The following is a 51,271-nucleotide window of genomic DNA, read 5'->3' as shown; positions in this document are numbered from 1 at the left end:
TTGTGCCTTGCGGGTTTTTGCGTTGTGGCGCGGATGAAAGAGGTGATCAGGATGCAGGGACAAAGACACAGAGCGGGCGACGGGATGCCCCGCAGGATATTGATCGGGGGATGGCGGAGCCATTACGGCGGCGTTCTGCCCGAGGATTAAGGGGGCTAACCCGGTCATTTGTCATGACGGGAGAGGTGCGTCTTTTTGGCAAGGGAGCGTTAAATTCGCCGGGAGCGGCGGCAATGGCAGCATGAGCGGCAGCGGGCGATCACCCGCCGACGATGGACAGGTGGGGGGCCGTACGCCCGAAGACCGTCTGGCGGGCCAAACTGGCGGACGCCCGAAATGTGTCCGGGCCTCACCGGTTGCCGGAAATGTCGCCGGGGCAGCAGCAGCAAGCCATGCCCCGTCGAAGATGGACAGGGCTGACAAGTGCGAGGACCGTGTGCCCGAAAACCGTTTGTGGGTGAGTTTGGCGCAAGCCCGAGCCTTGTCTGAACGCCGGGGTGGCAGGTTGTTACCCTGGTCGGAAGGTGAGCGCCGTGGGCCGGGAGCCCGATGGTGGTCGGGTGACGAGGTTGGCGAGGTTGGTGAAGGCCCGGAATTTGTCCGGGCTTCGGTGATCGTGGGGCTTCGGGGTTTGGGTCCGGTGTTGAGGGCCGGCGTTGCCCGCCCTTTCGAGGCAACATGCCGAAATGCTGATGGCGGCCCGGCCAGCGATTGTGCGCGTCAAAGTTGAAAAGATGAGGCAGCGGCATCTTGCCCCGCCCGCCCGCTTTTCGCCAGAAAACCATAATGAACGTGACGACCATCACAGCCTTGCGAAGGGGGGCTGAGTAAATTTTTGGCGAGTAAGAGTACGAGGTTACTCTCGTAATTGTCCTAACGAGGGGGATTGGGATGAACGTAGGAACACGTTTCGCCAAACTTGCTGTCATTTTTCTGGCAGCCCTATCTTTTGCAGGTTGTGCACAGCAAAAACTGTCGCCGCTTGGCGGGGTTTCATCGGTGACAATGGTCAATATCGAGAACGACCATTACAAAAGTCTTTCAGAAAAATATAAGGGTGAGCAAACCATCGAGATTCGCACCTTCAACTCCGAAGGTGGCGACACATGGACAGCCGCCCCCGAAATTACCGGGGCGAATTGCGAACTCAAACATGAATATTTTACCGCATCGGTCGTCACACCACATGCGATCCGTGTCCCGCTTTATGGCAGTCAAACACGTCAGTTCAGCGTCACGTGCGCTAAAAACGGCTATCAACAAACCGTTCAGATCGTCAGCCCCTATAATGTCAGCCAGGCCAACCGCAGAAGTGCCGGTTCACAAGGCGGATTATTGGGGGTTCTTATTGCTGAAATGATCAATTCCGCATCCGACCCCGAAGACGACCAGTTTGAATATACCGGTGCGGCAGTTACACTTGTCCCGGTGCTTAAACAGGAAGACCCGGTACCCGAAGAAAAGCAATTGGTCGCAGAAAGCGACGGCTCCTGATCCATCGGGCAAAAGCAAAAGGACCGAAATCTGTCGGTCCTTTTTTGTGCTTACGGCTCAAAATATCCGGCGGTTTTCATATCGGCGAGCAATCCGGCCTCTGTCGGCGACCACCCCAATTGCCGACGGGTGATGTCACTTGCCGCCGGGCAATCGAGTTTGGCGAAATGGGTGAACCAGCCGAAATGATCGGTGGCGGCGTCGGGGGTTTTGGAAACGGTCGGAATACCCAGCCGTTTGCCGATCACCCCGGCGATCTCGCGAAAGGCGATGCCGGTTTCGGCAACGGCGTGATAGACGCTTCCCGGCATCGCGACCTCTACCGCGCGGACATAGGCGCGCGCGGCATCAAAACGATGCACGGCGGGCCAGGCATTGTCGCCATCGCCGATATAGGCCGAAACCCCGGTCTGGCGGGCGATACCAATCAGGATCGGCACAAAGCCATGATCGCCCTTTCCATGCACCGAGGGCGGCAGGCGCATGAGCGACACATTAAGCCCCTGCCCGACAAGCTCGGCCACGGCGCGTTCGGTCGCAACACGCGGCATGGCGTTTGGCCCGAAATCGGGCATGTCCTGCTCCGTCACCTGCATCCCACCGGCCAGAAGGCCGAGGCCAGAGGTCACGACAAGCGGCTTTTGCGTGCCCGCAATCGCCTCGCCAAGGGCGGCGATGACCTCCGCATCCTCGGCACAGCTTTGGGCGTAGCGCGAAAAGTCGTGATTGAACGCGGTGTGAATGATCCCGTCGGCCAAGAGCGCCCCGGCGCGCAGGCTTTGACGATCATCAAGATCACCGCGATGCACCAAAGCCCCGGCCGCCAGAAGCGCAGCTGCCGACGCATCGGACCGTGCGAGCGCCAAAACCTCATGCCCGGCCGCGATCAGCTTTTCCACCACCGCCGATCCGACAAAGCCACTCGCCCCGGTTACAAAAATACGCAATTCCGTTCTCCACTTCACATTGCACATGATCAATGAGCAAACGATAGGCGATGGCGACTGGACGATCCATGCGCCATGATCCATATTACTTTTGCAATCGTCCAAAAGGAGGCTCCCCCATCCCATGGATCCGCTTTCCGATATCCTGTCGCTGCTTAAGCCGCGCAATTACATGTCGGCCGGGTTTGACGCCGCCGGTCCCTGGGCGATCCGTTTTGCCGATCAGGCCAATTCCATCAAATGCGGCACCATCGTTTCCGGGCAATGTTATGTCAGCGTCGAAGACCTGGCGGGTCCGGTGCTGTTGACGTCGGGAAGTTCCTTTGTCCTGCCGCGCGGGCGGACCTTCTTTCTGGCAAGCGATCCTGATTGCCCGCCGGTTGATGCGCCGCACATCTTTGCCAAGGCCCAAAGCGGTGGGATCGTTAAGCATAATGGCGGCGGCGAATGCTTTATCGTCAGCAGCCGCTTTGTCCTTTCAGGGCCACATGCCGATATGCTGATGGCGGCCCTGCCGCCGATTGTGCGGATTGAAAATGATCAGGATGAAGCCAGCCTGCGCTGGTCGGTGGAACGGATGATGCAGGAATTAAGCAACCCGCAGCCGGGCGGCTTTCTGGTGCTGCAACATCTGGCCCATACGGTGCTGGTGCAGGCCCTTCGGCTGCATCTGAGCAATGCACGCACCAGCGGTCAAAGTGACCGGGCCGCCGAAACAGACCAAGCCGCCACCCACGCCCCCAACATCCCCGACTGGTTCGCGGCGCTATCGGATAAGCAGGTCGCAACCGCGATTGCCTGCATCCATGGGGACCCCGCCCATCCCTGGACGCTTAAGGAACTGGCCCGCCATGCGGGCATGTCACGCTCGGCCTTTGCCGCCCGGTTCCGCGATGTCGTTGCCGTCCCGCCGATGGCCTATCTGACCCGCTGGCGGATGCTGCTTGCGGGGGATCGCCTGACCCATTCGGGATTGCCGGTTTCGGAAATTGCCCTGTCGGTGGGGTATGAGTCTGAAAGTGCGTTTAGCACGGCGTTCAAGCGGGTGATGGGGTGTGCGCCGCGGAGGTTTGGGCAGCAGGTTTGCCAACTCAACATTGTCAGAGCCTAAAATGAGCTAACCGCAAACCTCATTTGTCATATTACTCAAAGCTCTTAAGTGCGCTGACGATTTTAGTCATGGACTCCTCGCAATTCGTAACAAGATGCCGAAAATGTTCTCGAAAATTCCCGAACTCACTTCGAGCATTAGATTCAGCTGCCCGCTTTTTCTCAGTTGAGGCATGACCTTTTACATTAGTTCGCAGGCTATGCACTTGTTGCAATGGCCGAATAACTTCTAGAACAAAACCTTCATTGTGCCCGAGGCAAACAAGCACTTCTTTCAGCAACATCAAAGAACCCCAATTTTGATCGTATGTGCCATTTTGTTTTTTAATTATTTTACGTAAAGGCTTAACCAAAAAACCTTCAACGATCAGCTGGTCTAACGCCAACAGCTCGTCAGCCCATTCCTTTGATGAATCAGTTACAGGATAACGTACAGAATCTAACAGATTTCCCCCTCTCTTCTTCCACCAACTCGGCGGGTTCTTATCTAACGAGGCGACAGCTCTCTTAAGCTCCGAAAGCGGTTCATAGTCGGTATCCCATTGGCCAAATATATCGGTCTTCAATGCTCTTTTTGAAATTTGCCCCTTTGGCCATTCATTGAAAGATTGCCAATATAATTGCTCCTCATAAGGCAAGTCGGCCAAATCACAGATATATGTGTGAACCTGACCTTCTTCATTTATATCATAGGCCTTCAAATGCCATGCGTTTCGGCAACTTATGCTTCGGTCCTCAAGGCAGTATTTTTCTGGATCACTTTTAAAACGCTGCAATACTTCGGGACGAAAGAATGCAGGCGAAAGCTCCCATGGAAGATCTGATTCCTGAAAATAATTTGATAGAAACTCAGGAGCGCAAGATGTCTCTACAAGCTTTTTGTTTTTCCAGTCGGAAATTTTAAATGTCGCATATTGGCGATTTGTCTCGTCTTCTTCCTCTTTCCATTCTCGAATAAGATCATCCATGCTGAGATCTGGTCGAACAATCATTGTACCTGCGCAATAACTGCCTTGTCCGTTTTCGCCACCATGATAACTGAAGTTTTCGGCTTCTCTCGTATAACGATTAATTTCACCCCAACCGGCAAAACCACCCCACCGAACACGTGTAAAGTCAAAGCGCAATACGAGACAAGTCTCAGACAAGGCCATATATTTGTCCAAGTCTCTACGTTGAACAGTGATTACTCTAAACCAGTCCAAATCCCCCTGCCCATTATGATCGACAATTTTGATCACTTCTTCGATGTCCCCTCGGGAGTCGAGGCGACAGTATGATTGACGGTCCGGGAGAAAATGCAAATCTAAGCTGTGTATAAACTTCTGGTTAATCTCAAACGCAGGCGATACTTCATCTACACCGTAAAAATTCCGCCGAAAAACAAGTTGCTCACCTCCCTGACAAATTTTCGATGAATATGCCATTGGTGCTTCAAGATACATTCTGTGTTCCTCACCCCCACCGTAAGCTTGCTGTATTTTCCAACAGTCATCCAATTGCGGAAAACATTCATGCTGGGAATGGCTAATTGCTTCGGGAGTGGCGCGTTCTGTCAGCGCCAATACACCATGTATCGTCACACACTTTGTACTTGCATATATAACGATTTCATCGTTTAGAGCATTTTCCCGAAGAAAATTGATTGAGTCCTCTGCATTAACCAGCCAATCGGACTCTTTCTCTTTTCCTGCATCAGAGATTGCTTTGATGTCGGATAGCTTGAATTTAGACATCAGGCCTGCCCCACTTCATCAATTTGCTGAATTACATAGAAAAAACCCAACCTAGACGCACACACTCAAAATGCATATACAAAAAATGACATACGACACCAAGTGAAACGTGCAGAGAAAACAGACCACCCACTTTCAGATAAATCACTTCGAAAAATGGGTAGCCGAGGAGGGAATTGAACCCCGACACGCAGACTATGTTTCCGCAACGTTAATAAACACATCACCCGCAGGTAACGGATGAAATTTTTTGTAGAATATCTAGAGGAAAATATGAAAATTTCTTGACCTGAATATTTTTTTCTTTTCTCCATCATTAATGAATGAAGACAATGAAAACAACCAAAGCAGCCATCATCGCACTTGGACTCCACATTCTTTTCATATCTGGATGGATTGGAGGTTTCTACTTTACGGGATGCAATCAATACAGTCCATTCGGCAATAATATATTTAGAATACAGTGGGAAGTTATTTTGGCAGGTTATGCAGCAATAGTGGGCGGTTTTTTTGCACTCCAGTCAGCAATGTACGCAACCAAAAGAGCTGAACTACGAGCAGCTCAACGATATTGTTGGAAATGCACAATAAACCTTCCATATCTTGCAGACTATATTGAAGATATTGCTAAGAGCATCATTGAAGAACCGGAAAGTGTCTCTGAAATATCAACAGACGCTGCAAAATTTATTGAAGAACAACTTCCAGAACCCAATGACAATGTACCACATGAATTAATAAAGGTTCATGACAGCCTTGTGAAACTGATTTATACGTTTAAGGAAATTTTGTCCTTATCGAAAGAATCAGGAATTGATCACGTACAAGAGGCAGTTGGCTCCCTTAAAGAAATTGCAGAAATCATTAGGCTACTGCAAAATAAATCTGATCATTGGGAAAATATATGCAATAGAGAATTATTATAGCCTCTCACAACACTCACTCGACCATAGCCAAAACCAACGACTCAATATAAAACGACCTAGACTAAAAGATACCACTTAAAAAAAAACCGCCAGATTTTGACTGACGGGTTTTTAATTGGTAGCCGAGGACCAAAACCACTATTGCAGCGCAATCATGAATACCTTTGCTAGGGCACCACAACTCCCTCCACACAACCAAAACACGCTTTACTGTCGAAGCAATGAAATCAATTGAACTGGTTATGACAGCCCAGTAGAATCTGCAACGGGAGTCCAACTAGCAAGAGCCCCTCCCCCACGAAACAAAGAAAACCACACTTAATATCCAACTAAATAACATCATTGAAATTTTCTTCATTTTGATTTGATTTAAATCTCGAAATAGCGCCACGCAACCACCCCAAACCAGCGGAAGTCAAATCACCATCCGAGTCAATCATACCATGTCGATATAAATCTTTACGAGCCGCTCGCGCTCTTCCATCAAGAATAATTGAAAGTTTTTTCATCAATATTGAAGACGTCTCAGGCCTAACATGCCCGAATTTTTCCTCCCATAAATTCATGATATATTCTTCTAATCCAGGGGGAAGCTCATCGCTAGAAGCACTTATTATCCTTCTTCTCAGTCGAGACATCTCAGATCTTAGCATAGATATCTCTTTATCTTTCTCATCCATTTGAGAAATAATTTTTTCTTTCTCTATACTATCCACCTGGGCCCTTCTAGCTAAGTCCTCAATTATATCATTTCTTTCCTTGATAATCTTCTCCACCTCTTCTTCATCTCCACTAAGCTTCTCTTGTGCCTTCCCTATATTAAAAGGAATACGATCAACTCTATCTCGAAGACCTATGTATCCCTCATCAATATGCCTTAGCCTCTCACCAAAACCGGCCTCAATACGACCTAGGATCTCAGATGTATCCTTGGTGAACTTGTAAACGTTGTCATAAAATTGGTTACTCGTATCAGTCGCTTTAAAATAAAAAGCTACAGATAAGCCAACAGCGAAGAACGACATCAAAATAGAAACTAATCCGGAAAAATCGATGATCGACCAATCTATCGAAGATTGGGAGCTAACTATCTTCCAAGCAACAACCAGCAAAACGAGCACTACACAGAAATCCCTAAGCCACCTCCAAGACATAAACCCAGATAAAGTAGGCTTTACCTTTTTCTCAACTCTAGATTCAGAGACATTCTTATCCATGCTTAGGACTCCATACTTGCGACGGTACAGCCGCAAAAGCTGCTCTTACGTTCATAATAGCAACTTCTAATGGAAAACATCAACCAACAAACATGCGGCGGACCAATCTCTATTCTCCAATTTTCTAAAGAGAACTAAGTTCAACAGATATGCACTGTATTGATAGTTTAGCACCAAAACAAAAAATCACCCAACCTATTGATATAAAATTACTTTTTATTCAATTCGTAGCCGAGGAGGGAATTGTAAAAACCAGCCTTTGGGCTGCTTTTTATCCTTGGGCTTTGCCCTGCGGACCGTTGCGCGTTTCGCGCAACGTCTCTCGAAAGCTGCGTGCCTCGCTTTCTCGCGAACCAGGGGGTTAAAGCCCTCTCCGAGGGTGCCAATTAAAAACCCCGCCAGGCTTTGCCTGACGGGGTTTTTAATTGGTAGCCGAGGAGGGACTTGAACCCCCGACACGCGGATTATGATTCCGCTGCTCTAACCAGCTGAGCTACTCGGCCACAGAGTATGTATAGGGTATATATTCTGCGGGTTCCGTAAGCGCCGGAACGGGGCGGTTTTTACGTCAGGGAACCGCCCCCGTCAAGCGCCTTTTTGACGTTTTGCGGAAAAAAGATATCCGCAAAACCGGCAGGTGAGCAAATGCCCCGCCTGCCCGCTTTATGGATGATCAGGCCGCCGTCGGTGCATCCTGTACACGGGCCGCTGCCAGAAGTTCCTGACGGGTGATCCAGCCGCCGCCCATCACCCGGTCGCCAGAATAGAAAACGCCCGCCTGCCCCGGTGCGATGCCGAACTGCGGGTCGTGCAGTTCGATGCGGGCCGCACCCGCACCTTCGGGGTAGATGGTGGCCGGGGCCGGTGCCATGGCGGAGCGGAGTTTGACTTCGACCTCGACCCCGTTCGGGTCAATCGCGTCACCATCAAGCCAGTTCAGTTCCTTGACATAGACCATCTGGATCGCAAGCGCCGATTTCGGGCCGACCACGACCTGCCGGGTTTCGGGCAGGAGTTTGACGACATAAAGCGGTTCGGCCGTGCCGCCGATGTTAAGACCGCGCCGCTGGCCGATGGTGTAATGGATCAGGCCGCGATGATCGCCCAGCACATTGCCATCCAGATCAACGAGCTGGCCCGGTTCACCGGCTTCGGGGCGGAGCTTTTCGACCAGACGGGCATATTTGCCATCCGGGACAAAGCAGATATCCTGACTGTCGGGCTTGTCAGCGACTTCAAGGCCGAATTTGGCGGCAAGCGCACGGGTTTCGGCCTTGCTCATCAGATGGCCCAGCGGGAAGCGCAGGAAATCAAGCTGTTCCTGTGTCGTGGTGAACAGGAAATAGCTTTGATCGCGATTGGGATCGGCCGCACGGTGCAGTTCGGCATGGCCGTTGGCGCCCAGTTTGCGCTGCACGTAATGGCCCGTCGCCATGCAATCCGCACCAAGGTCATGTGCGGTTTCGAGCAGATCGCGGAATTTGACCGTCTGATTGCATTTCACGCACGGGATCGGGGTTTCGCCGCGCATATAGCTGTCGGCAAAATCGTCGATCACTTCTTCGCGGAAGCGTGATTCGTAATCGAGCACGTAATAGGGAATGTCGATATCCTCGGCCACCTTGCGCGCATCATAGATATCGCGCCCGGCACAGCAGGATTTGGCGCGTGACGGCGCATTGGCCCCCATATCGTAAAGCTGAAGGGTAATGCCGACCACGTCATAGCCTTCGGACTTCAGAAGGGCCGCAACGGCGGAGCTATCGACCCCGCCCGACATGGCAACAACCACGCGGGTATCTTTTGGGGCTTTGTCAAAGCCAAGAGAGTTCATTTTTCCCACCCATCCGCGGGTCAAGGCCGCGGCGACAAGAAGTTGATGTAAAATAGCGGCAGACCGAGACCGGTATCGGCGTCCGGTCCATGATCCCTGCCCCGCGTCATTCCCGCGAAGGCGGGAATCCAGCCCTATCCGATATGCCGCGACGTGCGGCAAGATGGCACTCGGGTCTGCGCTTCGCTTCGCCCGGAATGACGGGAGGAGCAAAGCGGGAAGAGATCAACAAACCGGGCGGTTTTAACCAGCCCAGAAAGCATGTTCGCACTCATATAAGGCATCTGCGCCTATTTTGCCAGATCAAGCCCCATCTGCCAGAAATCGGCTTCAAGGCGGCTTGCCTTGGCAAAGATTTCCGTAAGCCCCGCGATCCGGGAATCCCCCCCGCGGGTTTGCGCGGTATGTTCCAGAAGATCAATTTCGGCCTTTGCCACGTCCTGGAATTCGGTCGAGGCATACATCTCGATCCAGGGGCGGTACGGATTTCCATCCAGCCTTGTATCAGAACTTGCCATCAGGCGGTTTGCGATTTCGGCATAGCCAACCATACAGGGCATCAGGGCGACCTGAAGATCAACCACATCACCCCGCGCGCCGCAATCGAGCACATAACGGGTATAGGTGATGCAGGCGCGGGCTTCGGGTTCGGCCACGATGTCGGCCTCAGACAGGCCCCAGCCTTTGCAGAAGTCGAGATGAAGGCTCATTTCCATATCAAGGATCGCGTGGACCGTGCCGGAAAACTGGCGCATGGCGTGCAGATCATCGGCCTTGTAGGTCGCAAGCGCATAGGCGCGCGCAAACTGGATCAGGAACAGGTAATCCTGAATGAGGTAGTGTTTGAACGCGGCTTCGGGCAGGGTTCCGTTGCCAAGCTGTTTGACGAAGTCGTGGCAGACATAGCTTTGCCATGCATCGGGGGCGTTGGCGCGCAGTCGGCCAAACAGGCTTTGGGCCGGGATGATATCGGTGAAGGTATCGGTCATGGTTGTCAAAGGCCCCTGCCCGTGATGATGTCAAAATACGGATAAAACAAAGCCAGCCTGCGGAAGGGTCCGGGCTGGCTTGTATCGATGCGGGATCTGCTGGCTGGATTCCCGCTTTCGCGGGAATGACGAGCGGATGGATACACCTCCCCCTGAAAATCGTCATACCCGCGAACGCGGGTATCCAGACCTTCGTGCCACAGCCTCAAAACCAGCCACCGAACCCGCAGCACCATGGACTCCCGCTTTCGCGGGAGTGACGAAAGGCTGGAAAGCCCCTCACGGCGCAGGCGGGAATGACGGCAAGGCAGAAATCCTAATCGTCGCGTTCATCGATCCATGCCATCTGGATGGCTTCGAGGATCTTCTCGTTTGATTTCGCGGGATCGTCGTCAAAGCCATCAAGTTCACAGATCCATTTATGCAGATCGGTGTAACGCAGATTGACGTTATCCTTGTCGGGATGGGCTTCTTCGAGCTCGATCGCAATATCCTGAATATCTGTCCAGCGCATGGGTGTCCCCCTTTTGGCTTGGGCGGATTAACGGGGCGGAAATTTCGGTGTTACTTGTCGACCATCATGTTGCGCGTGGCAGACGGCAGCATGACGCGCAGGCCGTCGAGCTCGTCGCTCATGATGATCTGGCAGCCAAGGCGCGAGGTCTCGGTCAGGCCGAATGCGAGGTCGAGCATGTCTTCCTCGTCTTCGCTTGGCTCGTCGAGCCTGTCAAACCAGCTATCGTCAACAACGACATGGCAGGTCGAGCAAGCCAGTGATCCTTCGCAGGCACCTTCAAGGTCGATGCCATTCTTGTGGGCAGCTTCCAGAACGGACAGACCGTCGGCAACGTCAAATTCCTTTTCGGTGCCATCGGGTTCAACAAAAACGATCTTAGGCATCTGTGCCTTTCTCCTCGGTAATACTTTTTCGTTCGATCTCTGGTCCGACCTGACCTTGGCGGTTGCACGGGACAATCGCCGCAGTTGGCCGGTTTGTCAATTATGTCTGGTCCGTTTAATGCACCTGATCGACATTGCGACCGGCAAGGGCCTGACGGATGCGGGCGTCCATACGGGCCTCGGCAAAGGGACGCGATGCGTCTTCCAAGGCCTCGGCCTGTTCGTTGATAAGGTCGCGATCCGTACCCGACATGGCGGCTTCGAGTTTGGCAATCGCGGCCGAAATATTGTCTTCGTCCTCCGGCGTCAGAAGGGCGCGGTCGGCATTGATTGCGGCCTGAACGGCCAGAACATTGCGGCGTGCCTCGACCCGTGCCTCGGTCAGGAGGCGCATTTCCATATCCTCGCGGGCATGAACCATGCTTTCGCGCAGCATGTTGGCCATTTCAAGTTCGTTAATGCCATAGGTCGGCTTGACGGCGACTTCCTGTTCGGTGCCGGTGGTTTCTTCACGTGCCGATACGGTCAGAAGACCGTCGGCATCGACATTGAACGTCACCTTGATGCGCGCAGCGCCAGCCGCCATTGACGGAATGCCGGTCAGGGCGAAGCGCGCAAGGGAGCGGCATTGATCGACCATTTCGCGTTCACCCTGCACCACATGGATCATCATGGCCGACTGGCCATCCTGATAGGTGGTGAATTCCTGTGCCTTGGCGACCGGGATCGGGGTATTGCGGTCAATGACCTTTTCGACAATCCCGCCCATGGTTTCAAGGCCGAGCGACAAGGGTGTCACGTCGAGCAGAAGGTTGTCAGAGCCGCCTGTCAAAGCCTCTGCCTGAAGGGCAGCACCTAGGGCGACGACTTCGTCCGGGTCGATATCGGAAAGCGGGTCCTGTTCGAACAGATCGGCAACCGCCTTACGCACGGCGGGCACACGGGTCGACCCGCCAACCAGCACGACACCCTTGACCTCATCGGCCAGAATATCGGCGTCATCAAGCACCTGTTCGGTGATCGCAATCGTGCGCGATACCAGCTTGGCGATCATCGCATCGAACGCGGCACGGGTGACCGTGTGGGTGGTTTCCGCGCCGCCAAGCGAGACGGTAACACTGGTTTCATCGGCATCGGTCAGGGCTTCCTTGACCTTGCGGGCGGTTTTAAGCAGGCGTTTGGCATCCGACGCATCGAGATCATCGGTGGTGCCGCCACTTTTGCGTTCGGCCAGAAGATGTTCGGCAATGGCGTGATCGAAATCATCACCGCCAAGTGCGGCATCGCCGCCGGTTGCCTTCACCTGGAAGACGCCCTTTTGCATTTTAAGCAAGGAAATATCGAACGTGCCGCCGCCAAGGTCGTACACGGCATAAAGGCCCTCCGCCCCGTTATCAAGGCCATAGGCAAGGGCGGCCGCGGTTGGCTCGTTCACCAGACGCAGGACTTCGATCCCGGCCAGACGGGCGGCGTCCTTGGTCGCGGTGCGTGCACCGTCATCGAAATAGGCCGGAACGGTGATCACCGCCTTTTCGACCGGCTTGCCAAGGCTTTCCTCGGCGCGCGCACGAAGCGCACGCAGGATATCGGCGGAAACTTCGACCGGGGTCAGGACGCGGTCGCCGACATTAAGCCGCACCATCATCGGTTCGCCCGATGGGGCGGCGTCCTCGGCCGGGACTTCGACATGATAGGGCAGCGTGCCGGCAATCGATTTGACATCGGCTATGCCACGGCCCATCAGGCGTTTGACCGACGATACGACACGATCCGCATTATCGTTGATCTGATCACGGGCCGCCTCGCCCACCACCGGATCGGCACCCGCGCCATAATAGACGACGGAGGGCACGATGGCATTGCCACCGGATGTATCGCGAAGCACCTCGGGTTTTTCATCGTTGGAGATCGCGACGACGGAGTTCGTCGTGCCCAGATCGATACCAACGGCAAGCTGGCGTTCATCTTCGTGGGGCAGCGGCGTCTGGCCCGGTTCGTGGATCTTTAGCAAAGCCATGAATTCTATCCGTTCTTTTTAAATGATCAGGCGGCGGCAAGACGCGATTTCTTCGCGCGCGCTTCCTCGGTCATTTTCATCAGGTATCTCAACCGGGTTGTCAGTTTTCTGGCCCGGTCATATGCGTTCTGGTCAAGTGCCTCGGCAACGTCCTGCTCACACGCACGGGCGGCCTTTCGGGTATCCTTGATCATCGCGTCGACCGTATTGCGATCATCGGCATCATGCAGGGCTTCGCGCATTTCCATGGCTTCCATCAGAAGGGCCGGATCGTTGACCGTGTGCCCCTCGCCGCCTTCGGGTTCGTGACCAGCCAGACGCAGAAGATATTCAGCCCGTGCGACCGGGTTTTTAAGGGTTTCGAACGCGCCATTCAGGGTTGCCGCCTGCTGGGATGACAATGCCTGTTCACGGGCGGATTTCGATGCGAAGCGGTCGGGATGGAGCAGTTGTTGCTGCTTAAGGTAGGTTGCCTCTATCGCATCGACATCGATGATGAAGGTGCGTTCCAGGCCAAAGCGCGTGAAATGGTCAAGCTGGCCGGGGGGCTGAATGGCATTGCAGGTATCGCAAAACAGGGCTGATGCCTCGACCGGGCCCTTGCAGGACCAGCAGACTTTATGCTGCGGCTGTTCTGCGGTGCGCGTTTCTGAGGTACCGGTATTGCTCACGCTATGCACTTTCAAGATTTAAAAACAAATGACAGAACGACAAAATAACGACGACCGGGGCTGCTTTCAGTCGATGGCCCCGGTGATCGGAACGTCCATCAGAACATCCATCACCGGGGCCATGACCGATCAAGAAGCAGGGAAAACCCGGCAGACCGTCAGACGTGGAAGGATTCCCCGCAGCCGCAACGCCCCTTTTCATTGGGGTTACGGAAGACGAAACCTTCTTCCAGACTGGTGACCTCGTAATCCATCTCGGTGCCAAGCACGAACATGATGGCTTTTGGGTCAATCAGAAGCTTAACGCCGTCCTCAAGCTCGACGACTTCTTCGAAGCCCGATGCATCATCTGCATATTCAAGCGTGTAGGACAGACCCGAGCACCCTTTGCTGCGCACGCCAAGGCGGATGCCTTCGGATGGTTTGCCGCGGCTATCAAGCAACGCCTTGATATGAACAAGCGCCTCAGGGGTGACACTGATCGGGGACGGTAATGCCATAGTCTTCTCCTGAATTCCCGAAAACGAAGGGGGTAGAAGCTGCTTATTCAGCAGCTTCGACTTCGCCCTGACCGTTTTTGGTCTTGTAGTCGGCAATCGCTGCCTTGATGGCATCTTCTGCCAGGATCGAGCAGTGAATTTTCACCGGCGGCAGAGCCAGTTCTTCGGCGATCTGCGAGTTCTTGATCGAACCGGCTTCGTCAAGCGACTTGCCCTTGACCCATTCGGTGATCAGCGAGCTTGACGCGATGGCCGAACCGCAACCGAACGTCTTGAACTTTGCATCCTCGATGATCCCGTCGGCGGTCACCTTGATCTGCAATTTCATGACGTCGCCACAGGCCGGGGCACCGACCAGACCGGTACCGACAGACGTTTCGTTCTTGTCCATCGAACCGACATTGCGCGGGTTTTCGTAATGGTCGATCAGCTTTTCACTATAAGCCATGGTAAAAGTCCTCCTAAAAGTCCTGTTTCTCTCTCACGAGAAGGAATAGTTCGTTACGCTCAGTGTTCAGCCCACTCGATCGACTTGATGTCGATGCCTTCCTGGGCCATTTCCCAAAGCGGGCTCATTTCGCGAAGGCGTTCGACAGCGACACAGATCGAATCAATCGCCTGATCGAGCTCTTCACGGGTCGTATAACGGCCAATACCGATGCGAAGCGAGGTATGGGCGAGTTCTTCGTCAACACCGAGCGCACGCAGAACATAAGACGGTTCCAGCGATGCCGAGGTGCAGGCCGAACCGGACGACACCGCAATGTTCTTGATGTCCATCAGAAGGCTTTCGCCTTCGACATAGGCAAAGGAAACATTGAGGTTGCCGGCAACGCGCTGTTGCTCGTCGCCATTGACATAGATATCGGCCAGGCGATCCCGGAAACGTTTCATGGTGTAGTCCCGCAGCTCCATGATGCGGGCGTTTTCTTCGGCCATTTCGTTCATGGCGATGTCGCATGCCTTGCCCAGACCGACGATCAGCGGGGTCGGCAGCGTACCGGAACGCATGCCGCGTTCCTGACCACCACCGGTGATCTGTGCGATGACGCGAACGCGCGGACGACGGCGGACATACAGCGCACCAATGCCTTTCGGGCCATAAATCTTGTGGCCGGAAATCGACATCAGGTCGATTTTCATGTCATCGACATCAAGCGGAATCTTGCCAACCGCCTGTGCGCAGTCGGTGTGGAAGAACACACCGCGTTCGCGGCAGATTTCGCCGATTTCTTTCAGCGGCTGGATCACGCCGATTTCGTTGTTGACCGCCATGACCGACACAATCGCGGTTTCATCGGTGATCGCGGCTTTCAGCTGTTCAAGGTCGATCAGGCCGTTATCCTTGACGCCAAGGTAGGTTACTTTGAAACCTTCCTGTTCAAGGTGACGGGCACTGTCGAGCACGCATTTATGTTCGGTCACGACCGTGATCAGGTGCGGCTTTTTCTTGCCGTAGAACTTCATCACGCCCTTGAGCGCAAGGTTGTTCGATTCCGTCGCACCCGAGGTGAAAATGATCTCTTTGGACGAGGCGCCAATGATCTTGGCGACCTGGTCGCGTGCGACCTCGACCGCGTCTTCCGCTTCCCAGCCAAAGCTGTGGTTGCGCGAATGCGGGTTACCGAACTTCTCGGTGAAGTAGGGCAGCATGGCATCCACCACACGCGGATCGGTCGGCGTCGTTGCCTGGTAATCCAGATAGATCGGCTTTGCTTTAAGCTCGTTCATAATTAAGGCTTCCTCACTCACTCTTTTTCAGGCCGCGTGGCGCGCACTTTTCTTACGCACTGCATTGCCCCGCATCCGGCTCCAAACGCGGATAAATGTATCAATCTCGTCATCGGTGGTTTCCAGTCCCAGACTGACCCGTATGGCCGATCCGGCATCCGTAACCCCCATTTCCTTCAATACGTGGCTTTCACGTACCTTGCCTGATGAACAGGCTGATCCCGAACTGATCGCAACCCCGGCAAGATCCATGGCCATCACCTGGGTTTCCCCCGGCATGCCCGGCAGGATCAGGCAGCTGGTATTGACCAGTCGATCCGTTCCTTTTCCGGCAATCAGAAGTTCGGGGGCTTCTGATGCCAAAACCGTTTCCAGACGGTCGCGCAACGCACGGACATCGTCCATTTTCGCCCGGCTGGCCTCGCACCGTTCGGCCGCAGCACCAAAGCCTGCGATACCGATCACGTTTTCCGTGCCGCCACGGCGGTATTTTTCCTGACCGCCACCGCGGATCTGCGGCACCAGCATCACGCCGGGCGCAATCGCCAGGGCACCAATCCCTTTGGGGCCGCCGATCTTGTGGGCCGAAATCGACACCATATCGACCAGAAGCTGGCCCATATCGACCGGCAAACGACCCAAGGCCTGAACCGCGTCACAATGGACCTTTGCGCCATATTCGTGCGCCAGAAGGCCGACTTTGGCGACCGGCTGAATAACGCCGGTTTCATTGTTGGCCAGCATCACTGAAACCAGAACCCTCTGCCCGGCATCGGATGCCGCACGCAGCATGGTTTCAAGGGCGGCCAGATCAATGACACCATTGGCATCAACCGGGATGCGTTTCGCATCCGACCGGGCTTCGATCACCGACGGATGTTCGACCGCACTGGTAAATACGGTGACATCTTCCAAACCGTTCAGGGCCAGATTGTTGGCCTCGGTACCGCCGCTTGTGAAAATCACACGTTCGGCATCGCCACCGATCAGATCGGCAATTTTACGACGGGCGTGATCGACAATCTTGCGGGCCGCACGACCGGATGCATGAACAGATGACGGGTTGCCCGCGATTTCCATCGCCACAAGCATCGCCTGCCGTGCTTCGTGGCACAGTGGCGCGCTGGCGTTGTAATCAAGGTAAACCGGGTTGGTCATCTGTTTATAATCATCCTTATTCGCATTTTCTGATCTGCCCTCGATATAGAGGACAAGTTACTGGGCCGCAACCTGGCTCGGCTCTTTGATTTTCGTGGTTCTGGGCTCGAACATGCGTGCCCCGCCCGGAACACGACGATCCACCACATCAGCCAGACTGACAGAGGCCAGATAAAGATAAATCTGGTTGCCGAGTTCTTCCCACAATTCATGGGTCAGACAGCGGCCCTGATTGGATTTGCAGCCCTTTGGCGAGCCCGATTTGCAGCGGGTTGCGCGGATCGGTTCGTCAACAGCCAGAATAACATCGGCAACGCGGGTTTCCTCGGCCGTGCGGGCCAGAAGATAACCACCACCCGGACCCCGGACAGATCGGACAAGTCCGCCTTTGCGCAATTTGCCAAAAAGCTGTTCCAGATAGGACAGGGATATTTCCTGACGGTCCGCAATATCGGCAAGCGCGACCGGCCGGTCCCTGCTGCTATCAGCGAGATCGACCATCGCCATGACGGCATAGCGGCCTTTTGTACTCAGCTTCACGGTTCGTCCTCCTACCTGTCGATCAGACCCCGAACTGTCGGGAAATGATCACAAGCTCTGTATTTCCTTTATGGGCGATCAACATGTCTATTTGATGCCCGACCTGTATCCGCCCGATTGGGACGGTTACAAATATTACTCTGACGCCGCGACAATCCGCGGCTTTGCCGGTGTATCCGCACCGGCGGCTGTACCTGCCCTATCGGCTTCGAGGGCGGCAACCTGATTGCGCAACGTCTGGACTTCGCGGCCCAGTTCTTCAAGCGCGCGCGCAACCGGATCGGGCAGATCGCCCAGCGGCGTGCCATAGGCACAGAAACGGTCGTCCTTTTCCCGACGGACGATCTTGGCCGGAATACCGACCACGGTTGCGCCTTCGGGGACTTCGGACAGCACGACGGCGTTGCCGCCAACGCGTGCATTCTTGCGGACAATGAACGGACCAAGGATCTGCGCGCCAGAACCGACAATCACCCCATCTTCAAGCGTCGGGTGACGTTTCAGGCCACGCTGGCCATCGCTATTGACGCTGGGCGATGTCCCACCAAGGGTAACCCCCTGATAGAGGGTAACGTCATCGCCGATTTCGGCGGTTTCGCCAATCACAACACCCATGCCATGATCAATAAAGAACCGTTTGCCAATCGTCGCACCGGGGTGAATTTCAATCCCGGTCAGCCAGCGCAAAATCTGTGACAGGAAGCGTGCGGTTATACGAAAACCGCGCTTCCACAGCCAGTTTGTGCCGCGATATCCCATGATTGCATGGAACGCCGGATAACAGAGCGCGATCTCCCAGCGGGAGCGTGCCGCTGGATCGCGGGCGATCATCGCGTCTATTTCCTGACGAATTAGCTTGAACATCGGGCTGTCCACTGTGTAATTAGTAGCTTCGATTCCCGGCAGCCGACATCGTTGCCCGCAGCGCGAACCGCGCAAAACGGACAGCAATGATGCCATCGGGTTAGCCGGAATATAGGATAACCGAGTAACCTGGTCAAGTATTTGCCCAAAGCAATTTATGCACAAGAACGAAAAAACCTACAAAAATACTCGGATATATTCTTTACTCACCCCATTCCATTCGTGGACAGGAGCAGTCTGATCCATGCCTGAGGTCATTTTTAACGGCCCTGAAGGCCGCCTTGAAGGTCGCTATCACCACAATGGCGCAGACGATTCGCCCATTGCGCTTATTCTTCATCCGCACCCCCAGCAGGGCGGCACCATGAACAACAAGCTGTGCTTTAACATGTTCAACATGTTCAAGGATCGCGGCTATTCGGTCATGCGTTTCAATTTCCGCGGTGTCGGACGCTCGCAGGGCGTTTATGATCAGGGAATTGGTGAATTGTCGGATGCGGCATCCGCCCTTGACTGGATGCAGACCTATAACGCCAATGCGCGCGCAACCTGGGTTGCGGGCTATTCATTCGGTTCGTGGATCGGCATGCAGCTTTTGATGCGCCGCCCGGAAATTGACGGTTTCATTTCGGTTGCAGCCCCGGCCAGCGACTATGATTTCACCTTCCTGGCCCCCTGCCCGTCATCGGGCATCATGATCCACGGGTCGCACGACACCAACATCCCGCTGGCGTCTGTCAACAAGCTTGCCGACAAGCTGAATGCCCAGAAAGGCATCGAAGTTGATATGTGCGTCATCGAAGGTGCCGATCATTACTTTGCCAAGCAGCAGGACGACGTGATCAAGCATACGGCTGCTTATCTGGACAAGCGCAGCGCGTAAGCACTGCCAGCCGGACAAAAAGACCAAAGGCCGCCTGATCAGGCGGCCTTTTTGCTGTGATAGAGCTTTCCGCCCCGGCATGGTTCGGGAACGCCGGTTGTGCCGGGAAAACTAAGCGGCAGATCGCAAAGATGACTGACAGCAAGATAGCCGAAGCATTCGGCCTCGACCGCATCACCGTCCCAGTCCAGATCGTCAACGGATCGTACTGGCACACCCAGCCGATCATTCAAATGTGCCATCAGATAATCATTGTGACGCCCGCCGCCACAGACAAACCATTGCAGGGGAGCCGCAGGCAGGTGATTTACCCCGGCAACAACCGCCGCCACGGTGCATTGCGCCAGTGTTGCCGCCCCGTCGGCAACCCCCAGCTTTGCCTCTGCCACCAGCCCATCAATGCGGAGTGCCATATCTTCGCGATCAAGCGATTTGGGCGGGATGCGGTCGAAATACGGGTCTTCAAGGAATTTGACCTCGATCATCGGGTCTGGCAGGCCGGATGCGGCGGTTGCACCGTTCAGATCGACCGGATTGCCGGTATGGCGCAACATCCAGTCATCGATACGTGCATTGCCCGGCCCGCAATCAAAAGCCAGCAATTCTTCATCGGCACCGATCCATGTGACATTGGAAACGCCGCCGATATTCAGGACAGCCACCGGCATATCAACACCGGCACTTTTCATCAGGGCGGCATGATAAACCGGGGCCAAGGGCGCGCCTTCGCCCCCGGCGGCAACATCGGCCAGCCGGAAATCGGCAACAACCGGAATGCCGGTTTTTTCGGCCAGCATATCGGGCGTTCCGATCTGGCGCGTGATCCCCGATGCCGGTTCATGAAACACGGTCTGGCCGTGAAACCCAATCACACCAATTTCGGATGGGGAAATCGCCGCACGATCCAGCAACATGTTAACAGCATCCACATGCACCAGCGTCAGATCATCGGCCACAACATGCTCGCTGTTGGTGGCAGCACGATTGCCAAAGCAGGCGCGCATGCGTTCGCGTAAGTCAGGGCTATACGGCACGAAAACGGCATGACCGGTACGCCGGACATCGACGCCGTCGGTTTCAATCAATGCCGCATCCACCCCGTCAAGGGATGTGCCGCTCATCATGCCGATGGCCTTGATCCAGCCGGTTGTCATTTTGTACTCCGTTCCCGTATGCGTTTTTGCGTTTGTCCGTGCCGCAAGAGCGCAGATTAAGCCCGATTTATCGCGAAATCGTTACCATGCATTGCAAACAGGGCGTCGATGCGTTGCCGAGGGGATATTTTCTGTGCTAGATCATCGCCTCCGCCCTTTGGGGTGCTCGTATTTTTACACTCACAACCAACATAGCGCAAAAACCATGACTGAACTGAAGTCTGATTTTCTCCGCGTCATGAATGACCGCGGTTACATCCACCAATGTACTGATCTTGAAGGGCTTGATGCCTATGCGTCAGAAAAAAAGGTGGTGTGCTATGTGGGCTATGATTGCACCGCAGACAGCCTGCATGTCGGGTCGCTTGTTTCGATCATGATGCTGCGCTGGTTGCAGAAAACCGGCCACAAGCCGATTGTCCTGATGGGCGGCGGTACGACCCGTGTTGGTGATCCGACCGGCCGTGATGATGCCCGCCCGGTTCTGACCGATGAAATTATTGCCGCCAATATGGCCGGTATCAAAAAGGTGTTTCAGCAGTTCCTGACCTTTGGCGATGGCCCGACCGATGCGGTCATGGTCAACAATGCCGACTGGCTGGACAAGATCAATTACATCGAATTCCTGCGTGATTTCGGGCGTCATTTCTCGGTCAACCGGATGCTGAGCTTTGATTCCGTCAAGCTGCGTCTGGAACGTGAACAGTCGCTGAGCTTCCTTGAATTCAACTACATGATCCTGCAGGCCTATGACTTTGTCGAACTGCAGCGCAAATATGGCTGTGTGCTTCAGATGGGCGGTTCGGACCAGTGGGGCAATATCGTCAATGGGGTCGAGCTTGGCCGTCGTGTGGATGACAGTGCATTGTTTGGCCTGACCACGCCGCTTATGACCACCGCATCAGGTGCGAAGATGGGCAAGACGGCATCGGGTGCGGTGTGGCTGAACGAGGAACGCCTGTCGGCGTATGATTATTACCAGTTCTGGCGCAACAGCGAAGACGCCGACGTGATCAAATTCATGCGTCTGTTCACCGAGCTGTCGCTTGAACAGATTGCCGAATATGAAAAGTTCGAAGGGGCCGAGATCAACGAAGCCAAGAAAATCCTGGCGTTCGAAGCGGTCAAGCTGTGCCGTGGGGAGGAAGCCGCCCTTGCGGCAGCAGAAACCGCGCGCAAGACATTTGAGGAAGGTGTTCTGGCCGACGACCTTCCGACTGTCGAAGTTCCGAAATCGGAAATTGATGCGGGTATCGCGGCATTTGATCTGTTCCGTCGTGCCGACCTTGCCAAATCGGGGGGCGAAGCGCGCCGCCTGATCAAGGGCGGTGGTGCCAAGATCAATGACGAGAAAGTCGATGATGAAAACATCATCATTGGCGGTGATGCGGTCAATTCTGATGGCGTGATCAAGCTTTCGGCGGGTAAAAAACGCCACGTTCTGATCAAGCCGGTTTGACCCAGCCACCCGGTTTTTTCGGATTGAATATCAAAGGCCCCGGGCATGCGTCCGGGGTCTTTGTTTATTTCATCCTGGTTCAGCGCCGGTTATCAGATTGCGGAACACGCCCGGCACAAAGGTCGATAACGGATTGACCGTGACTTCCGGGTCTTCAAGTGCGCCTTCGATGGTGTAGGTCGGGGCGAAAATACCGCCGCCTTCCTCGCCCACCAGCAAATCCCCCAGAAGCGGTATCGCACCAAGGGCGGAATTAAGCGCATAGATCGGAACGATTGACCCCGCCAGCCGGATTTCGGCCTTTGCCATGTCAATCGAGCCATTGCTGGTCACGCCAACCGCCGAGCCGTTGGCGGCAAATTTGCTGAGCGCGAGCACATCATTGGCATAGGTGAAATCGCCGTTCAGTTCGTCAAAGGCAATGCCGTTTCCGCCCAGCACATCGGCAAGACCGGTAAGCGATGCCGCGCCCAGAACACGGGCGGCAAGCGGTGCATTCACCGCCCGGAAAGCCGTGATATTGACCTTGCCCGTGAAGGGTTGCGACCATGTGCTATCATCAACCGTCCCCTCGATGGCAAGCGCGCCCCCCAGAAGATTCTCGTACAAATCCACCGCACGCAGGAACTTGCCGGCATCTTCGCTGGTCAGGCGGACATTTCGCGTTTTCGCATCCTTGCGTTCGACCTGGACAAAGACGTTTGACCGATCCCCCAAGGTGCCGTTCAGAACCAGTCCGTCCCATTCATCGCCAACGACGTGAATGGAACCTTCAAGATCGCCAAGCAATTCGGAATTGGCCATGATCACCTGATCAATCGACAGGAAGATATCGGTCTTCCCGCCAACGCGCGAGGCATTCTGCCCGATGCCGCCACTATTGGGGCTTTCGACGGGGCCGGGATCACGCGGCGCATCGTCATCGGCGATCCATGGCTGCGCATCGGCCTGACGGGCGGCGATTTCAACCTCGCGGTTTTCGCCGGTCTGGTTAAGCAGGATCGATCCATCGCGCAGAACGGGACGGTCCCCCTTGATCAGAAATTCGGAGGCTTCGAGCCGGATATCCATCGCATCGAAATCCCCCGCCGGGCTGGCCGGTTTTTGCGCGCCGTCCTTTGGGCTGTCTTCGACGAAGGAACGCAGATCAAACTGATTACCCTTGAGATCGACCAGAAGCTTGCCCCCCTGATCAACCGTGATGGCCCCGGATACGGCAAGGTTTTCGCGGAACCGGGTATCATTCAGATTGATGGTGAACTTATCGGCAATCGGGCTGTCGCCGCGCCAGCGCCCCTTGGCCTTGGCGACCAGTTCAGGTGCCATCAGATCAAACGACCGGACTTCACCCGCCCCATTGGCCTTGACGGTCAGGTCAAACGCAAGGCCGGCATCCTGCCCCGGTGTTTTGTGATAATCGACCATATCAAGCTTAATGTCGGCGGCAGACAGGCTGGTTTGTGCCTTGATCACGACATCGCGGCTGCGCAGATGTTCGATGGTGACCTTGCCGGTGGCGACACCGCTTGCATAGGGATCAGCGGCAAAGCCGACCTGTTCCAACGCGGCAAGATCAAGATCGCCTTCAAGGTCATAGTGGCTGATGACGGGCGTATCATCGGCAAAGCTTTCGATCCATTTGATGTTTGTTCGGCCCTTGCCAATCGCGGCCTCGCCCGACAGTTCGAGCCCCTTGGTATTGACCTGCAATTCAAAGGTGCCATCGGAAAGATCAAGATCGCGGAACGCATCGGTAATCGCGGCATTTTCGATGCGCGAGGCAGCGGCGACCTCGACATCATCGAAAGACAGGTCTTTGAGCAACGGGAAATGCAGTTTCACGCGGGTTGCCTGTTCGCCATCGACCTGTGCGGGATCGATGCCAAGCTTGGTTGCGAAACCAAGCGGTTCTTCATCAATCATTTCAAGCACATTGCGCGCGCCGCCGTGGGCGACAACCTCGATATCGGCCATTTCGGTGTCGGTATCAAGCTGCGAGAAAACAAGCGTTGCCTCGTCAACCACGATCCCGTCAGCTTCGCCTTCATTAACGAAAATGCTGAAACTCGACTGATCAAACTCCGCCCGTCCGCCGGCCCCCAGAACCGATGGCATATCGCCAAGGTAATGCACGGTAACACCGGTCATGTTCATTTCGCCGTCCAGATGATCGACAACGATGTTTCCGGTTTCGTCCTGATGCAGTCTGGTGCGCAGTTCGGCCTGATGAACGATCCCGTCTGTCAGGTTTTCAACCACCCAGGTGCGTGCATTATGGCCAATGGTTTCGGGCCACAATTGCGGCAGGTCATTGGTCCGCACATCGGTTGCCGTCGCGATGATATCGATGGCCCACTGGCCAAGCGGGTTTAGCGCAACACCTTTGAGCACCACGGCGGTTTCCCCGGCTTCGATCCGGACGTCATCAAAGCTCAGCCGACCGGGTACGAAGCTCAGATCCGCCTTGCCACCGGTGACATGATAGGAAGCGGTCATGGGGGCGGGAAAATCAACCCGCCCGACCCCAAGATCAAGATCGGTGCCAAGTTCGATCACGCTGCCATCCGCGCCAAGTTTTGCGGTGACACGTCCGGTTACCGGCACCTCGATCCCGGCCAGATCGGCAAACATATCGGAAATGCTGGTCAGTTGTGATGGAACGACTTCGCCCAGATCGACCGCCATATCGATTTCTTCGATCCGGCTGTCATATTCGGCGGTGACATTCACATCGGTCGAGACCGTCCCGGCATTGACCTTCATCGTCGCATCCGCGTGGATGCCCATGGGTTTGCGCGACAGTCGGATATCGGCAGACGGTGCAGACCAGACGATATCAAGCGCCTCGTCACGTACTTGAAGATCCGCGCCAGACACCCCGAACGATTCAAAATAGGCTGCTGCCGGGAAATCGGCGGCCTCGCCCGACAGGATCGCAACGATTTCGCGCATTGCACTGCTGCCGTCGCGGATGCCGCGCTGTGCATCGCTTAACGGTTGATCGGGATCGGGCGATGGGTTTTCCGAGGCGGTTGGCATCGGCATGGTTACGACGGGTTGATCGGGATTGTTCTGGGCTGGTGCCGTACCTGCAACGTCATCTGCGCTATCGGTTTCTGCCGCAGGCACAGCTACCGTATCAGATTTCACCGCATCCGTGGTTTCGCGGCTTGCCTGTTCGTTCGCGGTATAGCCGATATCGATCTTGCCATCGGCACGGCGCACAAGGCGTAATTTGGGGCCGATCAGGTTGAGTTCGCGCAGCGCCAGAACGCCGTCAAACAATGCGCGGCTGGAAAACACCACGTCGGCCTCTGGAACATGCAGCATTTCATTGTCCGCACCGTCGCGGACCGAAACATCGCGCAATCGGATATCGAACCGTTCCTGCCATCCGCGCCAGAACAGGACCATATCGCCGACATCGAAACGGGTATCGCCGCTGCTTTCGTTCAGCTCGGCCACGACATACGGTACGAGACGATGCAGGGAAACCGGGCCTTGCGAGATGCGCCAGACCAGTACACCAAGGAAAACGCCGACAAACAGGACCACGGCAGCAAGAAGCAGCCCACACCAGCCGGTAAAGATTTTGATGCGACGCACCTGCCTAGATATCCCGAATTTACGATGCCATGAATGACTTTTCAATCAATGCAATAACGCCGTCAAGCCAATGAAGTTTCGCGGATGGCGAAAAACCTAATAAATGTAAACTGATACTGTTTCCCTGTCGCCTTTTTGGTATCGTCGGAAACAAAGGAAACAATCTGTGTCATGTCCTGCCCCTGACCGGATGCCGGAAATAGCCCGCAAAGCACGACAAGCCAAGGGATAGCCCGGTTCGACGTCCAAGAGCAATAACAAGAGCAACACAAGGAAAGCAAAAAGTGTCTCTTTCCTGGATTACACCTGATCTGCCGAAACCCTTCGATGCGGATCGCTGCAATAACGGTTTCGAAAGATGGTCAGCACTTGCCGATCGTCCCGTCTTTGAACATCTGGCACAACAGATTGGCGACATTGCGGCCAACAGCCCGAAAAAAGATGTTCTGGCGGCAATGTTTGGCAATAGCCCGTACCTGACAAACCTGTGCCTGCGCGATCCCGATATCGTCTGTCTGACTTTTGATCAGGGACTTGACGTTGCCTTTGACGCCGCCCTTGATCCGGTGCGCAAAAGTGCCAATGCCAGCGCCCTGGATCAGGCAAACACCATGGCCGAAGTGCGCAAGGCGAAACGCCGGGCGGCTTTGGTTATTGCAATGGCCGATATCTGCAAGGCCTGGACGCTTGATAAAATCACGAGCGCGATTAGCACCACAGCCGAGGTCACGCTTGAATTCGCCTTGGCGCATTGCCTTTCGGCAACGGCCAGACAGCGCAAATTCGACCTGCCCCATCCCGATGATCCGTTGCGCGATTGCGGGATATTTGCGATTGGCATGGGAAAGCTTGGCGCCAAAGAGCTTAACTATTCATCCGATATCGACCTGATCTTCCTTTATGATCACGAGGTCGTCACCTATATCGACCCGGACCGTTTGCAGCAGGATCTGGTACGGATGGTGCGCGATGTCACGCGCATCATGGAAGAACGCACCGGTGATGGCTATGTTTTCCGCACCGATCTGCGCCTGCGCCCCGATCCGGCATCCACCCCGCCGATCCTGTCGATGCTGGCGGCTGAAACCTATTACGAGACGGTTGGTCAGAACTGGGAACGTGCGGCCATGATCAAAGCACGTATCGTTGCAGGCGACAAAAAATCAGGGGATATATTCCTTGAAATATTGCGCCCTTATGTCTGGCGCAAGCATCTTGATTTCCTTGCCATTCAGGACATTCATTCGATCAAACGCCAGATCAACGCCCACAAGGGTGGCAGCAAGGTCGTGATTCCGGGCCACAATATCAAGCTTGGCCGTGGCGGCATTCGCGAGATCGAATTTTTCGCCCAGACCCAGCAACTGATCTGGGGCGGGCGCGAGGTTGCGCTGCGCTGCAAGGCGACCTGTGACGCGCTGCGCGAATTGACCGAATTTGGCCAGATTACCGAACAGGTTCGCGACGAAATGCTTGTCGCCTATGAGTTTTTGCGCACCGTCGAACATCGTTTGCAAATGACAAACGACCAGCAGACGCAGACATTGCCCGACAATGACGAAGGACTGCACGGGCTTGCGACCTTCCTTGGCTATGCCACGCTTGATGGTTTCAAAGCCGATCTGTTGCATCATCTGCGCAAGGTCGAAAGCAATTATGCCGAACTTTTCGAAGATGATATTCCCCTGGTCGCATCCGACGGCAATCTTGTCTTTACCGGAACCGAAGACGACCCTGATACACTTGAAAATCTGCGCCAGATGGGGTTCGAGAACCCGACCAATGTTTCGGTCACGGTGCGCGGATGGCATCACGGGCGTTATCGTGCCACCCGGTCAAGGCGGGCACGTGAAATCCTGACCGAGCTGATGCCGACCCTGTTGAAGGCATTGTCGCAAACCACCAACCCGGACATGGCGTTTCGCGCCTTTGATGAATTCCTCAAAGGGCTGCCTGCTGGCGTTCAGCTTTTCTCGTTGCTGACGGCAAATCCGGAACTGCTTGAGCTTCTGGCGCAGATTGCCGGTACGGCACCGCGCATGGCCAAATATCTGGGGCGCAATGCCGGGGTGCTTGATTATGTTCTGATGTCGGGCTTCCACGACGAACTGCCCGATGCCGATACGATGCTTGAGGAACTCAACAGCCTTCTTTCGCGCGAGGATATGGTCGAAGACTGGCTTGATACCGCACGGCGCTGGGCGAACGATCAGAAGTTCCGCATCGATGTGCAAACCATCCAGAACCGCCATACCCCGCATCAGGCAGGCCGGGCATTGGCCGATGTCGCCGATGTGGCCATTCGCGCGCTTTTCCCGCGCATTGCCGATGATTTTGCGCAAAAGCATGGCAAGTTTGACGATGGCGGGCTTGCGGTCTTTGCGCTTGGCAAACATGGCGGGCAGGAACTTTCGCCCGGTTCCGATCTTGATATGATCTTTGTCTATGAAGTGCCCGAGGATGCCGAAGAATCAAATGGCGAAAAGCCGCTTAGCCCCGGCCATTATTACATCCGGCTCAGCCAGCGTTACATCAACGCCCTATCGGCACCGACGGCCGAGGGGGTCCTGTTTGAAACCGACCTTCGCCTGCGCCCCAGCGGCAACAAGGGACCACTTGCCACCCATTTCAAAAGTTTCGAGGCCTATCAGCTTAACGAAGCATGGACGTGGGAGCATATGGCACTGACCCGGTTACGTCCGGTTTATGGCCCGCAAGCCCTGTGTGACAGGGTCATGGAAACCACCAATTCGGTGTTGCAGAAAAAGCGCAATCCCGATGATCTTCTGCGCGATGTTTATGACATGCGCAACCGCATGGATGCCGGCAAGGGGGATAGCCACCCCTGGGCGATCAAGATGCGGCGCGGCGGGTTGGTTGATCTGGAATTCATTGCGCAATATCTGCAACTGGCGCATGCCCATACCCATCCCGAAATCCTGTCGCCCACCACGCGCGAGGTTTTCAAAAACCTGTCATCCGCCGGGATACTGGAGGCCGAAGAAGCAACCTTCCTTGCCAATGCCGGATCATTCTGGCTGGCGTTGCAGGCAATGCTGCGCCTGACGACCGAAGGGCCGTTTGATCCCGCAAATGCCAGTACCGATTTGCGCCGTATGCTCGCACGCGCCGGGCAATGCGATGATTTCGATGCCCTTCAGGCCAAGCTTGACGAAACAGCAGGCCGGATCAAGGCGATCTATGATCGTCTGATTACCGAACCGGCCGAAAAACTTCCGCCCCGTTCGGAATGAGCAGAGTGATCCGGAACAATTTGCAATGCTTATAAGGTTTTGTATTTTCGCAAGCACGGTCTGGAGAAACTTCCTGACATGGCTTTCCGAAGCTGGTCAGGGACGTGCAACTTTGAACAAGGATAGAACAATGGCACTTGATGTTGGTGACAAAGCCCCTGATTTCGACCTGCCGACCGACGGCGGCGGTTCGGTCAAATTATCGGACCTTAAGGGCAAACCGGTTGTGATCTATTTCTATCCCAAGGATATGACGCCGGGTTGCACGACGGAATCGTGCGAATTCCGCGATGCCGAACCCGATTTCAGCGCGGTCAACGCCCAGATCATCGGTATTTCCAAGGACAGTGCCAACAGTCACGACAAGTTCAAGGCCAAACATGACCTGAACTTTATTCTTGCATCGGATGAACACAGCACGACCTGCGAGGATTACGGCACCTGGACCGAAAAAAGCATGTATGGCAAAAAATTCATGGGAATCGAGCGCAGCACCTTTGTCATTGATGGTGATGGCGTGATCCGGAATGTCTGGCGCAAGGTAAAGGTCAAGAACCACGTGGCAGAGGTTCTTGCCGCGGTCAAAGCACTGTAATTTACCGCCCCAGTCTTACGAATAGGGACCGGTCGGATGAGAATCCGGCCGGTTTTGCATTTTTATAACAATTAAAAACGGATATTTTTCAGGCACCTAATAAACCCTACCCTTATTCAATATGTTGCCTTGCCTTGTTTGTCGGGCTAAGAATCCGGATATGGGAGTATAAGGTGTATCGATTTTTACACTTCCTGGTGTATGGCGAACGACCGGGGAACCGGCAAGGCAGGGTAAAACAATGAACAAGAATGTTATCGATCTCGACGATCAGATGCTCGCCGATTTCCGTGATGAGGCGAACGACATCGTCAACAGCATCGGCGTGCATCTTCAGAATGCGCGCAGCAAATCCGATCCGGCGATCCTGACATCGATCCAGCGCGAAATTTTCAATCTTCGATACAAGGGCAAGTCGGTTAACGCGCCGCTGGTCAATCTGACCAGCCACCGTCTTGCAGATTATGTCACGACATGCCGCGAACTGACCGAGGACGCGATTGCCGATATTCAGGCCTTTATCGACAAGATCGAGGGACTGCTGGATGGTGACATGTCCGGTGGCGGTGCCGATTCAGCCGAATTCGTGCGCGAACTGCCGTCCAAACGTGCCCCTGACATTGATCCGAACTGGCTTAAAAAGACCAATGTCGAAGCCCTTCTGGTCATTCCGCAACGTTCCATGTCAGCCATTGTCGAACGCGAACTGGCGGCTTGCGGTTATCGCTGTTCGGTCACGCAAAGCTCGTTTGAGGCGATTGAACTTGCCGTGCGCACCCGCCCGGATTTCATCATCGTTGCCAAAACCATTGATGAGCTTGGCGGTGTTGACGTTGCCAGTGCGTTGCAGGCCATGCCGAAAACCCGCAGCATTCCGACCGCGGTTCTGACATCGGATGCCCCGAACCACCCGTCCCTTCAGGACCTGCCATGCCGAACCGCGATCATCCGTAAAGGCCCGGCCTTTGGCGAAGATCTGGCCGAAGCACTGGCGCGCTTCAACATTACCTAAGACATCATCGATATATCCGGGTTTGACAGGGCGACCGTGATTTTTCCGGTCGCCCTTTTTCGTACCATCACCATGCCGGGATTGACCCGTTATCCTGCACATGGCACAGAATGCCGATATTCCTTCATTTTCCGGAAAAGCCTCATGTCCCGCCTGACCCTTGCCGAAGCAGCCAAACGCGCCCTTCTGACGGCGGATGCCACGGAAAAAGCCGATGTCACCGCCGAAATGGCGGCGATGTGGCGCAATGGCGAGATTACCGAGGTGGGTTCAACCGATCTTCCAGATCGCCCCGGACGCCCGGCAAAACCGGAACTGCTGCCGCCCAACAAAATGCCCAAACGCAAAAAAGGCAGCGTTCAGGGCCGCATCGGGCTTCTGCATGCACTGGCCCATATCGAACTTAATGCCATCGATCTGGCGTGGGATCTTTGCGTGCGGTTTCCCGAAGCCGACATGCCCAAGCATTTTCACGATGCCTGGGTTCAGGTTGCCGACGACGAAGCCCGTCATTTCAAGATGATCAACAAACGTCTGGGTGAAATGGATGCGGCCTATGGCGATTTGCCTGCCCATGATGGCCTGTGGCAAACATCGATGGACACGGCCTATGACATTCTGCCGCGTCTGGCGGTCGTTCCGATGGTGTTCGAGGCACGCGGCCTTGATGCCACCCCGCCGACCATCGAACGGTTGCTGTCGCATGGGGATACCGAAAGTGCGCGCATCCTTAAAATCATCGCCCATGATGAAATCGCCCATGTTGCGGCGGGGCGTAAATATTATGAATATGTCTGCGATCAGCGCAGCCTGCCCTATTACACGACATGGCATGACATGCTGCGCAAACATTTCCGCGGCCCGCTTAAACCACCCTTTAACGACGAAGCCCGATATGAAGCCGGAATGCCGCCCGATTATTATCAGGACTATGTTCTGGAACTGCCGGGCGAGGATGAATAGGGGCAGGGCCGATGCGGTTTTTATCCCGTTCCTTGATACATCGCAAAGTTTAGAACCATATTATCCTATACCCTTCCTGCGCGCTTAATGCATGCCCGCTACCGGTGGGCATAAAATCATTCCGCAAGGAGGATATGAGCATGCCTGCTACCATGAAGGCCGCCGTTGTGCGGGAATTCGGCAAGCCATTGTCGATTGAGGAAGTCACCGTCCCCAAAGTCACGCCCGGCAAAATTCTTGTAAAGATCACGGCATCCGGCGTTTGCCATACCGATCTTCACGCTGCCGAAGGCGACTGGCCGGTCAAGCCGAACCCGCCCTTTATCCCCGGCCATGAAGGTGTGGGCATCGTTGCAGAAGTTGGCGAAGGCGTCACATCGGTCAAGGAAGGCGACCGGGTTGGTGTGCCGTGGCTGCATTCGGCCTGCGGGCATTGCCATCACTGCATTACCGGTTGGGAAACACTTTGCGGCGAACAGCTTAATACCGGTTATTCGGTCAATGGCGGGTTTGCCGAATATGTTCTTGCCGATCCGAACTATGTCGGCCACCTGCCCGATCCGCTTGAATTTGGCAATGCGGCACCGGTGCTTTGCGCCGGGGTCACGGTTTACAAGGGGCTTAAGGAAACCGAATGCAAACCGGGCGAAACCGTTGTCATTTCCGGTGTCGGCGGGCTTGGTCACATGGCCGTGCAATATGCCAAGGCCATGGGCATGAAGGTGATCGCAGTTGATATCAGCCCGGAAAAACTGAAACTTGCCAAGGACCTTGGCGCTGATTGGGTTCTGAATGCCAAAGAAACCGACGTGGTTGCCGAAGTGCAAAAACAGATGGGCGGGGCGAACGGGGTTCTGGTAACTGCCGTTTCCAAATCCGCCTTTGCGCAAGGTGTTGGCATGCTGGGCCGTCATGGCACGATGGCATTGTGCGGCCTGCCGCCCGGCAAGTTCGAGCTTGATATCTTTGACACCGTCCTGTCGCGCAAAACCATTCGCGGCTCCATCGTCGGTACACGTGCCGACCTTCAGGAAGCATTGGAATTTGCGGGCGATGGCAAGGTGCATTCGCACTTCACCACCGAACCGATGGAAAATATCAATTCGATCTTTGATCGCATGCGGGCCGGAACCATTGATGGCCGTATCGTGATGTCGATCTGATCAACCCGATTTATCGCTGAAATAGCCAAAGGGCCGCCCTGAAAAGACGGCCCTTTGGCATTTCACCACATTTTATTTCAAATCCTGCCCGCTTAGCGGATCTTCGCTGTAATAACGCACCGGCACCGCATCGCCAACGATGTTGCCCACCCGCCTAATCCAAGCGGCAAGCCCATCGTAAAGCACCATATCCAGATCGGCTTCATGCGCCAGATGCGTGTAGGCATAAACTGCGATATCCGCGACGGAATAGCGCGAATTTGCGAGGAAATCCTGATGACTTAAGTGACGGTCAAGCATCGCCAGCACATTTTTGGCGCTAGCACGTCGGTTTGGTAGCTGTGCATGATTGGCGTCATTTTTTCCCGTCAAATTCCAGTATCGCAAGCTTGCGATAGTTGCCTGAACATAGTCAGCTTCGAAAAACAGCCACTGGCAGACCTTGGCGCGCTCAAAGGCGTCCGAGGGCAAATAATCCGTTCCATCCGCCAGATAAAGAAGGATGGCATTGGATTCAGCAATAAAGCGCCCATCATCAAGTTCAAGCACCGGCACCGACCCCGCCGGGTTCATTTTATAGAACCCATCGGTATGGCTTTCACCGGCAAAAATCGAAACCCATTGTGTTTGGTATTCACGGCCCAGATGGGCGCAAAGCTGTCGTATCTTCCACGCGTTTTGTGATCCGGCATAATCATAAAGCTTCATCAGATGAGACCTTTCAGGCAAAGAAATAGCGTTCCGGCACATGATCCGCCGGTCGTTACTCAGGAAAATTCAGGATTATCGGGGATCAGGCGGCTTTTCGGGCCATCCTCGCCTCGTGATCAAGCAGCCAGCGTTTGCGATCAAGCCCACCGGCATAGCCGGTCAAAGCCCCGTCCGATCCGATGACCCGGTGGCAGGGCACAATGATCGAAACCGGGTTAAGTGCATTGGCACGTGCCACCGCGCGGACCGCTTTGGGGTTGCCAAGGATATCGGCCTGCCCGGCATAGGACCGGCTTTCGCCGCTGGGTATGGCGATCAGGGCATCCCAAGCCGATTTCTGAAAATCGGTGCCGATCATCCGGACATCATCCATCGGCAAGGGCATGAGGCGACCGGCAAAATAACTGTCCAGCCAATCGGTGACGGATTTTGGGGCAACACCGCCTTCGTGCCAGTCGACATTTTTAAAACGCCGCGTCTGGATGGTGTGCAGGCGGGTATCGTTGTTTTCGAAATCCAGATGCACCAGTTTGCCATCCACCATCGCAAGGCTGAGTTTGCCAATCGGGCTTTGATAGCGGGCAACGTCAATACGCGTTGTCATGGTCATTTCCCTTTCCTTGGAGGCTGGGGCTTTGGCTTTGGCGCATGTTCCTGTTCAAGTGCCGACCACAGATATTGCGCGGCATAGGCACGCCACGGACGCCAGCGTTCGGCGTGTTGTTCCAATGGCTTGGGCTTTGCCGGGCCCCCACCCATTTCCGATGCCTTGAGGATGCCAAGATCAGCCGCCGGGAAGGAATCCGGGTCGCCAAGCCCGCGCAGGCCGAAATAATTCAACGTCCACGGGCCGATCCCCTTGGTCGCGGTCATTGCCGCCAGGATGTCATCGCCCGATTGTCGGTCACATTGCGGATCGGCAAACAGATCGATGATATCGGCAAGTGTCTGGGCGCGTCGGGTCGTAAGCCCGATTGATATCAAATCCTGTTGTTGCAGCGTGGCGGGTTTCGGAAACAGATGGGTGATGCCGGTTCCGGCGATCAGGTTTTCAGGCAAAACCTCGCCAAAGCGGGCCACCAGTCGCCCGGCCAGTGTTCGGGCGGCGGCAACCGAAACCTGTTGACCCAGTACCGCCCGGATCGCCAGTTCGAACCGGTCCCAGCATCCGGGCACACGCAAGCCCGGGCGTTTATCGACCAGCGGGCGCAGCAATTCATCATCGGCAAACAGCGCCGTGATTGAGGGTACATCGGCATCCAGGTCAAACAACCGCCGCACCCGCCCCCCAATTTCAAGCACGGCGTCACGCGCCGGACCGCGCAGGATGACTTCCACCCCGCCCTGATCGGTTGCGAACCGGCATATCATCAGACCGACGGCATCATTGATGCGAAAACCGCGGGCATAGGTGCGGTCACCCACCGCCTCCAGCCCCGGAATGGCGCGTGCCCGGAAGAATGTCAGAAGGTAGTCGGCATCAAAGGGTTGGCGGGCGCGCAGGCGCAGGATCAGATCGTCGCTTTTGGGCGCGAAGGGATCATTATCGTTTTTATCTGACACGGGTTTGGCCTTTATGCCACGCCGGAACGCGGTTGGTGCGTGGCCATAGGCGGTTTTCATCGCATCGTTAAACCGGCGCAGACTGCCAAATCCGGCAATATCGGCAATTTCCGTCATTGACAGGTTGCTGTCGACAATCAGTTGCCGGGCACGCAGCAGACGCCTTGCCTTGGCATGGTCTTGCGGGGTGACGCCGGTATGTTCCTTGAAGATACGGCGCAGATGACGATCTCCGACGCCAAGCCGGTCGGCAAGCTGTTCGACCGATCCGGTTTCAAGGGCCCCTTCCTCGATCAGCCTTACCGCCCTTGCAACGGTGGCGTGAACCCCGGCACTGGCCGGTGATCCGGGGGCGGCTTCGGGGCGGCAGCGCAGGCACGGGCGGAACCCATGGGCAATTGCCGCCTCGGCACTGGGATAAAATTGCACATTCACGCGCTTTGGCGTGACGGCCGGGCATATCGGACGGCAGAAAATCCCGGTGGTCAGAACGGCAGTATAAAACCGACCGTCAAACCGGCGATCCCGGGCCTTTAATGCGTGATAGCAGATATCATCATTGAGCTGTTCCATGCCCGGCAGCTTAGCAGATCGCGCAGATAAAACTCGCCAGATTCGGACTCAAACGTGAAAGGGCCGGATCACGCCGGCAATCTCAGTTCAGCGGAATATCGTTTGCGCCCTTGCCGTCCTGATACTGATCGGAGAGCGCGTCATATTGCGCGGCAATCGATTTTGCCTTTTCAAGCCAAGCTGCACGGTCGGCTTCGGGCAGTTCGGCGATCATGCCCATCATGGAATGACTTTCCCAGAATGCGTTGGATTTGTTGTATTCCCCGGCATCAAGGGTGAAGACTTCCTTGAGGATTTTAAGGTCATGGGGGATTTCAAACGCGTCGCGGGAATCCTCGTGGCTGAAGAAATAATAGAAATTATCAAACCCGGCCCAGGTGATGGCGGATAAGCACATTGAGCACGGCTCGTGCGTGGAAAGAAAAATCAGTTCCGACGTCGCCGGACGCTGATCAGAGGGCATTTCATAAAAACGTTTAAGACAATGGACTTCACCATGCCAAAGCGGGTTTTCCATCTCATTATTGGTTTCGGCCAGCACCAGCGAATGATCGGATTTGCGCAACAGGGCCGCCCCGAAAATCTTGTTACCGGCGGCGACACCCATGCGGGTTTTAGGCAGGATATCGTTTTCAAGTGTGGCAAACAGGGTGGCAAGAAGGGCGTTTCTGTCGTCGCGTGGCATAAGGGCGGTTCCCGATGAAATGTTTGATGCTTTTTGATGGCTTTCATTTCATCGTCAATGAACCGCCCTGCCAACAGAATTTATTGCAGGTTTTGTGACCGGACGGGAGAAACACTATGTGCGGCATATTGATAGCGGCAGGAACCGGATGGTTTCCTAACCACGCAGGATGCCATCATTGATGTCTTCGTAACGCTGATCGGCGGGAACAGGGCGATAGAAATCCGGGTCCAGCAAGGTCGTAACCGCGATAAGCGTCGGCGATTTTCGATCCCGAACCTTGGTGATCAGGGCATGATCAACCGGTCTCATTTCGCGGATTTTGATGACCTCGAAAATGGGACCATTCGGGGTGGCAAGTTTGAACTGGTCGCCAACAGCGACCTGGCCATGGGACTGACGCGGCATTTTTGGACTTCACCTGACTGATAGACGTTTACTCAAGATGCAAAACCCGCCGAGACCCTATTTTTCAAAGACTTGGCCCTTTCGTTTTTCAACGGATTTTGCTTATCGGCAACACACTGCCACACATATCAGGCGAGACTATGACAGAAGCGGGATTTTTACGGGCAATCGACGGCCCTTTTGCATAAAAACACCCCGCCAGTTTTCCTGTGCGGGGTGTTTTGTGTGGCAATCCGGTTTGGATCAATCGATGTCTTCGACTTCGCCAGCGGAACCGGTGACCTTGGCGGCCAGGGCGGCGGCCATGAAGGCATCAAGATCGCCGTTCAGAACGCCCTGGGTGTCGGATGTTTCGACACCGGTGCGCAGGTCCTTGATCATCTGATAGGGCTGCAACACGTAGGAGCGGATCTGATGGCCCCAGCCGATATCGGATTTGGTATCCTCAAGCGCCTGGGCTTCGGCTTCGCGTTTCTGAAGTTCGGCCTCGTACAGGCGGGCTTTGAGCATCTTCATCGCGGTATCGCGGTTTTTGTGCTGTGAACGGTCGTTCTGGCACTGGGCGACGATACCGGTCGGAATATGCGTGATACGCACGGCCGAGTCCGTTCTGTTAACGTGCTGACCACCGGCACCCGATGCGCGGTAGGTATCAATCCGAAGGTCCTTGTCGAGCACCTCGATATTGATGTCGTCATCAATCACCGGATAGACCCAGCAGGACGAGAAGCTGGTATGGCGGCGCGCGGCACTGTCATAGGGCGAAATACGCACCAGACGGTGTACGCCGACCTCGTTTTTTAGCCAGCCATAGGCATTGTGACCGGTGACTTTATAGGTCACCGATTTGATGCCGGCTTCCTCGCCATCGCTTTCTTCGAGCATTTCAAGCTTGTAGCCCTTGGACTCCGCCCAGCGCACATACATGCGCGCCAGCATGCTGGCCCAGTCCTGTGCCTCGGTCCCGCCGGCACCGGCGTGGATTTCGAGATAGGCGTCATTGGCATCCGCCTCGCCCGAAAGCAGGCTTTCAAGTTCACGCTTGGCAGCGATTTCGCGAATATCGCGCAGGCCCTGCTCGGCCTCGGCAACGGTATCGGCGTCACCTTCGGCTTCGCCAAGTTCGATCAGACCGATATTGTCTTCGAGTTCCTGGGCAAGGGCCTTGTAACCATTGATGGCGTCGTCAAGCCGGGTGCGTTCCTGCATGACTTTCTGCGCGTTTTCCGGCTTGTCCCACAATGTGGGATCTTCGGCCAGCGCGTTCAGTTCGTCGAGGCGTCTAAGAGCGTTATCCCAGTCAAAGATGCCTCCTCAGCAGTGCCATCGACTGCTTGATTTCATCGACCAATGCCTGTGCTTCGGCGCGCATTGATGTCTCCGTTATTCATATGAAATTCTGTAAGGCCGCGAAGGATCGCAGCAACTTCGGCGGCGCTTATAGCAGTTTTTGCCCCGATTGAAACCCCCGCGGGGACGCACGGCAGGCATGGAAAAACCCGGCACATCAAATGCGCCGGGTTTAAAGGGGTATTGCGTGGGTCAGCTGTAAACCGGATCAAGCGTCACGGTATAGAGTTCTTCGTCGGCCACATCACGAAGCGACACGCGGAACTGTTCGTTTTCGGCGTCGATATCGACAAGGCCAAAGAATTGCAGGCCAAAGGATGGCGGCAGATTAACGCCCTGTTCCTCAGTTGGATGTTTGGTAAACATCACCTGCGGACCGAATGTATTATCCATGTCATTGGGGCCAAACGTTCCGGCATGCAGCGGGCCGGAAACGAACTCCCAGAACGGATCGAAATCCTGGAACCGGGCCTTGTTCGGATCATAGTAATGGGCCGCTGTGTAATGCACATCCGCTGTCAGCCAGACGGTGTTGCGAATACGCGCCGATTTGATGAAACGCAGCAATTCAACAATTTCAAGTTCGCGCCCGGCCGGTGCACCATCACCATTGGCCAGATTTTCAAAGGTGCTTTTGTTTTTCCAGTCATCATAGACAATCATGCCAATTGGCATATCCGCAGCAATAACTTTCCAGGTTGCCTTGGAATTCAGCAGGCTGCGTTTAAGCCATTCGATCTGCTCCCGGCCAAGGAAGGTGGTCTTGTCATTGGGTTCCGCGCTGTTATTGGCATCGTTAGCAGCCCGGTAGGTGCGCATATCAAGGAAGAATATCTCAAGCGACGGACCATAGGACACCTTGCGATATACCCGCCCCGGTTCGGATGCATGTTCGGTGATTGGCAGCATTTCACGAAATGCCCGGTTGGCACGTGCCGCCAATAGGGATACCGATTTTTCGCTGTAACGATCATCCCCGGTCAGCATTTCACCGGGATACCAGTTGTTGGTCACTTCGTGGTCGTCCCACTGGTAATAGACCGGGATCAGGCGGTTAAATTCGCGGACATTCTTATCAAGCATGTTGTATTTGTAATTGCCGCGAAACTCGGCAAGGGTTTCGGCGACCTTGCCGGTATCCTCGGTCGTGATGTTTGTCCAGATATCGCCATCGGGCATTTTTGCCTGTTCGGCAAACGGGCCATCGGCATAGATGGTATCGCCGGAATGGATGAAGAAATCCGGGTTGTGTTTTGTGATCGTGGCATAGGTTTTCATGCCGCCGCGATCCTCGTCAATGCCCCAGCCCTGCCCGGCCGTATCGCCCGACCAGCCAAACCGGATATTGCGTTTTGCCGCCGGTGCGGTGCGGAAATGACCGATCACCGGTTCGGACGATGCCCGTCCATCATCAAGATTTTCGAAATGGATTTTATAAAACACGTCCTGCCCGGCCGGGAGATCATTCAGGGCAAGCTTGCCGGCAAAATCACGTTCCGGCAGAACATCGACATGCGGAATTCTGACGGATCGTGAAAAGTTTTCCGTTGTGGCGATTTCGGTAATCATCCGTGACGCACGGTCCGCACGGCCCCAGATACAGGCGGAATTGGCGGTGACGTCACCACTTTGCACCCCATGGGTGATCATTGGACGATCTGCCGCACGCGAAATGGACGGCATGAAAAATCCACCCATCGCCGATGCCGCACCGGCCGTGGCGGTTACAGAGGCGGTCGTGGTCAGGAATTTTCGGCGGGAAAGACGAAAAGACATTGAAAGAACCCCTTCAAAATTTGAAGTAACACCTTGAAGAGTATGACAAATTCAAATGACAGGACCGTTGCGGCCTCTTGATGGTTTTATCAACATTTGATGACACTGGCGCGCGCAATACGACGTTTGCAGCCCCGCCTCGTTTTCAAATGAAAAAGACCGGATGCGATTGCATCCGGCCCCTTAAACATTCCCGCAAAAGCGCGGCAAAGATCAGTAAATGCCACCCGGGCTTGAAACGCCGCCGGTATTGCCTTCGGCACCGACGCCGCTGTAACCGGCATCGCCACCATCAATGACGTTGTCATTCGATGACGGAATGGTGCCGGGTTTGAAGGCTTCCCAGATCACATTCTGATCCCCCGGGCGGGCCGGAAGGCCGGAACGGGCTTCAACGCGCACCATGCGAATGCCCGGCGGTGTACGGAATGGCACGGCCTTTGTGCCCTTTAATGCATCGCCCATGAACTGTTTGAAGATCGGGGCCGCGGCACTTGCCCCCTGCTCCTGATCGCCAAGCGAGCGGTTATCGTCAAAGCCGACATAAACACCAACCGCAAGGTCGGGCGAAAAGCCGACAAACCATGCATCGCGGCTATCGTTCGTGGTGCCGGTTTTACCCGCCAGCGGATAACCGAGTTCGCGAATGCGACGACCGGTTCCGCGTTCAACCACACCTTCAAGCATCGATACCATCTGGAACGCGCTTGCCGGGTCGGTAAGCTGTTCGCGGGTATCGGGCAGTTCAGGGGGCATCTGATTGCGGAAATCGACATCCTGACATTCCGCACACTGGCGTTCGTCACGACGATAGATCACTTCACCGCGACGGTTCTGAATGCGGTCAATCAGGGTCGGGGTGATTTTCTTGCCGCCATTGACAAATTGCGCATAGGCCGCCGTCATGCGCATGACGGTGGTTTCCGCCGCACCAAGCGCCATAGAAAGAACCTGTGGCATATCATCGACAACACCGAAACGTTGCGCGTAATCGGCAACCTTGTCCATGCCGATGGTCTGGGCCAGACGTACCGTCATCAGGTTACGCGACAGTTCGATCCCCAGACGCATGGTCGAAGGACCATAGAACTTGCCGCTATAGTTGCCCGGCTTCCATTTACCAAGCCCCGGCCCCTGATCAATCACGAATGGCGCATCCAGCACCAGGGTCGACGGGGTAAAGCCCTGGTCAAGGGCGGCCAGGTAAACAAACGGTTTGAAGGCAGAACCGGGCTGACGACGGGCCTGGGTCGCGCGGTTGAATTTCGACATGTCATGCGAAAAACCGCCCGACATTGCCAAAACACGCCCGGTATGCGGGTCCATCGCGACAAGCGCCCCATTGACCGCAGGAATCTGGCGCAGGCCATAGGTATTGGGCGGCAGTTCTTCGCCATCAAGTTCCGCAAAATGCCGCACATAGATCACATCACCCGGCGACAGAACATCTGATGGGCTGTTGACCGCAGCACCAAGCTTCTGGCCTTCTTTCCACGGACGCGCCCATGTCAGGAAGCGAAGCGGAATGCGGCCCTGCTTGCCCGACAGAAGGCCAAGGGTTGCTTCTTCGGCACTGACACGCAGAACAACGGCCTTGTCCCATGGCAAATCATTGGGTGTTTCGACTTCGCGCAGTTTCTGCTGCCAGTCATCGGCCAGATCGATATTGGTGATCGGACCGCGCCAGCCATGACGACGGTCATATTCCACAAGCCCTTCGACCAGCGCCTGATCGGCAATGGTCTGCAGGCGCGGATCAACCGTCGAGCGGACCGACAGCCCGCCATCATAAAGCATGTTTTCGCCGTAACGGTCGACCAGCTGGCGGCGGACTTCCTCGGCGAAGAAATCAGCACGATAGGTATCGACAGACTGGCGTTCCTTGGCAATCAGCGGGCTTGCCCACGCGTTCTGGGCTTCGGCCTCGGTGATGAATTTTTCTTCGAGCATCCGGCCAATCACCCAGTTACGACGCGCTTTGGCTTCGTCATGATTGCGGACCGGATGATAATTCGACGGTGCCTTTGGCAGGGCGGCAAGATAGGCCGCTTCCTCGATATTGATTTCATCAAGAGACTTATCGAAATACCGCAGGGCCGCCGCCGCAACACCATAGCTGCCATTACCGAGATAAATCTCGTTCAGATACAGTTCAAGGATATGTTCCTTGGAAAAGGCACGCTCGATCCGGAAGGAAAGGATTGCTTCCTTGACCTTGCGTTCATAGGAAACTTCGCTGGTCAGAAGGAAGTTTTTGGCAACCTGCTGGGTGATGGTCGATGCACCGACCGGACGCTTACCCGTGCCCATATTGACAACGTTGGTCACGGCTGCGCGCAGCACGGATGCGAAATCGATGCCCGGATGGCTGAAAAAGTTTTTATCCTCGGCCGCGACAAACGCATCGACAACAACATGCGGGATCGAGGTGATCGGCACGAAAACGCGTTTTTCACGCGCATATTCGGCGATCAATGCCCCGTCACTGGCATGGACGCGTGTCATGACTTCGGGTTCGTAGTTTTCAAGCTGGGTGTAATCGGGCAAGTCCTGACCGAAATGCCAGAAGATCGCCAGAACGCCGATCCCGCCGGCAATTGCCATCAGGAAAAGCACACCAAAAATACTTAGTAAAATACGCATAAACAGGTCTTTATCATTTTGCTGTTTTGGCCTGATCCGGTTTGGCGCGCACCAAAGCGCACCTTTCGGAGAATTGCAATCAGCCTTATCATAGCGGCAAAAAAGTGACGGCGTTGTGACACTGCGCACGGCCACCGTATTTTCTGTTCCGACCGGGCAAAGATTATAGCCCTACCGCCCCATCAAAGCGAGAGTCGGAAATTCCATTGCACGGAAAAGTTATGCAAATTGCCAATATGCTTTTCGAAATCCGGGGACGAAGCCGTTGAACCCGGCCTAGAATTTATGTTTTTCGAAATAGATATCGATGGCACGCAGTATAGCTTCGGCGACCTTGCGCCGATGTGCCGGGCTTTGCAACAGCTTGGCATCCGTCGCGTTCGATAAATAGCCCATTTCAAACAGGGCTGAGGGGATATCAGGGGCCTTGAGCACGGCAAAGCCCGCGAACCGATGGGTCCGGCGTTGCAGTTCGATGCTTTTGCCCAGTTCGGTGACCATATTGGCCGCAAGGGTCGCCGACAGGTTCATGGTTTCGCGCTGTGCCAGATCGATCAGGATGCTTTGCACCAGCGAGTTTTCTTCCGACAGGTCAATACCGGCAATCACGTCGGCCTTGTTTTCCTTTGACGCCAGTGCCGCGGCTTCTTTGTCCGATGCGTTTTCAGACAGGGTATAGACCGATGCACCGCGATGCTTGGAATTGCCAATCGAGTCTGCGTGCAGCGAAATAAACAGATCGGCCCCGTTTTTACGCGCGATTTCGGTTCGCTGGCGCAATTTCAGGAACACGTCCTTGTCGCGTGTCAGAAGCACACGATACCGACCGGAATCGGTCAGAACCTTTTCAACTTCGCGGGCGGCGGCAAGTGTCAGGTCCTTTTCATAGACCCCGCCAACCCCGATTGCGCCGGGATCAACCCCGCCGTGACCCGCATCAATCGCAATCAGCGGCTTTTCCGAACCACCACGCCCGGACTCAACCGCAACATCGGCACTTTGTTCGGTGGCACTGGTGTCGTTGCGGCTGCGTGCGGAATAGGCGACCATGCTTTCGCGTGATGCCGCCATAAAGGCATCACGCTTGGCGGGCGACAGATCAACGACAAGACGATGGGGCTTGCCATCGGATGCAGGCAGCGTGAAGATTTTTGAAACAAGTGCCGGTTCGGCAACGTCAAGAACCACACGGAAGGTGCCAGGTTTGAACAGGCCGTAACGCAATCCCGAAATCAGGCCCCCGCCCGACGTTACCTTGCCCGGGGGGGCGGTCCATTCGATTTCGGGCATGTCGATGATGACGCGATATGGATCGGGCAGCAGAAAGTAGCTGAACTCGACACTGCGATCGAGATCAATGACAAAGCGGGTATAGTCGGGATAAACGCCAAGGCGCGCGCCAAGAACCTTGGTTTCCTGCGCATTTACCGTGGCAGAACCGCCGACACAGATCATCATCGCCAGAAAAAGCGACAAACAGAGTGCAGCAACAATCCGGGCCGGTTTTTGCCCGACCAAGAACAGCGTTTCTGCCGTCGCATTCACCTGCGAACCCGTTTGAACTGATACCATCGTCCTGCTGCGTTTATCCTGAGAATGCGGAGTAATTTTAGACTGGTTGTCTGCGTTTATAACAATGCGTTGGTTAACGGGCAATTGACTGCCCGTGAAACACGCGACGCGAACAACATTCTTCGTTTCGATGTCCATTACATTAATGTAAACGGTAAAAACATTGCAGGATCATGGATTTGGCAGAAGGCATCCGTGATTGGCGCAATCGGGCGAAAAACTTCGCGATTTTGAATTCAACCACAACAAAGTCATCGGACAACGTAACAAAACTGTTTGTCGCGGGACTTCAAAAGGGATATGTTGCACCCGAGATTCCTATGCCTTGCGGTGTGAACCTTATTAATCCGCCAGGCTGAGGACGCGACGAGGCCAGTTCTCGGGTCGGTGTCTCGGTGACGCGGCAATTCCCGCTCCCGATAGAGCCCTCCCATTCAAGGCTGTCTTGGCGCGCTCGAGATTACGCAACCAATTTTTGTTTCAACACCAAAACCAGGTCCGAACCGGAAGAGCAGCCGAAACGCGATGAACCAGATATATACAGGACATATCGCGACCTTTATGGACGGCGCCTCCGGATACGCCGGTTTATTTGCATACCAGCGCAACATCGCTTTACGCAGGAAACTGGCGGGACCTTTAGGAACAGGTTCCGAATGGTCAAACGCATGCTCATCGATGCAACGCACACGGAAGAAAGCCGTGTCGTTGTTATTAATGGAAATCGCCTAGAAGAATACGACGTCGAAACTTCGACCAAGAAGCAGATAAAAGGAAATATCTATCTCGCGAAAGTGACGCGTGTAGAACCGTCCCTGCAGGCGGCCTTCGTCGATTACGGCGGAAACCGCCATGGTTTCCTCGCCTTTAGCGAAATTCATTCCGACTATTACCAGATCCCGGTCGCAGATCGCGAAGCCCTTTCGCGTAGTCATAGTGACGTCAAGGATGCCGACATCGTCGAAGACAATATCGGCGACGCATCCGAGGGTAACGATACCCCGAAAAAAGAAAAGAAACCGGCCCGCACCCGCAATCGCCGCAAACCACGTGCGAAAGCATCGGACGAAACCGCGGTTGAAACCGATGCAGAAGCACCGAAATCCGACGAAAACGTCGATAGTGCGGAAACTGTTGCGGCCGACGCACCGCAGGAAAATGACGCTGCGGCAAGTGATGATGCGAACGATGAAGACGCAAAACCGCGCCGTCGTCGCCCCCGCAACCGTCGCAAGAAATTCGACGAGGTCGAGGCATCTGGTGATGGCACCGCCGACGCATCGTCGAACGATGGTGATGATACCGATGGTTCGGGCGGCGGAAATGCTGCCATGTCAGCAGAAATTGCCGAACTGACCGTCGATATCGAAACCGAGCCGGCCGGTGCCGCCGAAGAAGAAGACATCGATGATCTGGGCGGCGATGACGGGGATGAATTCTCCGACAGCCATCGCCCGCAGATGCAGAAGCGCTACAAGATTCAGGAAGTGATCAAGCGCCGCCAGATCCTGCTGGTGCAGGTGGTCAAGGAAGAACGCGGTAACAAGGGTGCTGCGCTTTCGACCTTCCTGTCACTGGCGGGTCGTTATTGCGTTCTGATGCCAAATACCCCGCGCGGTGGCGGCATTTCGCGCAAGATCACCAATGCACAGGATCGCAAGCGCCTTAAATCCATTCTGGCCGAACTGGAAATTCCGGATGGCATGGCCGTTATCGTGCGTACCGCAGGTTCGGAACGCACCAAGGCCGAAATTAAACGCGACTTCGATTATCTGATGCGTTTGTGGGATCGTATTCGCGAAACGACCCTTCAGAGCCAGGCACCGTGCCTGATTTATGAAGAAGCCGATCTGATCAAACGGTCCATCCGTGACCTTTATGCACGCGATGTTGACGAAGTTCTGGTCGAAGGTGACGAAGGTTACCGGATCGCCAAAGACTTCATGAAGATGCTGATGCCGTCACATGCAAAGCGTGTGCAGCCCTACAAGGATCAGGGTGTTCCGCTGTTCCACCGTTTCCAGGTGGAAAGCCAGCTTGATGCGATGCTCAATCCGGTCGTGCAGCTGAAATCGGGTGGCTATATCGTCATCAACCCGACCGAGGCACTGGTCGCGATTGACGTGAACTCGGGCCGTTCGACCCGTGAACGCAACATCGAAGAAACCGCGTACAAGACCAACCTTGAAGCCGCCGAAGAACTCGCACGCCAGCTGCGCCTGCGCGATCTGGCCGGTTTGATTGTGGTCGATTTCATCGACATGGAAGACCACCGCAACCAGGGGGCGGTTGAACGCAAGCTTAAAGAAGCCATGCGCAATGACCGGGCCCGCCTGCAGATCGGCCGTATCAGCCCATTCGGCTTGCTTGAAATGTCGCGCCAGCGCCTGCGCCCGTCGCTTGTTGAAAGCGCGTTCGAGGTTTGCGCACATTGCCGCGGTGTCGGCCTTGTCCGTTCAATCGAAAGTGCCGCCCTTCACCTTCTGCGGGTTCTTGAAGAAGAAGGCATGCGTCGTCGTTCCGGCGCGCTTACCGTTCATGTTGCAAGCGAAGTCGCGCTTTATATCCTGAACCGCAAACGTGACACGCTGGCCGAAATCGAACAGCGTTACGGCTTCACCGTGATGATCTTTGGCGATGACAGCCTGATTTCGCCAGATCACCGGATTGAACGGTCACGTGCGAAAAAGGGTGACGAAGAAGAAGCCCTGCCGGTTCTGAACACCGACAGCGTATCTTTGACCGCGATTGAAAGCCCGGTTGAACCGGACGAAGACGAAGAAGAAGACGTTGCAGAGGCACGTGATACCCGTGATCAGCGCGACGACGATGATCAGGGCAATAAACGCCGCCGCCGCCGCCGCCGCCGTCGTGGTCGCAATGATGAACGTGATGACCGTGATGATCAGCATGAAGCCGATGCATCAGATGATGCGGCCGGTTCGTCGGATCGCGGTGATCAGGACGATAACGAAGATGACGACGACGACGAAGCACAGCGCAAACGCCGCCGCCGCGGCAAACGTGGTGGACGCCGTCGTTCACGCCGTCAGGAATTTGAAAACGCGCCGCGTGTCAAATCGCCTGCCGATGATGCACAGGCAACTGCCCTTCGCCGGGATCGTGATCACAGCGCACCGGAAGGTCAGGTCGAGGATCAGGTTATTGATGCGGACAGCGAAGGTCAGGATGCCGACAGCTTCGATCAAGAAGGTGTCCGTGTCGGCCGTGAGCGCAGCGCAACCGCCCCGGCCCCGGCACGGCCGCGCCGCGAACGTCGTGATCGCAATGACAATCGCCGCAACAGGCGGGATCGCAATGACCGGGGTGATGTGAAAAACATCCCGATCCAGAGCGGCCCGGCACCGGAAACCACCAACGAAATTTCCAAGGAAACCGTTTCGGCACCAGCACAGAGCCCAGCCGAAACACCCGTAGCAAGCCCCGCGGAAATCGTGGCGGAGAAACCGGCAAGCCCGCCCCCTGCCCCCGCAGCAGCACCGGCAGCGGAGCAATCCGAACCGAAGGCAGAGCCGAAAAAACCGGCACCAAAAGCCGAAAAAGCACCGGAACCGGTGGCGAGTGAACCCGCTTCTGCCGAACCGGCAAAAGATGAAAAACCCAAGTCGAAGAAACGCGGCTGGTGGAGCCTTGGTCGTTAAGATCAGGACCCGATAAAACCCAAAAGGGCTGCCGAACATTCGGCAGCCCTTTTCGTTGCGGTCTGTTTGAGATCAGGGGCTTATCGCTGCCAGTTCTTCAATGCCTTTACCGCGCCCAGCATGGTTGCCTCGCTATGTGCAAATGAGAATCGGACATAGTGTTTGCCGCGAAGCCGATCAAAATCCGTGCCCGGCGTGGTGGCAACACCGGTTTCGTCAAGCATGCGACGGCAGAAGGCCTCGCTATCATCCGTAAGATCGCGGACATCGGCATAGAGATAGAATGCACCATCCGCCGGGGCGAAGTTGCCAAATCCGGCCTTGGGCAGTTCATTGAGCAGGATTTCACGATTGCGGGCATAGGCCTCGACATTGGCCTGCAATTCGTCCTCGCAATCAAATGCGGCGACGGCGGCGATCTGTGATAATGCCGGGGCCGAAATAAACAGGTTCTGTTGCAGGCATTCAACCGCGCGCATCAGATCAGGCGGCACCACCGCCCAGCCCAGACGCCAGCCGGTCATCGAGAAATATTTCGAGAAGCTGTTGATGATGATCGCATCATCGCCGAATTCAAGTGCGGTGCATTCGCGGACATCGCCAAACGAAATGCCCTGATAAATCTCGTCACTGATCAGGCGAATACCGTTTTCCCGGCAATAGGTCGCCAGTTCGCGGTAAGTTTCAACGTCAATCATGCTGCCCGCCGGGTTGGACGGACTTGCAACAATCAGACCGTCAATCGGGGCTTCGAGGTCACGCAGCATGGCCACGGTTGGCTGATAATGGCTTTCGGGACCGGCAGGCAGATTGACGGTTTCAATGCCGAGTGCGGTCAGGATGTTGTGATAGGCCGGATAGCCTGGTGCCGCCATCGCCACCCGATCCCCGGCATCAAAGGCCGCCAAAAACGCCAGCACGAAGATCGAGGAAGAACCGCTGGCGACACAGATGCGCGACGGATCAACCGATGCGTTGAATTTACGCTGATAATGCCCGGCGATGGCTTCGCGCAGGGGATCAATCCCCATGGCATTGGTATAACCGATCAGATCGTTATCAAGGGCGCGGGCCGCGGCCTCGCGGACCTTGCGTGGGGCCGGTGTGCCCGGCTGCCCGACTTCAAGGTGATAGACAGCCTTGCCGTCAAGTTCGCGCGCGTTGGCAGCACGCATGACATCCATAACAATAAACGGCGAAATGGCACCGCGGCGCGATTGTTTCAAAGCCATTTGTGGGGTCCTGCTTTGTATCGTGAAAATCGGGGCAGGAAATCCTGCCCCGATGAAATGTCTGTAAAGGGTGGCTTACTGGGTGCCCGCCATACCGCCGCCCGCAGGATCGGCAATGAACTGGCAGCTTTCAGGATGCGGCGGGATCCCTTCAAGGCAACGCACGATATTGACCGCCGGTTTGCCCGCCGAATTCATCGGGACATTGGCAGCCGCCCCCTTTTCGATCAGGTCTTCGGCCATGGTGGCAATCTGTTTGGTGGCACCGGCCGGAGTCCCGGTGCCAGCGATCCCATAGTAATATTCCCAGACAAACGGGTTGACCATAAGTGCCGGGCCCATCAACGGGGTCTGGGCATAACCCGCATCCCCGGCGGCAAGGTTAAGGCCGAACGCATCGGCACCAAGCCCCGCACCAAACGGTTTGTTCATCGTGGTCATGCAGGCAACCGCATTGGCCTTGCGGTCCAGCACGACAAAGCCGCTGCGCCCGGTATTGGCTTGAATGTTGCTGTCAGCAGCTTCGATATCGGCCAGATAGCGGTTCAGGATCGCGCCAAGTTCCGTTTCCGCGTCAATAACAGATCGCCCGTTATCGGAACGCGGCGGATAGGCAAGGTAAAGCGTTTCGTTGCCAACCTTGACCTCGGTCGCGGCTTTCCATTGCGGTTTGTAGGAACGCATGTCTTCGGCCGTCAGCGTGCCACCGGCATTCTGAACCGCGGTTGCGATCTGGGCGCCAAGGGCACCGTTATAAAACTCGCCCGGTCCCTTGACCCGAAGAGAGGTCAGAAGTGCGCCAAGATTGACGGAACGAATCCGGTCACCGACCTGCAAGGTTTTGCCATCTGGCATGAAAACATCGCGCAGGATCGGGCTTGCTTCGATCCGGTCGCGATTGGCTTCGATATCATCAACCATCGAACGCGATACCGGAACACCAAGGCGGGCATACTGTTCTGCTGCCGAAAGAAGCTGCGGCCATTGCAGACGACCATAACGCGCACTAAGTGCGTAAAGGCCGCGCGGGACACCCGGAACGGTCGTTGCGACCTGGCCATCTGCGGTGCGAGTCCCCGGACGTGGCCAGAAATCAAGGACTTCGACCTTTTTCGATTCCCGATCATGGACAACGCAAACCCCGCCGCCACCGATACCGGCAACCGATGATTTGGTCACCGTCATGGTGGCATAAAGCGCAACAGCCGCATCGGCCGCCGTGCCGCCAGCCGAAAGAACATCGCGCGCGATACGGACCGCACGGGGTTCGTCGGCAACCACGCCACCAAGGAAACCACTGACGGCCCCGATTTGGCCAAGATTCTCAGTATTATCAGTACCGCAGGCAGCAAGACCGGCAGTCATTGCGATTGCCGCCATGATCCGCCATGATGGCTTGCGCGTCGGGAACCTGTCCGCACGGGTCGGGTCGACATAAGATGAACGAGAACACGGAACGCACATTTTGCTCAGACGCATTATTACTCTCACTGCCATTTTCCTTGTTGCCCTGCCCAGCACAGTTTTTGCGCAGGGTCGTTCTTTTATCCGGGATACCGAGATTGAGGAAACCCTTCATCTCTATGCGACCCCGATATTCAAGGCTGCCGGGCTCGATCCGCGCGGCGTTACTGTCTATATCGTCTCAGATCCCAGCCTGAACGCATTCGTTGCAGGTGGCCAAAAGCTTTTTATCAATACTGGCCTCTTGTTGAAAGCCCAGACTCCCGAACAGGTTATGGGCGTGATGGCCCACGAGACCGGCCACATTGCGGGCGGGCATCTTTCACGTGTTCATGATCAGCTTCGAAATGCATCGGCGATCTCGATTCTGTCAACCATCGTCGGTGTTGCTGCCGGTGTTGCCGCCGGACGTTCCGATGTCGGTACGGCGGCCGTTCTTGGCGGCCAGAACGTTGCCGAACGCAATTTTCTGGCCTATTCGCGAACACAGGAAAGCAGTGCCGATCAGGCCGGCGTCAAATTCCTGAGCGAAGCAGGCATATCATCGCGCGGCCTGATGGAATTCATGGAAACGCTTGAAGGTCAGGAATTGCTGAGCACCGCGCGTCAGGACCCGTATCTGCGCAGTCACCCGCTGACGACCGAACGTGTTGATTTCCTTGAAAACTATACCGCGAATTCACCGTTAAAAGACGCCAAGGTCGATCCGGTTCTGTATGAACGTCATGACCGTATGCGCGCCAAGCTGTATGCGTTTACCAACCATATCCAGCATACTTTGCGCACCTATCCCGAGTCCGATACCAGCGTTTCGGGGCGCTATGCGCGCGCCATCGCCTATTACCGGGACTCGCAAATCGAACCGGCGATGAAACTGATTGACGGGCTGATCGCCGAAGAACCCGAAAA

Annotated in this window: 41 protein-coding genes and 1 tRNA gene (1 of these 42 running past the window's edge); 13 read left to right on the top strand and 29 right to left on the bottom strand. The window is 55.3% G+C overall.

What is annotated here, in order from left to right; translation table 11 throughout:
- Nucleotides 1–241 precede the first annotated feature (241 nt).
- Both SMB34_RS21005 and SMB34_RS20600 read left to right on the top strand, forming a co-directional pair.
- Entirely contained in the window at nucleotides 242–730 is a 489-nt protein-coding gene (locus SMB34_RS21005) for a hypothetical protein (protein WP_156962642.1), read from the top strand.
- 161 nt (nucleotides 731–891) lie between these two features.
- Nucleotides 892–1,494, top strand: a complete 603-nt coding sequence (locus SMB34_RS20600) for a hypothetical protein (RefSeq protein ID WP_051682132.1) — start codon at nucleotides 892–894, stop codon at nucleotides 1,492–1,494.
- 50 nt (nucleotides 1,495–1,544) lie between these two features.
- Here SMB34_RS20600 and SMB34_RS04995 read toward each other — a convergent pair whose 3' ends face one another.
- Nucleotides 1,545–2,441, bottom strand: a complete 897-nt coding sequence (locus SMB34_RS04995) for an SDR family oxidoreductase (RefSeq protein WP_037988103.1) — start codon at nucleotides 2,439–2,441, stop codon at nucleotides 1,545–1,547.
- Nucleotides 2,442–2,565: 124 nt separating this feature from the next.
- Here SMB34_RS04995 and SMB34_RS04990 point away from each other — a divergent pair, with 124 nt between their 5' ends.
- The gene (locus SMB34_RS04990; protein ID WP_037988080.1) at nucleotides 2,566–3,552 is read left to right on the top strand and encodes an AraC family transcriptional regulator; all 987 of its coding nucleotides are present in this window, start codon (nucleotides 2,566–2,568) and stop codon (nucleotides 3,550–3,552) included.
- 31 nt (nucleotides 3,553–3,583) lie between these two features.
- Here the strand turns inward: SMB34_RS04990 and SMB34_RS04985 are convergent, their stop codons facing one another.
- Nucleotides 3,584–5,287 (bottom strand): hypothetical protein, encoded by a 1,704-nt coding sequence (locus SMB34_RS04985; protein ID WP_037988078.1) that lies wholly within the window; start codon nucleotides 5,285–5,287, stop codon nucleotides 3,584–3,586.
- A 332-nt stretch (nucleotides 5,288–5,619) separates the two neighbouring features.
- On the opposite strand from SMB34_RS04985, the gene SMB34_RS04980 reads away from it, so the two are divergent.
- Complete coding sequence (locus tag SMB34_RS04980; protein ID WP_156962641.1) at nucleotides 5,620–6,213, top strand: hypothetical protein; 594 nt, start codon at nucleotides 5,620–5,622, stop codon at nucleotides 6,211–6,213.
- Between the two features lie 329 nt (nucleotides 6,214–6,542).
- Here SMB34_RS04980 and SMB34_RS04975 read toward each other — a convergent pair whose 3' ends face one another.
- The 14 genes from SMB34_RS04975 to cysE form a co-directional block, all read right to left on the bottom strand.
- Nucleotides 6,543–7,430, bottom strand: a complete 888-nt coding sequence (locus tag SMB34_RS04975; RefSeq protein ID WP_037988074.1) for a hypothetical protein — start codon at nucleotides 7,428–7,430, stop codon at nucleotides 6,543–6,545.
- Nucleotides 7,431–7,856: 426 nt separating this feature from the next.
- A tRNA-Met gene (locus tag SMB34_RS04970) sits at nucleotides 7,857–7,933 on the bottom strand.
- A 170-nt stretch (nucleotides 7,934–8,103) separates the two neighbouring features.
- Complete coding sequence (gene mnmA, locus SMB34_RS04965; RefSeq protein WP_051682133.1) at nucleotides 8,104–9,264, bottom strand: tRNA 2-thiouridine(34) synthase MnmA; 1,161 nt, start codon at nucleotides 9,262–9,264, stop codon at nucleotides 8,104–8,106.
- A 290-nt stretch (nucleotides 9,265–9,554) separates the two neighbouring features.
- Nucleotides 9,555–10,253, bottom strand: a complete 699-nt coding sequence (gene tenA / locus SMB34_RS04960) for a thiaminase II (RefSeq protein WP_037988070.1) — start codon at nucleotides 10,251–10,253, stop codon at nucleotides 9,555–9,557.
- Between the two features lie 316 nt (nucleotides 10,254–10,569).
- Nucleotides 10,570–10,767 carry a Fe-S cluster assembly protein IscX gene (iscX, locus tag SMB34_RS04950; protein ID WP_007091921.1) on the bottom strand — a complete coding sequence of 66 codons (198 nt, stop codon included), beginning with the start codon at nucleotides 10,765–10,767 and terminating at the stop codon, nucleotides 10,570–10,572.
- Nucleotides 10,768–10,817: 50 nt separating this feature from the next.
- Nucleotides 10,818–11,153, bottom strand: coding sequence for a ferredoxin family 2Fe-2S iron-sulfur cluster binding protein (locus tag SMB34_RS04945; RefSeq protein WP_007091922.1), 336 nt, complete (start codon nucleotides 11,151–11,153; stop codon nucleotides 10,818–10,820).
- A 115-nt stretch (nucleotides 11,154–11,268) separates the two neighbouring features.
- A complete protein-coding gene (hscA, locus tag SMB34_RS04940) occupies nucleotides 11,269–13,170 on the bottom strand; it encodes a Fe-S protein assembly chaperone HscA (RefSeq protein WP_037988064.1) in 1,902 nt (633 codons plus the stop codon).
- A gap of 26 nt (nucleotides 13,171–13,196) precedes the next feature.
- Nucleotides 13,197–13,841 carry a Fe-S protein assembly co-chaperone HscB gene (gene hscB / locus SMB34_RS04935; RefSeq protein ID WP_007091924.1) on the bottom strand — a complete coding sequence of 215 codons (645 nt, stop codon included), beginning with the start codon at nucleotides 13,839–13,841 and terminating at the stop codon, nucleotides 13,197–13,199.
- 158 nt (nucleotides 13,842–13,999) lie between these two features.
- Nucleotides 14,000–14,341, bottom strand: coding sequence for a HesB/IscA family protein (locus SMB34_RS04930; protein ID WP_007091925.1), 342 nt, complete (start codon nucleotides 14,339–14,341; stop codon nucleotides 14,000–14,002).
- Between the two features lie 43 nt (nucleotides 14,342–14,384).
- Nucleotides 14,385–14,789 (bottom strand): Fe-S cluster assembly scaffold IscU, encoded by a 405-nt coding sequence (iscU, locus tag SMB34_RS04925; RefSeq protein WP_007091926.1) that lies wholly within the window; start codon nucleotides 14,787–14,789, stop codon nucleotides 14,385–14,387.
- 59 nt (nucleotides 14,790–14,848) lie between these two features.
- Complete coding sequence (locus tag SMB34_RS04920) at nucleotides 14,849–16,072, bottom strand: IscS subfamily cysteine desulfurase (RefSeq protein WP_007091927.1); 1,224 nt, start codon at nucleotides 16,070–16,072, stop codon at nucleotides 14,849–14,851.
- A gap of 27 nt (nucleotides 16,073–16,099) precedes the next feature.
- A complete protein-coding gene (locus SMB34_RS04915; protein ID WP_037988063.1) occupies nucleotides 16,100–17,230 on the bottom strand; it encodes a cysteine desulfurase family protein in 1,131 nt (376 codons plus the stop codon).
- A 57-nt stretch (nucleotides 17,231–17,287) separates the two neighbouring features.
- Nucleotides 17,288–17,770 (bottom strand): Rrf2 family transcriptional regulator, encoded by a 483-nt coding sequence (locus SMB34_RS04910; RefSeq protein WP_037988061.1) that lies wholly within the window; start codon nucleotides 17,768–17,770, stop codon nucleotides 17,288–17,290.
- A 135-nt stretch (nucleotides 17,771–17,905) separates the two neighbouring features.
- Nucleotides 17,906–18,634, bottom strand: a complete 729-nt coding sequence (cysE, locus tag SMB34_RS04905) for a serine O-acetyltransferase (protein WP_037988060.1) — start codon at nucleotides 18,632–18,634, stop codon at nucleotides 17,906–17,908.
- Between the two features lie 244 nt (nucleotides 18,635–18,878).
- Between cysE and SMB34_RS04900 the strand changes: the two genes are divergently transcribed.
- Entirely contained in the window at nucleotides 18,879–19,517 is a 639-nt protein-coding gene (locus SMB34_RS04900) for an alpha/beta hydrolase (RefSeq protein WP_007091931.1), read from the top strand.
- Nucleotides 19,518–19,555: 38 nt separating this feature from the next.
- On the opposite strand, the gene SMB34_RS04895 is transcribed toward SMB34_RS04900, so the two are convergent.
- The gene (locus SMB34_RS04895) at nucleotides 19,556–20,671 is read right to left on the bottom strand and encodes an anhydro-N-acetylmuramic acid kinase (protein WP_037988058.1); all 1,116 of its coding nucleotides are present in this window, start codon (nucleotides 20,669–20,671) and stop codon (nucleotides 19,556–19,558) included.
- 205 nt (nucleotides 20,672–20,876) lie between these two features.
- On the opposite strand from SMB34_RS04895, the gene tyrS reads away from it, so the two are divergent.
- Nucleotides 20,877–22,130 carry a tyrosine--tRNA ligase gene (gene tyrS / locus SMB34_RS04890; RefSeq protein ID WP_007090264.1) on the top strand — a complete coding sequence of 418 codons (1,254 nt, stop codon included), beginning with the start codon at nucleotides 20,877–20,879 and terminating at the stop codon, nucleotides 22,128–22,130.
- 69 nt (nucleotides 22,131–22,199) lie between these two features.
- On the opposite strand, the gene SMB34_RS04885 is transcribed toward tyrS, so the two are convergent.
- Nucleotides 22,200–25,736 carry a YhdP family protein gene (locus tag SMB34_RS04885; protein ID WP_037988056.1) on the bottom strand — a complete coding sequence of 1,179 codons (3,537 nt, stop codon included), beginning with the start codon at nucleotides 25,734–25,736 and terminating at the stop codon, nucleotides 22,200–22,202.
- Between the two features lie 284 nt (nucleotides 25,737–26,020).
- Between SMB34_RS04885 and SMB34_RS04880 the strand changes: the two genes are divergently transcribed.
- The 5 genes from SMB34_RS04880 (at nucleotide 26,021) to adhP (ending at nucleotide 32,723) form a co-directional block, all read left to right on the top strand.
- Nucleotides 26,021–28,990, top strand: a complete 2,970-nt coding sequence (locus SMB34_RS04880) for a bifunctional [glutamine synthetase] adenylyltransferase/[glutamine synthetase]-adenylyl-L-tyrosine phosphorylase (RefSeq protein ID WP_037988055.1) — start codon at nucleotides 26,021–26,023, stop codon at nucleotides 28,988–28,990.
- 130 nt (nucleotides 28,991–29,120) lie between these two features.
- Nucleotides 29,121–29,585 carry a thioredoxin-dependent thiol peroxidase gene (gene bcp, locus SMB34_RS04875; RefSeq protein ID WP_037988052.1) on the top strand — a complete coding sequence of 155 codons (465 nt, stop codon included), beginning with the start codon at nucleotides 29,121–29,123 and terminating at the stop codon, nucleotides 29,583–29,585.
- A 241-nt stretch (nucleotides 29,586–29,826) separates the two neighbouring features.
- Nucleotides 29,827–30,597 carry a response regulator gene (locus SMB34_RS04870; RefSeq protein ID WP_037988051.1) on the top strand — a complete coding sequence of 257 codons (771 nt, stop codon included), beginning with the start codon at nucleotides 29,827–29,829 and terminating at the stop codon, nucleotides 30,595–30,597.
- Between the two features lie 144 nt (nucleotides 30,598–30,741).
- Nucleotides 30,742–31,560, top strand: a complete 819-nt coding sequence (locus SMB34_RS04865; RefSeq protein WP_037988101.1) for a ferritin-like domain-containing protein — start codon at nucleotides 30,742–30,744, stop codon at nucleotides 31,558–31,560.
- 140 nt (nucleotides 31,561–31,700) lie between these two features.
- Nucleotides 31,701–32,723, top strand: a complete 1,023-nt coding sequence (gene adhP, locus SMB34_RS04860; RefSeq protein WP_007090270.1) for an alcohol dehydrogenase AdhP — start codon at nucleotides 31,701–31,703, stop codon at nucleotides 32,721–32,723.
- Between the two features lie 72 nt (nucleotides 32,724–32,795).
- On the opposite strand, the gene SMB34_RS04855 is transcribed toward adhP, so the two are convergent.
- The 9 genes from SMB34_RS04855 to SMB34_RS04815 all read right to left on the bottom strand — a co-directional run bounded on the left by SMB34_RS04855 (nucleotide 32,796) and on the right by SMB34_RS04815 (nucleotide 44,004).
- Nucleotides 32,796–33,431 (bottom strand): glutathione S-transferase family protein, encoded by a 636-nt coding sequence (locus SMB34_RS04855; RefSeq protein WP_205618036.1) that lies wholly within the window; start codon nucleotides 33,429–33,431, stop codon nucleotides 32,796–32,798.
- 85 nt (nucleotides 33,432–33,516) lie between these two features.
- The gene (locus SMB34_RS04850; RefSeq protein WP_051682130.1) at nucleotides 33,517–34,044 is read right to left on the bottom strand and encodes a methylated-DNA--[protein]-cysteine S-methyltransferase; all 528 of its coding nucleotides are present in this window, start codon (nucleotides 34,042–34,044) and stop codon (nucleotides 33,517–33,519) included.
- Nucleotides 34,041–35,570, bottom strand: a complete 1,530-nt coding sequence (locus SMB34_RS04845) for a DNA-3-methyladenine glycosylase 2 family protein (protein WP_037988048.1) — start codon at nucleotides 35,568–35,570, stop codon at nucleotides 34,041–34,043. The genes SMB34_RS04850 and SMB34_RS04845 overlap by 4 nt, the downstream gene beginning before the upstream one ends.
- An 82-nt stretch (nucleotides 35,571–35,652) precedes the next feature.
- Nucleotides 35,653–36,255, bottom strand: a complete 603-nt coding sequence (locus SMB34_RS04840) for a nucleoside deaminase (protein ID WP_037988046.1) — start codon at nucleotides 36,253–36,255, stop codon at nucleotides 35,653–35,655.
- 156 nt (nucleotides 36,256–36,411) lie between these two features.
- On the bottom strand, nucleotides 36,412–36,663 hold the full coding sequence (locus SMB34_RS04835; protein ID WP_007090275.1) for a hypothetical protein: 252 nt from the start codon (nucleotides 36,661–36,663) through the stop codon (nucleotides 36,412–36,414).
- A 243-nt stretch (nucleotides 36,664–36,906) separates the two neighbouring features.
- Nucleotides 36,907–38,035 (bottom strand): peptide chain release factor 2 gene (gene prfB, locus SMB34_RS04830; protein WP_139328243.1). Its coding sequence is split into 2 segments (ribosomal slippage): nucleotides 36,907–37,965 and nucleotides 37,967–38,035, totalling 1,128 coding nucleotides; the frame shifts between segments, so codons are not numbered across the junction.
- A 170-nt stretch (nucleotides 38,036–38,205) separates the two neighbouring features.
- Complete coding sequence (locus SMB34_RS04825; RefSeq protein ID WP_037988045.1) at nucleotides 38,206–39,789, bottom strand: alkaline phosphatase D family protein; 1,584 nt, start codon at nucleotides 39,787–39,789, stop codon at nucleotides 38,206–38,208.
- A 213-nt stretch (nucleotides 39,790–40,002) separates the two neighbouring features.
- Nucleotides 40,003–42,432 (bottom strand): penicillin-binding protein 1A, encoded by a 2,430-nt coding sequence (locus tag SMB34_RS04820; protein WP_037988096.1) that lies wholly within the window; start codon nucleotides 42,430–42,432, stop codon nucleotides 40,003–40,005.
- A 276-nt stretch (nucleotides 42,433–42,708) separates the two neighbouring features.
- Nucleotides 42,709–44,004 carry an N-acetylmuramoyl-L-alanine amidase gene (locus tag SMB34_RS04815; RefSeq protein ID WP_037988044.1) on the bottom strand — a complete coding sequence of 432 codons (1,296 nt, stop codon included), beginning with the start codon at nucleotides 44,002–44,004 and terminating at the stop codon, nucleotides 42,709–42,711.
- Nucleotides 44,005–44,660: 656 nt separating this feature from the next.
- Between SMB34_RS04815 and SMB34_RS04805 the strand changes: the two genes are divergently transcribed.
- A complete protein-coding gene (locus tag SMB34_RS04805) occupies nucleotides 44,661–47,666 on the top strand; it encodes an Rne/Rng family ribonuclease (RefSeq protein WP_037988041.1) in 3,006 nt (1,001 codons plus the stop codon).
- 80 nt (nucleotides 47,667–47,746) lie between these two features.
- Here SMB34_RS04805 and SMB34_RS04800 read toward each other — a convergent pair whose 3' ends face one another.
- Complete coding sequence (locus SMB34_RS04800; RefSeq protein ID WP_037988039.1) at nucleotides 47,747–48,898, bottom strand: pyridoxal phosphate-dependent aminotransferase; 1,152 nt, start codon at nucleotides 48,896–48,898, stop codon at nucleotides 47,747–47,749.
- Nucleotides 48,899–48,973: 75 nt separating this feature from the next.
- Nucleotides 48,974–50,263: a gamma-glutamyltransferase gene (locus tag SMB34_RS04795; RefSeq protein ID WP_240478749.1), complete on the bottom strand. Its 1,290-nt coding sequence runs from the start codon at nucleotides 50,261–50,263 to the stop codon at nucleotides 48,974–48,976.
- Between the two features lie 100 nt (nucleotides 50,264–50,363).
- On the opposite strand from SMB34_RS04795, the gene SMB34_RS04790 reads away from it, so the two are divergent.
- Nucleotides 50,364–51,271 carry the 5' portion of a M48 family metalloprotease gene (locus SMB34_RS04790; protein ID WP_037988037.1) on the top strand. 439 nt of this gene lie beyond the right edge of the window, so the window shows 908 of its 1,347 coding nt (coding positions 1–908); its start codon is at nucleotides 50,364–50,366; its stop codon lies beyond the right edge, outside the window.

This window comes from Thalassospira permensis NBRC 106175 (genome assembly GCF_000714555.1).
In the GTDB taxonomy this organism is placed as follows: Bacteria; Pseudomonadota; Alphaproteobacteria; order Rhodospirillales; family Thalassospiraceae; genus Thalassospira; species Thalassospira xiamenensis.
This window is presented reverse-complemented; position numbering and strand designations above follow the sequence as displayed.

Excerpts from the sequence above, each read along its gene's own strand:
- SMB34_RS04820 (WP_037988096.1), bottom strand. The coding sequence starts at position 42,432 with ATGCGTATTTTACTAAGTATTTTTGGTGTGCTTTTCCTGATGGCAATT.
- SMB34_RS04825 (WP_037988045.1), bottom strand. The coding sequence starts at position 39,789 with ATGTCTTTTCGTCTTTCCCGCCGAAAATTCCTGACCACGACCGCCTCT.
- SMB34_RS04795 (WP_240478749.1), bottom strand. The coding sequence starts at position 50,263 with ATGACTGCCGGTCTTGCTGCCTGCGGTACTGATAATACTGAGAATCTT.
- iscU (WP_007091926.1), bottom strand. The coding sequence starts at position 14,789 with ATGGCTTATAGTGAAAAGCTGATCGACCATTACGAAAACCCGCGCAAT.
- SMB34_RS04855 (WP_205618036.1), bottom strand. The coding sequence starts at position 33,431 with ATGAAGCTTTATGATTATGCCGGATCACAAAACGCGTGGAAGATACGA.
- adhP (WP_007090270.1), top strand. The coding sequence starts at position 31,701 with ATGCCTGCTACCATGAAGGCCGCCGTTGTGCGGGAATTCGGCAAGCCA.
- iscX (WP_007091921.1), bottom strand. The coding sequence starts at position 10,767 with ATGCGCTGGACAGATATTCAGGATATTGCGATCGAGCTCGAAGAAGCC.
- SMB34_RS04870 (WP_037988051.1), top strand. The coding sequence starts at position 29,827 with ATGAACAAGAATGTTATCGATCTCGACGATCAGATGCTCGCCGATTTC.
- SMB34_RS04840 (WP_037988046.1), bottom strand. The coding sequence starts at position 36,255 with ATGCCACGCGACGACAGAAACGCCCTTCTTGCCACCCTGTTTGCCACA.
- SMB34_RS04930 (WP_007091925.1), bottom strand. The coding sequence starts at position 14,341 with ATGGCATTACCGTCCCCGATCAGTGTCACCCCTGAGGCGCTTGTTCAT.
- SMB34_RS04980 (WP_156962641.1), top strand. The coding sequence starts at position 5,620 with ATGAAAACAACCAAAGCAGCCATCATCGCACTTGGACTCCACATTCTT.
- SMB34_RS04985 (WP_037988078.1), bottom strand. The coding sequence starts at position 5,287 with ATGTCTAAATTCAAGCTATCCGACATCAAAGCAATCTCTGATGCAGGA.
- hscA (WP_037988064.1), bottom strand. The coding sequence starts at position 13,170 with ATGGCTTTGCTAAAGATCCACGAACCGGGCCAGACGCCGCTGCCCCAC.
- SMB34_RS04945 (WP_007091922.1), bottom strand. The coding sequence starts at position 11,153 with ATGCCTAAGATCGTTTTTGTTGAACCCGATGGCACCGAAAAGGAATTT.
- SMB34_RS04800 (WP_037988039.1), bottom strand. The coding sequence starts at position 48,898 with ATGGCTTTGAAACAATCGCGCCGCGGTGCCATTTCGCCGTTTATTGTT.
- SMB34_RS21005 (WP_156962642.1), top strand. The coding sequence starts at position 242 with ATGAGCGGCAGCGGGCGATCACCCGCCGACGATGGACAGGTGGGGGGC.
- SMB34_RS04895 (WP_037988058.1), bottom strand. The coding sequence starts at position 20,671 with ATGACAACCGGCTGGATCAAGGCCATCGGCATGATGAGCGGCACATCC.
- tyrS (WP_007090264.1), top strand. The coding sequence starts at position 20,877 with ATGACTGAACTGAAGTCTGATTTTCTCCGCGTCATGAATGACCGCGGT.
- SMB34_RS04805 (WP_037988041.1), top strand. The coding sequence starts at position 44,661 with ATGGTCAAACGCATGCTCATCGATGCAACGCACACGGAAGAAAGCCGT.
- SMB34_RS04990 (WP_037988080.1), top strand. The coding sequence starts at position 2,566 with ATGGATCCGCTTTCCGATATCCTGTCGCTGCTTAAGCCGCGCAATTAC.
- tenA (WP_037988070.1), bottom strand. The coding sequence starts at position 10,253 with ATGACCGATACCTTCACCGATATCATCCCGGCCCAAAGCCTGTTTGGC.
- SMB34_RS04920 (WP_007091927.1), bottom strand. The coding sequence starts at position 16,072 with ATGAACGAGCTTAAAGCAAAGCCGATCTATCTGGATTACCAGGCAACG.
- SMB34_RS04835 (WP_007090275.1), bottom strand. The coding sequence starts at position 36,663 with ATGCCGCGTCAGTCCCATGGCCAGGTCGCTGTTGGCGACCAGTTCAAA.
- mnmA (WP_051682133.1), bottom strand. The coding sequence starts at position 9,264 with ATGAACTCTCTTGGCTTTGACAAAGCCCCAAAAGATACCCGCGTGGTT.
- cysE (WP_037988060.1), bottom strand. The coding sequence starts at position 18,634 with ATGTTCAAGCTAATTCGTCAGGAAATAGACGCGATGATCGCCCGCGAT.
- SMB34_RS04975 (WP_037988074.1), bottom strand. The coding sequence starts at position 7,430 with ATGGATAAGAATGTCTCTGAATCTAGAGTTGAGAAAAAGGTAAAGCCT.
- SMB34_RS04850 (WP_051682130.1), bottom strand. The coding sequence starts at position 34,044 with ATGACCATGACAACGCGTATTGACGTTGCCCGCTATCAAAGCCCGATT.
- SMB34_RS04815 (WP_037988044.1), bottom strand. The coding sequence starts at position 44,004 with ATGGTATCAGTTCAAACGGGTTCGCAGGTGAATGCGACGGCAGAAACG.
- SMB34_RS04845 (WP_037988048.1), bottom strand. The coding sequence starts at position 35,570 with ATGGAACAGCTCAATGATGATATCTGCTATCACGCATTAAAGGCCCGG.
- SMB34_RS04900 (WP_007091931.1), top strand. The coding sequence starts at position 18,879 with ATGCCTGAGGTCATTTTTAACGGCCCTGAAGGCCGCCTTGAAGGTCGC.
- bcp (WP_037988052.1), top strand. The coding sequence starts at position 29,121 with ATGGCACTTGATGTTGGTGACAAAGCCCCTGATTTCGACCTGCCGACC.
- SMB34_RS04865 (WP_037988101.1), top strand. The coding sequence starts at position 30,742 with ATGTCCCGCCTGACCCTTGCCGAAGCAGCCAAACGCGCCCTTCTGACG.
- SMB34_RS04915 (WP_037988063.1), bottom strand. The coding sequence starts at position 17,230 with ATGACCAACCCGGTTTACCTTGATTACAACGCCAGCGCGCCACTGTGC.
- SMB34_RS20600 (WP_051682132.1), top strand. The coding sequence starts at position 892 with ATGAACGTAGGAACACGTTTCGCCAAACTTGCTGTCATTTTTCTGGCA.